The sequence below is a fragment of the Corynebacterium mucifaciens genome, assembly GCF_012396315.1.
Lineage (GTDB): Bacteria > Actinomycetota > Actinomycetes > Mycobacteriales > Mycobacteriaceae > Corynebacterium > Corynebacterium mucifaciens.
On the sequence record NZ_JAAXPF010000003.1, the window covers coordinates 1 to 55,847 of the forward strand.

At 68.2% G+C, this 55,847-nt stretch carries 54 protein-coding genes (1 of these 54 running past the window's edge); 15 read left to right on the forward strand and 39 right to left on the reverse strand.

All coding sequences use genetic code 11. The features are described 5' to 3' along the window. Window positions 1-204: 204 nt before the first annotated feature. Complete coding sequence (locus HF989_RS03325; RefSeq protein WP_168683935.1) at window positions 205-3,381, reverse strand: error-prone DNA polymerase; 3,177 nt, start codon at window positions 3,379-3,381, stop codon at window positions 205-207. Between the two features lie 289 nt (window positions 3,382-3,670). Between HF989_RS03325 and HF989_RS03330 the strand changes: the two genes are divergently transcribed. Genes HF989_RS03330 through HF989_RS03350 form a run of 5 tightly spaced genes read left to right on the forward strand, consistent with a single transcriptional unit; the run spans window position 3,671 to window position 8,003 of the window. Then, window positions 3,671-4,558 (forward strand): MetQ/NlpA family ABC transporter substrate-binding protein, encoded by an 888-nt coding sequence (locus tag HF989_RS03330; protein WP_168683936.1) that lies wholly within the window; start codon window positions 3,671-3,673, stop codon window positions 4,556-4,558. A 39-nt stretch (window positions 4,559-4,597) separates the two neighbouring features. Continuing rightward, window positions 4,598-5,485, forward strand: a complete 888-nt coding sequence (locus HF989_RS03335) for a MetQ/NlpA family ABC transporter substrate-binding protein (RefSeq protein ID WP_168683937.1) — start codon at window positions 4,598-4,600, stop codon at window positions 5,483-5,485. Beyond that, window positions 5,486-6,514: a methionine ABC transporter ATP-binding protein gene (locus HF989_RS03340; RefSeq protein WP_168683938.1), complete on the forward strand. Its 1,029-nt coding sequence runs from the start codon at window positions 5,486-5,488 to the stop codon at window positions 6,512-6,514. Next, on the forward strand, window positions 6,511-7,221 hold the full coding sequence (locus HF989_RS03345; RefSeq protein WP_246233787.1) for a methionine ABC transporter permease: 711 nt from the start codon (window positions 6,511-6,513) through the stop codon (window positions 7,219-7,221). Before HF989_RS03340 ends, HF989_RS03345 begins: the two co-directional genes overlap by 4 nt. An 11-nt stretch (window positions 7,222-7,232) precedes the next feature. Then, window positions 7,233-8,003 carry an HAD-IIB family hydrolase gene (locus HF989_RS03350; protein WP_168683939.1) on the forward strand — a complete coding sequence of 257 codons (771 nt, stop codon included), beginning with the start codon at window positions 7,233-7,235 and terminating at the stop codon, window positions 8,001-8,003. 110 nt (window positions 8,004-8,113) lie between these two features. On the opposite strand, the gene HF989_RS03355 is transcribed toward HF989_RS03350, so the two are convergent. After that, window positions 8,114-9,007 (reverse strand): sucrase ferredoxin, encoded by an 894-nt coding sequence (locus tag HF989_RS03355; RefSeq protein ID WP_168683940.1) that lies wholly within the window; start codon window positions 9,005-9,007, stop codon window positions 8,114-8,116. A 139-nt stretch (window positions 9,008-9,146) separates the two neighbouring features. Here HF989_RS03355 and HF989_RS03360 point away from each other — a divergent pair, with 139 nt between their 5' ends. After that, window positions 9,147-9,734 (forward strand): AMIN-like domain-containing (lipo)protein, encoded by a 588-nt coding sequence (locus tag HF989_RS03360; RefSeq protein ID WP_168683941.1) that lies wholly within the window; start codon window positions 9,147-9,149, stop codon window positions 9,732-9,734. Window positions 9,735-9,749: 15 nt separating this feature from the next. Here HF989_RS03360 and HF989_RS03365 read toward each other — a convergent pair whose 3' ends face one another. Continuing rightward, complete coding sequence (locus tag HF989_RS03365) at window positions 9,750-11,303, reverse strand: Y-family DNA polymerase (RefSeq protein WP_168683942.1); 1,554 nt, start codon at window positions 11,301-11,303, stop codon at window positions 9,750-9,752. Continuing rightward, window positions 11,300-11,986, reverse strand: coding sequence for a hypothetical protein (locus HF989_RS03370; protein ID WP_343033535.1), 687 nt, complete (start codon window positions 11,984-11,986; stop codon window positions 11,300-11,302). Before HF989_RS03370 ends, HF989_RS03365 begins: the two co-directional genes overlap by 4 nt. Window positions 11,987-12,163: 177 nt before the next feature. Here HF989_RS03370 and HF989_RS03375 point away from each other — a divergent pair, with 177 nt between their 5' ends. Both HF989_RS03375 and HF989_RS03380 read left to right on the forward strand, forming a co-directional pair. Next, on the forward strand, window positions 12,164-12,580 hold the full coding sequence (locus HF989_RS03375) for a hypothetical protein (protein ID WP_168683943.1): 417 nt from the start codon (window positions 12,164-12,166) through the stop codon (window positions 12,578-12,580). A gap of 119 nt (window positions 12,581-12,699) precedes the next feature. Next, a complete protein-coding gene (locus HF989_RS03380; protein WP_168683944.1) occupies window positions 12,700-13,179 on the forward strand; it encodes a PspC domain-containing protein in 480 nt (159 codons plus the stop codon). 10 nt (window positions 13,180-13,189) lie between these two features. On the opposite strand, the gene HF989_RS03385 is transcribed toward HF989_RS03380, so the two are convergent. Genes HF989_RS03385 through HF989_RS03405 form a run of 5 tightly spaced genes read right to left on the reverse strand, consistent with a single transcriptional unit; the run spans window position 13,190 to window position 19,514 of the window. Beyond that, a complete protein-coding gene (locus HF989_RS03385) occupies window positions 13,190-14,392 on the reverse strand; it encodes an alkylhydroperoxidase domain protein (RefSeq protein WP_168683945.1) in 1,203 nt (400 codons plus the stop codon). Next, window positions 14,385-15,989, reverse strand: a complete 1,605-nt coding sequence (locus tag HF989_RS03390; RefSeq protein WP_168683946.1) for a dipeptide ABC transporter ATP-binding protein — start codon at window positions 15,987-15,989, stop codon at window positions 14,385-14,387. The genes HF989_RS03385 and HF989_RS03390 overlap by 8 nt, the downstream gene beginning before the upstream one ends. Then, entirely contained in the window at window positions 15,986-16,861 is an 876-nt protein-coding gene (locus HF989_RS03395; protein WP_168683947.1) for an ABC transporter permease, read from the reverse strand. Before HF989_RS03395 ends, HF989_RS03390 begins: the two co-directional genes overlap by 4 nt. After that, on the reverse strand, window positions 16,858-17,832 hold the full coding sequence (locus HF989_RS03400; protein WP_168683948.1) for an ABC transporter permease: 975 nt from the start codon (window positions 17,830-17,832) through the stop codon (window positions 16,858-16,860). Before HF989_RS03400 ends, HF989_RS03395 begins: the two co-directional genes overlap by 4 nt. After that, window positions 17,832-19,514 carry a TIGR04028 family ABC transporter substrate-binding protein gene (locus HF989_RS03405; RefSeq protein WP_168683949.1) on the reverse strand — a complete coding sequence of 561 codons (1,683 nt, stop codon included), beginning with the start codon at window positions 19,512-19,514 and terminating at the stop codon, window positions 17,832-17,834. Before HF989_RS03405 ends, HF989_RS03400 begins: the two co-directional genes overlap by 1 nt. A gap of 85 nt (window positions 19,515-19,599) precedes the next feature. On the opposite strand from HF989_RS03405, the gene HF989_RS03410 reads away from it, so the two are divergent. Then, on the forward strand, window positions 19,600-21,474 hold the full coding sequence (locus HF989_RS03410; protein WP_168683950.1) for an FAD/NAD(P)-binding protein: 1,875 nt from the start codon (window positions 19,600-19,602) through the stop codon (window positions 21,472-21,474). 19 nt (window positions 21,475-21,493) lie between these two features. Here HF989_RS03410 and guaA read toward each other — a convergent pair whose 3' ends face one another. From guaA to guaB, 3 genes are read right to left on the reverse strand one after another with little or no spacing between them, the layout of a single operon-like run. Next, entirely contained in the window at window positions 21,494-23,047 is a 1,554-nt protein-coding gene (gene guaA / locus HF989_RS03415) for a glutamine-hydrolyzing GMP synthase (RefSeq protein ID WP_168683951.1), read from the reverse strand. Between the two features lie 60 nt (window positions 23,048-23,107). Next, on the reverse strand, window positions 23,108-24,262 hold the full coding sequence (locus tag HF989_RS03420; protein ID WP_168683952.1) for a GuaB3 family IMP dehydrogenase-related protein: 1,155 nt from the start codon (window positions 24,260-24,262) through the stop codon (window positions 23,108-23,110). An 11-nt stretch (window positions 24,263-24,273) separates the two neighbouring features. After that, on the reverse strand, window positions 24,274-25,797 hold the full coding sequence (gene guaB / locus HF989_RS03425; RefSeq protein WP_168683953.1) for an IMP dehydrogenase: 1,524 nt from the start codon (window positions 25,795-25,797) through the stop codon (window positions 24,274-24,276). A 137-nt stretch (window positions 25,798-25,934) separates the two neighbouring features. On the opposite strand from guaB, the gene HF989_RS03430 reads away from it, so the two are divergent. Then, window positions 25,935-26,306 (forward strand): DUF5319 domain-containing protein, encoded by a 372-nt coding sequence (locus HF989_RS03430; protein WP_038609796.1) that lies wholly within the window; start codon window positions 25,935-25,937, stop codon window positions 26,304-26,306. Between the two features lie 68 nt (window positions 26,307-26,374). Here HF989_RS03430 and HF989_RS03435 read toward each other — a convergent pair whose 3' ends face one another. Together HF989_RS03435 and HF989_RS03440 are read right to left on the reverse strand one after the other, a co-directional pair. Continuing rightward, window positions 26,375-27,220, reverse strand: coding sequence for a hypothetical protein (locus tag HF989_RS03435; protein WP_168683954.1), 846 nt, complete (start codon window positions 27,218-27,220; stop codon window positions 26,375-26,377). Then, window positions 27,217-27,792, reverse strand: a complete 576-nt coding sequence (locus HF989_RS03440) for an RNA polymerase sigma factor ShbA (protein ID WP_168683955.1) — start codon at window positions 27,790-27,792, stop codon at window positions 27,217-27,219. Before HF989_RS03440 ends, HF989_RS03435 begins: the two co-directional genes overlap by 4 nt. A 270-nt stretch (window positions 27,793-28,062) precedes the next feature. Here HF989_RS03440 and HF989_RS03445 point away from each other — a divergent pair, with 270 nt between their 5' ends. After that, window positions 28,063-28,374 carry a WhiB family transcriptional regulator gene (locus HF989_RS03445; protein ID WP_168683956.1) on the forward strand — a complete coding sequence of 104 codons (312 nt, stop codon included), beginning with the start codon at window positions 28,063-28,065 and terminating at the stop codon, window positions 28,372-28,374. 72 nt (window positions 28,375-28,446) lie between these two features. Here the strand turns inward: HF989_RS03445 and groL are convergent, their stop codons facing one another. The 10 genes from groL to HF989_RS03495 all read right to left on the reverse strand — a co-directional run bounded on the left by groL (window position 28,447) and on the right by HF989_RS03495 (window position 35,908). Then, the gene (gene groL, locus HF989_RS03450) at window positions 28,447-30,054 is read right to left on the reverse strand and encodes a chaperonin GroEL (RefSeq protein ID WP_168683958.1); all 1,608 of its coding nucleotides are present in this window, start codon (window positions 30,052-30,054) and stop codon (window positions 28,447-28,449) included. A 17-nt stretch (window positions 30,055-30,071) separates the two neighbouring features. Continuing rightward, window positions 30,072-30,371, reverse strand: a complete 300-nt coding sequence (gene groES / locus HF989_RS03455; RefSeq protein ID WP_038609785.1) for a co-chaperone GroES — start codon at window positions 30,369-30,371, stop codon at window positions 30,072-30,074. A gap of 156 nt (window positions 30,372-30,527) precedes the next feature. Beyond that, entirely contained in the window at window positions 30,528-30,989 is a 462-nt protein-coding gene (locus HF989_RS03460) for a hypothetical protein (protein ID WP_343033536.1), read from the reverse strand. Between the two features lie 66 nt (window positions 30,990-31,055). Then, on the reverse strand, window positions 31,056-32,105 hold the full coding sequence (gene tsaD, locus HF989_RS03465) for a tRNA (adenosine(37)-N6)-threonylcarbamoyltransferase complex transferase subunit TsaD (RefSeq protein WP_168683960.1): 1,050 nt from the start codon (window positions 32,103-32,105) through the stop codon (window positions 31,056-31,058). Next, on the reverse strand, window positions 32,102-32,575 hold the full coding sequence (gene rimI, locus HF989_RS03470) for a ribosomal protein S18-alanine N-acetyltransferase (RefSeq protein WP_168683962.1): 474 nt from the start codon (window positions 32,573-32,575) through the stop codon (window positions 32,102-32,104). The genes tsaD and rimI overlap by 4 nt, the downstream gene beginning before the upstream one ends. Next, window positions 32,572-33,204 (reverse strand): tRNA (adenosine(37)-N6)-threonylcarbamoyltransferase complex dimerization subunit type 1 TsaB, encoded by a 633-nt coding sequence (gene tsaB, locus HF989_RS03475; protein ID WP_168683964.1) that lies wholly within the window; start codon window positions 33,202-33,204, stop codon window positions 32,572-32,574. The genes rimI and tsaB overlap by 4 nt, the downstream gene beginning before the upstream one ends. Next, the gene (locus HF989_RS03480; RefSeq protein ID WP_168683966.1) at window positions 33,204-33,707 is read right to left on the reverse strand and encodes a hypothetical protein; all 504 of its coding nucleotides are present in this window, start codon (window positions 33,705-33,707) and stop codon (window positions 33,204-33,206) included. The genes tsaB and HF989_RS03480 overlap by 1 nt, the downstream gene beginning before the upstream one ends. Window positions 33,708-33,717: 10 nt before the next feature. Then, window positions 33,718-34,182 carry a tRNA (adenosine(37)-N6)-threonylcarbamoyltransferase complex ATPase subunit type 1 TsaE gene (gene tsaE, locus HF989_RS03485; protein WP_168683968.1) on the reverse strand — a complete coding sequence of 155 codons (465 nt, stop codon included), beginning with the start codon at window positions 34,180-34,182 and terminating at the stop codon, window positions 33,718-33,720. Then, the gene (gene alr / locus HF989_RS03490) at window positions 34,183-35,250 is read right to left on the reverse strand and encodes an alanine racemase (RefSeq protein WP_168683970.1); all 1,068 of its coding nucleotides are present in this window, start codon (window positions 35,248-35,250) and stop codon (window positions 34,183-34,185) included. 7 nt (window positions 35,251-35,257) lie between these two features. Beyond that, window positions 35,258-35,908 carry a sulfite exporter TauE/SafE family protein gene (locus HF989_RS03495; protein ID WP_168683972.1) on the reverse strand — a complete coding sequence of 217 codons (651 nt, stop codon included), beginning with the start codon at window positions 35,906-35,908 and terminating at the stop codon, window positions 35,258-35,260. 87 nt (window positions 35,909-35,995) lie between these two features. Between HF989_RS03495 and HF989_RS03500 the strand changes: the two genes are divergently transcribed. Beyond that, window positions 35,996-36,850, forward strand: coding sequence for a poly(ethylene terephthalate) hydrolase family protein (locus tag HF989_RS03500; protein ID WP_168683974.1), 855 nt, complete (start codon window positions 35,996-35,998; stop codon window positions 36,848-36,850). A 31-nt stretch (window positions 36,851-36,881) separates the two neighbouring features. On the opposite strand, the gene HF989_RS03505 is transcribed toward HF989_RS03500, so the two are convergent. The 4 genes from HF989_RS03505 to glmM form a co-directional block, all read right to left on the reverse strand. Beyond that, window positions 36,882-37,160, reverse strand: coding sequence for a hypothetical protein (locus HF989_RS03505; RefSeq protein ID WP_168683975.1), 279 nt, complete (start codon window positions 37,158-37,160; stop codon window positions 36,882-36,884). A gap of 2 nt (window positions 37,161-37,162) precedes the next feature. Continuing rightward, window positions 37,163-38,281 (reverse strand): hypothetical protein, encoded by a 1,119-nt coding sequence (locus HF989_RS10825; RefSeq protein ID WP_210729022.1) that lies wholly within the window; start codon window positions 38,279-38,281, stop codon window positions 37,163-37,165. Next, complete coding sequence (locus HF989_RS03515) at window positions 38,281-38,604, reverse strand: hypothetical protein (protein ID WP_168683976.1); 324 nt, start codon at window positions 38,602-38,604, stop codon at window positions 38,281-38,283. The genes HF989_RS10825 and HF989_RS03515 overlap by 1 nt, the downstream gene beginning before the upstream one ends. Before the next feature lie 106 nt (window positions 38,605-38,710). After that, window positions 38,711-40,054 (reverse strand): phosphoglucosamine mutase, encoded by a 1,344-nt coding sequence (glmM, locus tag HF989_RS03520; protein WP_168683977.1) that lies wholly within the window; start codon window positions 40,052-40,054, stop codon window positions 38,711-38,713. Window positions 40,055-40,206: 152 nt separating this feature from the next. Between glmM and HF989_RS03525 the strand changes: the two genes are divergently transcribed. Next, window positions 40,207-41,298 (forward strand): HNH endonuclease signature motif containing protein, encoded by a 1,092-nt coding sequence (locus HF989_RS03525; RefSeq protein ID WP_168683978.1) that lies wholly within the window; start codon window positions 40,207-40,209, stop codon window positions 41,296-41,298. 31 nt (window positions 41,299-41,329) lie between these two features. Here HF989_RS03525 and rpsI read toward each other — a convergent pair whose 3' ends face one another. The 6 genes from rpsI to eccCb form a co-directional block, all read right to left on the reverse strand. Then, on the reverse strand, window positions 41,330-41,875 hold the full coding sequence (rpsI, locus tag HF989_RS03530; protein WP_038609754.1) for a 30S ribosomal protein S9: 546 nt from the start codon (window positions 41,873-41,875) through the stop codon (window positions 41,330-41,332). Next, a complete protein-coding gene (rplM, locus tag HF989_RS03535) occupies window positions 41,875-42,318 on the reverse strand; it encodes a 50S ribosomal protein L13 (RefSeq protein WP_038609751.1) in 444 nt (147 codons plus the stop codon). The genes rpsI and rplM overlap by 1 nt, the downstream gene beginning before the upstream one ends. A gap of 288 nt (window positions 42,319-42,606) precedes the next feature. Further along, the gene (locus tag HF989_RS03540; protein ID WP_168683979.1) at window positions 42,607-42,891 is read right to left on the reverse strand and encodes a WXG100 family type VII secretion target; all 285 of its coding nucleotides are present in this window, start codon (window positions 42,889-42,891) and stop codon (window positions 42,607-42,609) included. 9 nt (window positions 42,892-42,900) lie between these two features. Beyond that, the gene (locus HF989_RS03545) at window positions 42,901-43,212 is read right to left on the reverse strand and encodes a WXG100 family type VII secretion target (protein WP_168683980.1); all 312 of its coding nucleotides are present in this window, start codon (window positions 43,210-43,212) and stop codon (window positions 42,901-42,903) included. Between the two features lie 102 nt (window positions 43,213-43,314). Continuing rightward, entirely contained in the window at window positions 43,315-44,232 is a 918-nt protein-coding gene (locus tag HF989_RS03550) for a type VII secretion-associated protein (RefSeq protein ID WP_168683982.1), read from the reverse strand. Continuing rightward, complete coding sequence (gene eccCb / locus HF989_RS03555; protein WP_168683984.1) at window positions 44,229-47,639, reverse strand: type VII secretion protein EccCb; 3,411 nt, start codon at window positions 47,637-47,639, stop codon at window positions 44,229-44,231. Before eccCb ends, HF989_RS03550 begins: the two co-directional genes overlap by 4 nt. 127 nt (window positions 47,640-47,766) lie before the next feature. On the opposite strand from eccCb, the gene eccD reads away from it, so the two are divergent. Next, a complete protein-coding gene (gene eccD / locus HF989_RS03560; protein ID WP_168683986.1) occupies window positions 47,767-49,071 on the forward strand; it encodes a type VII secretion integral membrane protein EccD in 1,305 nt (434 codons plus the stop codon). A 2-nt stretch (window positions 49,072-49,073) separates the two neighbouring features. Beyond that, the gene (locus tag HF989_RS03565) at window positions 49,074-50,210 is read left to right on the forward strand and encodes a S8 family serine peptidase (protein ID WP_168683988.1); all 1,137 of its coding nucleotides are present in this window, start codon (window positions 49,074-49,076) and stop codon (window positions 50,208-50,210) included. Here HF989_RS03565 and eccB read toward each other — a convergent pair. The 5 genes from eccB to HF989_RS03590 all read right to left on the reverse strand — a co-directional run. Continuing rightward, on the reverse strand, window positions 50,146-51,360 hold the full coding sequence (eccB, locus tag HF989_RS03570) for a type VII secretion protein EccB (protein WP_168683990.1): 1,215 nt from the start codon (window positions 51,358-51,360) through the stop codon (window positions 50,146-50,148). The genes HF989_RS03565 and eccB overlap by 65 nt on opposite strands. A 37-nt stretch (window positions 51,361-51,397) precedes the next feature. Further along, window positions 51,398-53,488 (reverse strand): DUF6541 family protein, encoded by a 2,091-nt coding sequence (locus HF989_RS03575; protein ID WP_168683992.1) that lies wholly within the window; start codon window positions 53,486-53,488, stop codon window positions 51,398-51,400. A 33-nt stretch (window positions 53,489-53,521) separates the two neighbouring features. After that, a complete protein-coding gene (gene truA, locus HF989_RS03580; RefSeq protein ID WP_168683994.1) occupies window positions 53,522-54,352 on the reverse strand; it encodes a tRNA pseudouridine(38-40) synthase TruA in 831 nt (276 codons plus the stop codon). A gap of 101 nt (window positions 54,353-54,453) precedes the next feature. Beyond that, window positions 54,454-54,960: a 50S ribosomal protein L17 gene (gene rplQ / locus HF989_RS03585; RefSeq protein WP_168683996.1), complete on the reverse strand. Its 507-nt coding sequence runs from the start codon at window positions 54,958-54,960 to the stop codon at window positions 54,454-54,456. Between the two features lie 46 nt (window positions 54,961-55,006). Next, window positions 55,007-55,847, reverse strand: partial view of a DNA-directed RNA polymerase subunit alpha gene (locus HF989_RS03590; RefSeq protein WP_168683998.1) — the 3' portion only. The gene runs 173 nt beyond the window's last position; the window shows 841 of its 1,014 coding nt (coding positions 174-1,014); its start codon lies off the right edge, out of view; it ends in the stop codon at window positions 55,007-55,009.

Sequence of the window (55,847 nt, forward strand, 5' to 3'; positions counted from 1 at the left end):
ACACCGCCGCAGCGCTTAACCCGGACTCGTATAACTCAACCGCCTCACGGCGAAACTCATTGCTGAACTTGTAACCCATTCAAGGCCTTCCCGCCCCAAAGTGGTCCAACTAAATGTCCGCAGTCCCCACCGCCCTGGATCTCTCGAGAAGTAAGCGTGTAGAAGTAAGCATCCTCGGTTAGGCACCTCGGGCCCACGCGCCCATCACCGGAAATCCCGGGACCCGCGCGAGAGCAGCTCCCCCATCGCCAGCGGCTCCAACCGGTCCGCCACCACGGACACCGCCCCGGAGGCGTTTTGCACGATCCCGCGCACCACCAGCGCCTTGGCGGTGCGGGCCAACACGCGCTGCTTGTTCCACAACCCGACGGAGATGACGATGTTGATCAGCCCGGTCTCGTCCTCCATCCCCAAAAAGGTCACCCCACCTGCGGTGGCCGGGTGCTGGCGGTGCGTGATCACGCCGGCCACGCGCACGCGGGTGCCGTCCTCCACCCCGTGCAACAGCTCGGACGCCGGCACCACGCCCTGCTCCGACAGCGCAGCACGCACCATCTCCACCGGCATGAGCCCGGGTGTGACCCCGGTGGCCACCACGTCCGCGGCCATGAGCTCGAACGGGTTCATCCCGGGCAGCGACGGCGCCACAACCGACGACAGTCCGGGCAGCATCCCGTCACGCTCTGTGGCCGCCACGCCCGCCTGCCACAGCGCCTGCCTACGCGTCACCCCGAAGCAATCCAGCGCCCCCGCCCGGGCCAGGGCCTCCACGTGCTCCACGGACAGATCAGCCCGGCGCGCCAGGTCCGCGATCCCGTGGAAAGGCGCGGAAGCCTCGATCCGGTCCGCCGCGTCCGAGCCCAAACCCCGCACCAGGTTCAACCCCACCCGGATCGTGGAGGAATCCACGCACCGGGCCTCCCTCCCGGAGTTATTCACGCACACCGGCAGCACCTCTACCCCGTGCCGGCGAGCGTCCTGGATCAGCGACTGCGGGGAGTAAAACCCCATCGGCTGCGCGCGCAACAGTCCCACGCAGAACTCCGCCGGGTAGTGGCGCTTAAACCACGCGGAGAAGTACACCAGCGAGGCAAAGGACTGCGAGTGCGACTCCGGGAACCCGTAGGCGGCAAACGCCACGATCTTCTGCCACAACCGCTCGGCCACGTCCTCCCCGATCTCGTTAGTGCGCCAGCACCCTTCGAAGAAGCGCGACTTCAACGCGGCCATTTTTGCCGGGGAGCGTTTGGAGCCCATGGCTCGTCGTAAAGCATCCGCCTCGCGACCGGAAAAGCCGGCCGCATCCACGCAGATCTGCATGAGCTGCTCCTGGAACAGCGGGATGCCCAGCGTTTTGCCCAGGGACTTTTCAAGCACCGGGTGGTCGAAGGTGACCGGCTCCAGCCCGTCGCGCCGGCGCAGGTACGGGTGCACCGAGCCGCCCTGGATCGGGCCCGGGCGGATCAGCGCCACCTCCACCACCAGGTCGAAGAACCGCCGCGGCTTCAACCGCGGCAAGGTGCCCATCTGCGCGCGCGACTCCACCTGGAACACGCCCACGGAGTCGGCGCGGCAGAGCATGTCGTACACGCGCGCGTCGTCAAGCGGCAGCTCCCACAGGTGCACCGTGCGGCCGGTGGTCTCCTCCACCAGGTCCACCATGTGGTGCAGCGCCTCGAGCATGCCCAGGCCGAGCAGGTCGAACTTGACCAGGCCGGCGGAGGCGCAGTCGTCCTTGTCCCACTGCACCACCGAGCGGTTTTCCATCCGCGCCCACTCCACGGGCACCACGTCCGCGATCGGGCGGTCGCAGATGACCATGCCGCCGGAGTGGATGCCAAGGTGGCGCGGCTGTCCCTTGAACTGCGCCGCCAGCTTCTCGACGGCCTCCGGCACCTCCGTCATCCCCTTCGCCCAACTATCGGCCGCGCCCTGTGCGAACCCCAGGGCACGCGCCGCGTCGCGCACCGCGCCCTTGGTGCGGTAGGTGATCACGTTGGCCACCTGCGCCGCGTTGTCGCGCCCGTAGGTGTCGTAGACGTACTGGATCACCTCCTCGCGCCGCCCGGATTCAATGTCCAGGTCGATGTCGGGCGGGCCGTCGCGGTCCGGGGAAAGGAAACGCTCAAACAGCAGCCCCGCCTCGATCGGCTCCACGTTGGTGATACCCAGCGCGAAACACACCGCCGAGTTCGCCGCTGAGCCCCGCCCCTGGCACATGATGTTCTCCCGCGCGCAGAAATCCACCAGGTTGTAGATGATGAGGAAGTAGCCGGGGAAGTTCAGCTCCTCAATCACCTCCAGCTCGTAGCGGATCTGGGCCATCGCTTTCCGACGCACCTCCGGCGAGCGAGCCGCATACCGAAATTCCGCACTCGCCAGCGTGAGATTTCGCAGGTGGTCCATTTCGCTGCGCCCGTCCGGCGTGGCGTAGCGCGGCAACTCCGGCGCGACCAGGTCGAGCGTGAACGCGCACTCTCGGGCAAGCTCCACGCTGTAGGCCAGCTTCTCGTCGCAGCCGGGGCACATGCGTTGGAGCTGGTCGCCGGAGCGCAGCCAATTCGCCCCCATCGGGTGCAAATCCCCGTGCGCCCGGGAGAGGGACTCGCGCCGGGCCAGCGCCCGCTTCGCCGCCGCCAGCCTGGCCTGGTCGCGGGTGGCCGCGGCAGGAGCCGCCGTGACGATGGCGGGCAGTTTCGCTGCGTGTGTGTCTAACGCCGCGTGCCGGTCCGCGTCCTCCGGCGTCATGGAGACCTCATACTCCAGCACCACATTGCCCGCACCGAACGCCTCGACCACGTGGTCGATTTCCTCTGCCCACTGCCAGCCGGCGAGTACGACGCAGGTGCCGCCCAGCTGGTCCCCGATGAGCTCCAGCGGCGGGTAGGCCACCTTGTCTTTCTCGCGGGTAGCCATGTTCGCGTCCGCCATCAGGTGGGAAAGACGCTTGTACCCCTCGGGCCCACGGGCAATGACGGGCAGCACCTTCTCCCCCAGCGTCAGCTCCGCCCCGAAGACGGTGCTCAGGCCCGCCGCGGCCGCTGCCTCCGCGAACTTCACGGCGCCGTAAAACCCGTCCCGGTCCAGCAGGCCAACCGCGTCCAGACCCAGCTCAACGGCCCGCGCGACCAGATCCTCCGGCTCGCTCGCCCCGCCGAGGAAGCTGTAGGAGCTCACTGCGTGCAGTTCCGCGAACGGGACCGTCGTTACGCCGCGCGCAGGCGGCGGTACGGCTGCCCCGCCCGACTCGGACCCCTGACCGTACGCCGCGCCGGCCGGTGTGCCGGTGTGCCCGACCGGCACCGGCTCCGGGCCCGGCCGCCCGGAGAGGATGCGCTCGAGCCGCGACCACGACAGCGGCGCCCCCCCATTGAATCTCATGCCGGGAACGCTACCACGGTTCGAAAATGTGTACTAACGGCAACGGTAGTCAGCTGGCACGATCCGGCCCCCATCCGCCAAAACCAGCTACCTAGACCCAGCTATTCGGCCCTCAGGGCGCGATAGCTGGGTCCTACCAGCTGGATCCGGGAGGGAAACCGGGCGCCCGGCCCGATCTACCGCGGGGCAGACAGCTCAGTTGACGAGACACACAGAAAATAGACTAAGCGGTACATCGGGTGCTAAATTCTCACCCGTCATACATTTCCCATGCACAAGGAGACCCCCAATGCGTATCAAGCGCACCCTCGCAACCGTCGCGGCGGCCGCACTGGCCACGACCGGCCTGGTCGCCTGCTCCAACGAATCCGACGACACCGCCGATAACGCGGCAGGCAACAACGGCGACAACGTCACCGTCAAGATCGGCACCACCGAGGCCGACCAGGAAGCATGGCGCGTGTTCAAGGACCTCGCCGCGGACAACGGCATCGACCTGGACATCGTGCAGTTCTCCGACTACTCCCCGGTCAATGAGGCGCTGGCGCAGGGCGAGCTGGACGTGAACAAGTTCCAGCACATCAAGTACCTGGCCGCCTACAACCAGTCCTCCGGCAACGACCTGCGCGTGGTCGGCTCCACCGAGATTGTGCCGCTGGCGCTGTTCTGGAAGGACCACGACTCCGTCGACGGCATCGAGGGGGAGTCCGTCGCCATCCCGAACGACCCGTCCAACCAGGGCCGCGCCATCAACGTGCTGGTCCAGGCTGGCCTGCTCACCCTGAACGACAACGTCGCGGACGAGCTGGCGCCGACCCCGGCCGAGATCGACCAGGACGCCTCCAAGGTCACCGTCACCCCGATCGACGCGTCCCAGACCCCGAACGCCTACAACGAGGGCAAGCCGGCCATCATCAACAACACCTGGCTGGACCGCGCGGGCATCGAGCCGAGCCTGGCCGTCTTCCAGGACGACCCGGAATCCGCAGAGGCAGAGCCGTACATCAACGTCTTCGCCGCACAGGCGGACCGCATCGACGACGAGACGCTGAACAAGCTGGTCGAGCTGTGGCAGACCCCGGAGGTCGAGGAGGCCGTGGCGAAGGATTCCAAGGGCACCTCCGTGCCGGTCTACCGCGAGAAGTCCGAGCTCAACGACATCCTCGACCGCCTGTAGAACAAGAACTAGCAGAACAAGAACTAAAGGAGCACGCACATGCGTACCAACCGCGTGATCGCCGCCGCGGCGGCATCGCTCATCGCCGCCACCGGGCTGGTGGCCTGCTCGTCGGAGACGGACACGGCGTCGTCAAGCGACGGCGACACGGTGGCCGTGAAGATCGGCACCACCGACGCCGACCTGAAGGCGTGGAGCGTGTTCGCCGACGAGGCGCAGAAGGCCGGCATCGACCTGGACATCGTGCGCTTCACCGAGTACCCCCAGGTCAACCCGGCGCAGTCCGTGGGCCAGATTGAGATCTCGAAGTTCCAGACCATCAACTACCAGGCCCAGTACAACGCCACCTCCGGCGAGGACCTGCGCATCATCGGCTCCGGCGAGATCAACGTCCTCGGTCTGTTCTGGAAGGACCACGACTCGCTCGACGGCATCGAGGGCCAGGAAGTGGCAATCCCGAACGACCCGTCCAACCAGGGCCGCGCCATCAACGTGCTGGTCCAGGCAGGGCTGTTGACGCTGCGTGACGGCGCCCCGACGCTGACCCCCACCCCGGCCGACATCGACAAGGACGCGTCGAAGGTGGAGGTCGTGGCCGTGGATGCCTCCCAGACGCCGAACGCGTACAACGAGGGCCGCCCGGCCATCATCAACAACAACTGGCTGCAGCGCGCCGGCATCGACCCGGCGACCTCCGTGGCCGCGGACGACCCGAACTCGGAGCTGGCGGAGCCGTACATCAACGTCTTCACCGTCTCCGGCGACGACCTGGACAACGAGACGTACGAGAAGCTCGTGGACGTCTGGCAGTCCCCGGAAGTCACCGCAGCCTTGGACGAGGACTCCAACGGCACCGCCGTGCAGGTCCAGCGCTCGAAGGAGGACCTCAACGAGATCCTCGACCGCCTCGTGGAGGAGTACAAGTAAATGGCCAACACCGGCACCCGGATTGAGTTCCGGAACGTCTCCAAGGTCTTCAAAACCAAAGACCGCGAGGTCACAGCCGTCGACGACGTCACCCTGACCGTCGAGCCGGGCGAGATTCTCGGCGTGATCGGCTACTCGGGTGCCGGCAAGTCCACGCTTGTCCGCCTCATCAACGGCCTAGACATGCCCACGTCGGGCGAGCTGCTGCTCGACGGCACCGACGTCGTCGGCATGCCCGAGCGCAAACTACGCGAGATCCGCCGCAACGTCGGCATGATCTTCCAGCAGTTCAACCTCTTTTCCTCCCGCACCGCCGCGGGCAACATCGAGTACCCGCTCAAGCTCGCCGGCGTGGACAAGAAGGAACGCGAGCGCCGCGTTGCCGAGCTGCTCGACTTTGTCGGCTTGGGCGAGCGCGGCGAGAACTACCCGGAGCAGCTCTCCGGCGGCCAGAAGCAGCGCGTGGGCATCGCCCGCGCCTTGGCCACCAACCCCTCGCTCCTGCTTGCCGACGAGGCCACCTCCGCCCTGGACCCCGAGACCACCCAAGAGGTGCTCAGCGTGCTGCGCCGCGTCAACGAGGAACTGGGCATCACCATCGTGGTGATCACGCACGAGATGGACGTCATCCGCGCCATCGCCGACAAGGTCGCCGTGATGGAGAACGGGAAAGTGGTGGAGTACGGCAGCGTCTACGACGTGTTTGCCAACCCGCAGACAGCAGTCGCCCAGCGCTTCGCCGCCACCAGCCTGCGCAACCGCCCGGACGAGGTGGAAACGCAGGAGCTGCTGGCAAAGCCCGGCCGCCTGTTCACCGTGGACCTCACCGAGGACTCCGGGTTCTTCGGCGCGGCGGAGCAGGCCCGTGAGCGCGGCGTGGCGGTGGAGCCGGTGCACGCCGGCATCACCACCCTCCAGGAGCGCTCCTTCGGCAAAATGACCGTCCGCCTCAACGGCGACAACACCGCCATCGACGAGTTCTTGGCCACCCTCCAGCGCAACACCGAGATTGAGGAGATCACCCGATGAACCCGACGAACCCGATGAATACTGGCGTAACCGAGTACCTGCTCGCAGAGCCGAACTGGGACACTCTCGGCCCCACCTTCGTCGAGGCTATCGGCGACACGCTGTGGATGGTGGCCATCACCATGGTCGTCGGCGGCTTCTTCGGCTTGCTGCTGGGCATCTTCCTGTACACCACCCGCTCGGGCGGGATCCTGCAGAACAAGGCGGTGTACACCATCATCAACGTGGCGGTGAACTTCTTCCGCCCCATCCCGTTCATCATCATGATCGCGATGCTCTACCCGCTGACCTTGCAGGTGGTCGGCACCACCATCGGTCGCGGCGCCGCCACGTTCGTGATGTGCTTCTCCGCCACCTTCACCGTGGCCCGCATTGTGGAGCAGAACCTGGTGGCCATCGACCCTGGCGTCATCGAGGCCGCCCGCTCCATGGGCGCGAGCCCGTGGAAGATCATCACCTCGGTCATCCTGCCGGAGGCGCTGGGCCCGCTGATCCTGGGCTATACCTTCATCTTCATCGCCGTGATCGACATGTCCGCCATGGCCGGTTACATCGGCGGCGGCGGCGTGGGCGACTTCGCCATCGTGTACGGCTACCGCGCGTTCGAGCCCCAGGTCACCTGGGCCGCCGTGCTGGTGATCGTGGTGATCGTGCAGCTGGCGCAGTTCTTGGGCAACTGGCTGTCCAAGAAGGTCATGCGCCGGTAGGTTTGGGTGCCATGAAGGTTGCGGCGTTCGACTTCGATGGCACTCTCCACCACCCTCCCCACGGGTTCCGCGAGGAGGACATCGCCGCAATAGATGCCTGGCGCGCTGCCGGGCATCTCGCCATTTCTGCCACCGGCCGCTCCCGCACCGCGCTCGCGCACGGCATGCGCGGCAGCAGCCTCGCCTTCGACTACCAGGTCCTGTCCAACGGCGGCTCCGCCACCGACGGCGCGAACGAGAAGCTCATCTTCGGCCACGAAGTATCCGGCGACGTCTTGCGCGCCGCGCTGGACGCCTTCGGTTCCCGCGGGGGTCTGGCCATCTTCGGCACTACCCTGGGTCGCGTCGACGGCGTCTTCGCCAACAACACAGGTATTTCGCACGATTTCACGGCCCACTTCCAGCCCATGACGCGCGCCGACATCCCCGACCACCACTTCGCCGTCGTGCCCATCTGGGTGCCCGGGGATACGCAGCTGCGTGCGGAGGTCGTCGCTTGGGCGTTGGAGCTCGGCGGCGTGGAGGTCGCGCAGAACCAGGACTACATCGACCTCATGGCGCCGGGGCGTTCCAAGGGCGCAGGCATCACGCAGCTTCTCGACGAGCTCCGCCTCCCCCGCGAATCCGTCCAGCTCTACACGTTCGGCGACTCCTGGAACGACCTGCCCATGCACGCGATCGCAGACGTCTCCCACAGCTTCCCCCACTCCCCCGAGGAGGTCCGCACCGCCACAGACCACGTCATCGGCGCCGTGTCCGACGTACTCGGCGAGTACGTGTAGCGCTCCACGGATCGTCTAGCGGCCGTCGTGGCGCCACTAGACGATCCGCCCGCGACGCGCACATTTCCCCAGGTGATGTTGGAAGTGATTGTCAGTAATACGCAAATCGTCTAGTTGCGCTCCACGGGAGTCACCGACATCGCCACCCAGGCCGTGCTCTCCTTCGGCGCCTTCCCGCACGAATCCACCACACCAGAAACCGGGCGCTGCTCAAGCTGCACCTCATACCTCTGGCCCGAGGCAGTGTCGGTGACGGTGGCGGCGAGGGCGGAGTCCCCCTCCCCCGCGACAACATCGAACTGCCCGTAGCGCGCGCCCGGCAATTGGGCGGCAACGGCGAGTTCCGCCGCCTGCTCGGCGGGGCCGAGGGTGCCGCGGCCGCGGTTGCCGGGCACGAAATACAGCCCGTCCGTCGCGGCGGCGAGCATCGCGTCCGTGGCCTCGAGGTTCATGCGCCCGAAGCTGTAGGCCCACGGCATGAGCAACATTGTCGGGGCGAAGCGGTGGCCCTTGATATGGGAGGTTTCCCACACCACGTCGTTGCTGGGGCCGAAGGGGTAGCGCTCGTGCAGCGCGTTGAGCAGCGGGCGGCCCTTGACCGCGCAGCAGCGGTCGCGCTTCGCGTGGGTGCAGATGAGCAGCAGGGGGCGCTCACGCTCCACGCCGCCGTTTTTACCCGGGCCGGACAGGTCCAAGGTGAGTAACGCCTCGGGGCCGTCCACGTGCATCACTTCGGTGACCGCCTGGTCGGCGAAGACGAGGTAGAGGTGGTGGTCGCTGATGTTGCGGCCCTCACGCGTCGGGTGGCGGATGAGCAGCAAGGTGGCGTTGTACTCGTCGAGTTTCGGTTTGAGCTTGCTGGTGAGCTCCTCGCCGAGGGCGGCGTCGCCGATGACGTCGCGGGGCCAGGCGTCGGGCCACTCGAAGAGCACGTACACCGATCCGGTTTTGGCGGTTCCCGGAAGCGGTTCAACCTCTACGTCGGAGCAGAGCAGCTGTTGCATGGCACCACCATAGCCAACAGCGCAAATCGGGCTCCGCCCACGACTTGGACAGCATTCCAAGATGTAACGGTTGTGTAACCATTTGAGAATTGGGCCGGATACTTTTGGTTCTTCCCGGGCTCCTGGTTACGGTGACGGAATGCTTATACATTCCGGTCTTTCCCGCCTGGCGTTGGCGGGCGCGTGCGCGGCGGCGTCGGTCGCCTGCGCTGCCTGCAGCGTCGCCGGTGACGGAGCCGGGAAGACTATGACGGGCAGCCTCGCCTCCCACTCCACGCAAGTGCAGCCGTTGGGCACTGCTGACCCAGCGCCGAAGACGCAGCGCCCGTCGGCCCCGGCCCAGCTGGCCGTGGCAGGGGTGCGCGTAGGCGCGCACGAGGGCTTTGACCGCGTCGTGGTGGACCTGGAGGGCAAGGGCACACCGGGCTGGTTTGTGGATTACACCTCCACCCCGATCCAGGAAACCGCCGCCCAGCCCCTGCAGGTTGCGGGCAATTCCTTTTTGAACATCAACATCGACGGCACCGTCGCCCCGTTCGAGCTGGGCAAGGACAACAACGTCCCGGTCACCATGGCGGGCGATACCGGCAACGTCATCGACGTCATCAACGCCGGGACCTACGAGGGCCGCAGCCAGATCGTTGTGGGTCTTCGCTCCGACCTCCCGTACTCCGTGCAGGTGATGGAGGACCCCATGCGTGTTGTCGTGGACATCGTGCAGAAGTAGTAGGTCCTCGCGCGGTTAGTACACCGCCTCCACGCGCCAGCTGCGCCTGCTCCACACCAGCAACCATCCAGTGACGACCCCCTCCTGTCCACCTTCGCGCCCGACCACTTGCATGCGTGCCACCCTGCCCGCGGGGAGGTCGGTCTGCGCCCACCACCCCGCGTCCACGGGCCACGGCCCTGCCCAGCCGGTGACCAGGTAGCGCTTTTCGCCCCACGCCAGCCCGTACGGCTCGGCGGACAGCAGCGCTTCGGCGGTGACGATGACGGGGGCACCGGAGGCGTCGATAAGCATGATGCGCGAGGCCGGGTGGTCGATGCCGCCGCCTAAGCGCGCAGGCAGGGGTGCAGGTATCGCCCCGGGCCACGATTGCTTCTCGACGTCCTCCGGCTCCTCCCCGAATGGCAGCATCGCCACGCGCTCCGCCACCCCACGCCCGCCGACGAGCCGGGGTTGGAGCACCGCGTCGATGCCGAGCTGAGACTGGACGCGCTCCACCACCCGCCGCGCGGTGTCCGTGGACGCGCCGTCGGCCCACAGCTCCCCCACCGGCTCGGGCGGGGCGAACTCCAGCGGCTCGAGGATGAGGCTGGTAATTTCGCCGGAACCGCCGCTTGTCAGCCAGCCGTCGAGCTGCCACCGCACCCGGTCCGCGGTGCCCGCTTCGGTGAGCGCCTCGCGGGTGCGCCACACGCGCTCGACCCGGGTGCCGTCGCCGAGCTCCGCCACCACTTTCAGGCGCAGGCAGTTGCGCCCCGTCTCCTTCAGCCGCTCGTGCAGGCTTGCCGCCAGGGCGCGGGCAGCGAAGGCGGCGGCGTCCACCCGCTCGATCGGGTCCTCGGGCGTGATGGCCACGGCGAGGTCCTCCACCGGCAGCTCCGGGGCCACGCGGCGGTCCGGCGCGGCCGCGGCGATGCGGTGAATGCGCATCCCTTTGGCGCCGAAGCGGGTGGTCACCGCGTTCGGCGGCAGTTTCGCCAGCTCCCCGAGGGTGGAGACCCCCAGCTGGCCGAGCGCCCTGACGGTGTCTGTGTCCGCGGCGAGGGACTCCTCCGCCACCAGTGATCCCAGCGGCTGCGCGGCCAGAAACTCGGCCGACCCGCCCGGCGCCACCACCCGGGAGGCGCGTGCCGCGATCAGCGCGGTGGCGATCTCGTCGGCGGCGCCTGCCATGGCGTCGATGCCGCGGCGCGAAGCTGCGTCGATAAGCATCTCCAGCGCCTTGTCCTCGCTGCCGTGGAAACGGCCGGCGGCCTCCAAGTCCACCGCCACCAGACCGGGGCGCAGCACCTCCACGCTCGCGGCGACTTCGTCGAAGCTGGCGACCAGGGATGCGAACATGCGCCCGTCGCGGTCCGGGTTGTCGTCCACCACCGTGAGCTCTGGCGCGACCGCCTGCGCGTTGCGCACCCGCATGCCGCGGCGGATGCCCAGCTGGCGCGCGGCGTGCGAGCACACCTTCACCCGGTGCTGCGCCGCGATCGCAATCGGCTCTGCCAGCTCATCGCCCGTATCTAGCCGCGCCGCCTGCACCGGCCAGTCCGGAAACCACAGCGCCGCCGCCCTCATGTGACAGCCCTGAGCCTTCGCTTATCGACGCCTCCGGCACTGCCAGCGCCAAGCGTCACCCTCGCGCTGGCAGGCCGGTAGCCTTTCGTCTCCGCGCGGACGTCGAAGTCGATCCCGGTGATGCGCCCGGTGCCCCTGCCGATGCCGTGGAAGTTGGCCAACCGGCCCGTGACGGTGAGCGCCGGCGAAGGCACCTCCACGTTCACGCACACCAGCGCGGCCTGGCCTTTGCGGATCCGCGCGAGCAGGGGGCGGGCGCGCACGGGGGTGAGCTGGAACGGGCTGCGGGTGCGCAGGACGACAAGGTCGAGCCCCTCGGCGAGCACGCCCGCGACGCTGAGGTCGTCGAGGCCCGCATCCGGCACCGCCACCACCCGCTCCAGCGCATCTGCGTCGATGCCGGCATAGGACAGCTCCGGCCACCCCACCACGCCCGCGCGCCCGCCAACTCCGGTTACCTGGCCAATGAGCTCCACGATGAGCGCCGGGGTGTCGCTGACGTGCGTGACCGCCTGGCGCGGCAAACCGCCATTCGGCAGCACGAGCGAAAGGCCGCCGCCCACGGCAAGTGTGTCCCCATCCTCAACGACCTGCTGCGGGACCTCCCCGCCGATGGCGGCCATGCGGGCTCGCAGCTCAGCGATCTGGTCGGCGCGCGACGTCTGAGCTGGCGGTTCATCCACTACCGCCAGGTTCGCTGCCGCTGCCGACGCAGTTCGAATAGGTGTTCCACTCACGCCAGATAGTATGCACCGCGGGGCCGACACGAGCAACGCCACTGGTCGAACATGTTTTCGTACAGTTGGCGCGCCGCAGGGTGCTCAAACCTAGCCGATCGCTTGCCCGATACACTTCCCGGCATGATCCCGATCACCGCAGCAGAGGTCCGCGACCGCGTCACCCCGATCCCCACCCCGCCTGTCGTGCGGGCGCTGGGCTCGATGGGCGCCGGCGGGTCTATCGGCGTGATGGTGTCGCAAGCCCCGCTGAGTGTCAAGGCGGTTGTGGCGGTCCTGTGCGTTGTTGCCGCCGTCACCGTCACGCTGCTGCACCCGTACCGCAAAGAGCTCCGCGCGTTCGCGGAGGACAAGGGCGTGGCCAGGGTGCCGTCGATAAGCATGGTGCTCCCACTGATGCTGTGGTGGCTGCTACTCATGCTTGCACCGCTCGCCCACTGGCCTGCTGTGGGCGCGTGGGTTGCAGGTGTAGCGGCGGCCGCGGCGGCCTGGGTGTTGTACCCGCACGTGGACGGGTCGCGGCGCCTCGCGTACGCGTAGGGCTACTCGAATGGTCCCTTAGCACAGACCCTGAGAAGCGGGCAGCGGCGGAACGCACCCACGCCGCCGCCCCGAAACGCCGGCTGCAAGGCGTGACGAGCACGCGGATAATGGCGCACATGGCTCAAAATTCATCGACGTCGCTCAAGCACATGTGGGACACCCGCCCGCACCGCATCCCGAAGGACGCGGGCGGACGCGCCGTCATCGCCGGAATATGCGTCGGCTTCGGCCAGCGCTACAAGGTAGATCCTGTGGCCGTGCGTATCGCGTTTGTCATCCTCAGCCTCGTCTTCGGCGGCGGCATCTTCGCCTACCTGCTGTGCTGGTTTGTCATGCCGCGCGTGGGCATGACCATCACTCCGGCCAAGGCGATTGTCACACCGAAGGAGCAGCTCACCCCGCACGAAATCGAGGAACGCAAGCCCGGGTGGTGGCTACTTATCGGCCTGATTATCTTCCTGCCCGCGCTGAGCCAGGCATCGGACGTGCGCGGCACGCTGATCAGCTTCGCCGCGTTCTTCTTCGTCTGGTTCTTCACCTACGCGCGTCAGCCGGAGCCGCCGGCAGACCCAAGCGGCAACAACGACCTGGTCTAGCGCTAAAAAGCTAGCGGTAGCGCTTCGGCACGTCCGCTTCGCCGAGGGTGAGCATGAGCCGGTTCGCCCAGTTGAAAAACGCGGACGAGTTCACTACGTCCAGTACCGCCAGATCGTCCAGGCCCGCGGCCCGTAGTGCGTCCACGTGCTGCTGACCGAACTCGAACGGCGTGCGGGTGAGCGCCACAGCGGCGTCGCGGATGGCGTTCCACAACTCGGAGGCGAGGTCGGCGGACACGCCTTCGTCAAGGAGCCGGTCAATGGCCGCCGCGTCGCCGCCCTCCTCCTTGGAACGGCCCTGGTGCACGGACGCGCAGTACTCGCAGCCGTTCAGGCGCGACGCCACGGTGGCGGCGAGCTCGCGCTCAGCGCGGCCCAGGCCGCCCTCGGTGTTGTAGAAAATGTCCAGGTCCGTCAGCGTGCGGGCTTTCAGCGCCTGCGGGTCGCGCGCGAGCAGGCGGAAGTACTCCATGTCGGCGCGCTCGGGCTTAATCAGCGCGTTGATGTGCTCATCGGTGAGCTCCCCCTTTTCCAGCGGAGCCACCCACGGCTTCCAGCCCAGCGGGTGCGCCACAAACTTCCCGGGCGCGACCACCTCGGGCTGCAAGGTGGCGGCGGCAGGCGTCCAGCCCGGGTCAGCGGCGCCAGCTCGCTTCTCGACGCCCTCCGGCACCCCCGCGCCGCCAGCCAGCACCCGCACCCCGTGCACCACGCGTAGCTGGAACGCCACAAAGGCGATCAGCTGGCCGAGCGAGACAATCGCGTCCTCGCTGTAGCCTGCCTCCTGCAGGTGGCCGATCGCCGCGGGTGACGCGTCCTTCGGGTGGAAGGTGAGCAGGTGCGCGAAGTCTAGCGCCGCGGCCAAAGCACCGTCGCCGAACAGCACGAAGTCCCCGCCGGCGTACGGGCCCGCAGACACGCCTGCACGCACGGCCTCCTCCACCACTGCAACGAGCGACTCGTCCTCGTCCGCAAGCAGGTCGGTGTAGAACTCCGCGGCGCGCGTAGCACCGGACACGCCGGCGATGAAGGCTGCGACGGCGTAGCGGGTGGACACCGGCAGCGCCTCCACCAGCGAGGCGTCGGTGGGCTCGAACAACGCCTCGAAGCTGCGCTGGGCGTTCTCCACCGCCTCGGGCCGGCGGCGGCGCAGCTCTGCGAGTTCGGCCAGGGTCTCGGCCAGGGTGTCAATAATGTCAGTGTGGTTAGACAACAAACTCTCCTAACTGTCGGGCGCGGAAGACGGTGCCGGGGATAGCGCTGATGAGCTCGCGGGTGACCTCGTGCTTCGGGTGTGCAAACACCTCGTTGGTCGCCCCGTATTCCACCTGGCGGCCGCGGCTGAACACGCTCACCGTATCCGAGATCTGGCGCACCACCGCGAGGTCGTGGGAAATGAACACGTAGGTCAGCCCCAGCTCGCGCTGCAGGTCCTCCAGTAGCTCCAGGATCTGCGCCTGCACGGTCACGTCCAGCGCAGACACGGCCTCGTCCAGCACCACCAGCTCCGGCTCCACGATGAGCGCACGCGCGATGGCCACGCGCTGACGCTGCCCGCCCGAGAGCTGTGCCGGGGTGCGGGAGGCGAACTGCGCCGGGTCCAGCGCCACGCGCGCCAAGTACTCCTCGGCGCGCTTCAGCGCCTCCCGCTTCGACGCGCCGGCAAGGTTGCGCAGCGGCTCCGCCACAATCTCGCCGACGCGCATCTTCGGGTCCAGCGAGGAGTACGGGTTCTGGTACACCATCTGCACCCGCCCGCGAAGCGCGCGCTGCTGCCTCGCCGACAGGCCGGTCAGCTCTGTGCCCTCGAGCGTGATGCTGCCGGCGCTCGGGCGGTTGAACATGGCGATCGCGCGGCCGGTGGTGGTCTTGCCGGAACCGGAGCTGCCCACCAGGGCGTGCGTGGATCCCCGGGCGACGTCGAAGGAGATGTCCTCCACGGCGGTGAAGTCGCCGTAGCGCACGGCCAACCCGTCGACGGTGAGCAGGGTGTCGGGGGCGACCGGAGGGCGTCGATAGGCATCTGCGACCGCGAGCGAGGGCACGTTGGCCAGCAGCCGCTTGGAGTACTCCTGCTGGGGGTTGCGCAGCACCGCGTTCACGGGCCCGTGCTCGACCACGCGGCCGTGCTCCATGATCACCACGTCGTCCGCGCGGTCGCCCGCCACGGCGAGGTCGTGGGTGATGAAGATGACGCCCAAGCCCAGCTCCGCGCGCATCTCGTCCAGCAGGTCCAGGATGGTCTTCTGCACGGTCACGTCGAGGGCGGAGGTGGGTTCGTCGGCGATGAGCACCTCGGGCTCGAGCGCCACCGCAGCCGCGATGAGCACGCGCTGCTTCATGCCACCGGACAGCTCGTGGGGGTACTGGCGGTAGCGGCGCTCCGGGTCGTCGATGCCCACGCGCTCAAGCAGGGCGATTGCTTGCCGACGCCGCTCCGCCGCATCCCCCATCCCGTGAATCTCCAACCCGTCCTCTACGGACGCGCCGATGGTCTTCAGCGGGTTGAGCGAGTTGTTCGGATCTTGGGGCACCAGCCCAATTTTCCTGCCGCGCAGCTTGCGCCACTCGGCGTTGGTCAGGTTGTTCAGCTCCCGGCCCTTGAACCGGATGCTGCCGCCGAGCACAGTGCCGCCGGCGCCCAGGAGATCCAGCGCAGCCATGGCGGAGGTGGTTTTGCCGGAGCCGGACTCGCCCACGATGGCGGTCATCTTGCCTGCCTCCACAGCAAACGAGATGTCGCGCACCACCGGGTCCGCGTCGCCGTACGCGACGGTGAGGCCCTCGACCTCAAGCAGGGGCGTACTCACTTCACATCACCTTCCTGTTGGATCACCTGGGACAGGTGGTTGGCGGACATCACGGTGGCCACGATGGCCAGACCGGGCAGCAGGATCAGCCACCAGGCGGTGGCCATGTAGTCGCGGCCTTCCGCGATGAGCAGGCCCCACTCGGGAACCGGCGGCGGCGCACCATAGCCGAGGAAGCCCAGGATGGACAGCTGCAAAATGGCGGTGCCGAACTGCAGGGCTGCCAGCGCCAGCACCGGGGTGAGCGAATTGGGCAGCACGTGGCGCAGCAGCACCTGGGCCTGCGTAGCGCCGGAGCCGTACGCGGCCTCAACGTAGTCCGCGCCGGCGATCTGGATCACCTGGGAGCGGGCGAGGCGCGCAAACGTGGCCACGGACGTCATACCGACAGCAAACGCCGCCTGCAGCGAGCCGAAGCCGGTGACGATGATGATGGACAGCGACAGCAGGATGCCGGGGATGGCCAGCAAGACATCAACTAGGCGCATGAGCACGGTGTCTACCCAGCCACGCTGCGTGCCGGCGATCAGACCGATCAGAGTGCCCAGCACGAGGCCGACGGCGACGGCGATCAGCGCGCCAAGCAGCGACTGGCGCGCGCCGTACACGACGCGGGAGAACAGGTCGCGGCCCACCGCGTCGGTGCCGAAGATGTGCTCGCCGCTCGGGGCGAGCAGGGCGACGTCTAAGCCCGTGTACGGGTCCTCGGGCGCGAACACGCTGGGGGCGATAGCCCACAGTGCCGCGATTGCCAGCACGACGATTGAGAGGACCGTCGCGGGCGAGCTCCAGCGCCGGTGCTTTCGGTGCCGGCGCGGGCCGTGCTCCTTCTGTGGGGCGCGCTGGCCGCGTGCCAGGTTGGCGGTAGTCATCGGACAGCCTCCTTCGCGGTATTTGCGGTGCCGGTGGCGTTCCCGGCGTCGCGCAGGCGCACGTCCAGCACCGGGTAGAGCAGGTCGACGATCAGGTTGATCACCACGTAGGCGGTGGCGGCGATGAGCACCACACCAAGCAGCACCGGGGTGTCGCGGCTGGACACGGCGTTGACGGTGAGCGAGCCCAGCCCGGCGCGGCCGAAGACGGTCTCGGTGACCACAGCGCCACCGACCAGCTCGCCGAAGAGCAGGCCCGCCATGGTGATCGCCGGCAGCAGGGAGTTGCGCAGCACGTCGCGCCAGAAAATGCGCGCCTCGCTCGCGCCGCGGGCGCGGACGACCTGGACGAAGGGCTGGGCGCGGACCTCGTCGATGGAGCGGATGAGCACCTGCATGAGCGGTGCCGCCATGGGCACGGCCAGGGTGAGCGTGGGCAGAATCAGCCCTTCCAGCGGGGTCGGGTCAACCACGTTGACCCAGCCGAGGCGGAAGGAGAAGAACTGCAGCAGCAGGATGGCAATCCAGAACCCGGGCAGCGAGACCATAAACGACGGCAGGGAGCGAACGACGCTGCGCAGCGCGCCGGTGCCGGGCAGCGTGGCCGCGTACGCGGTGGCCAGCGCGACCACGATGGCAAGTCCGATGGACGCCGCGGCGAGCGCGAGCGTGTGCGGCGCGGCCTCGGCGATTAGGTCAACCACCGGCGTGCCGGAGGCCACCGAGTAACCGAGGTCGCCGGTGAACAACCCGCCGAGGGTGGCGAAGTACTGCTCAACCAGCGGTTTATCCACGCCCATTTGCTCGCGGATCTGCTCGATCTCCGCCTGGGACAGGCCCAAGGCCGGGTCCGCGTAGCGGGCGGCAACGCCGTCGGAAGGCAGCGCGGACAGCAGGAAAAAGGCCAGCGTGTAGGCCAGCAGCAGGACGACAAGCGCCTGCCCGATGCGTTTGAGCACGAATTTGCCCATCAGTTGTCCTCCTCGCGGTCGATGTACACCGAGTAGAAGCTCGGGCGGGCCACCGCCTCGGTGGCGAAGCCCTTCACGTGCGGCGCGAGGGCGTACACCTGGGGCTCCTCGAACAGCGGCAACACGTAGGCGTTTGCCGTCAGGTGGTCCTGCACCGCCTTGGACGCGGCGGCGCGCCCGGCGTCGTCCGGGGTGGAGACGACCTTGTGCAAAAGCTCCTCCAGCTCCGCGTCGATCGGCTGGCCGTCGCCCGCGTTGTTCAGCAACGAGTCGCGGCGGTCCACGGCCAGGAATGACTCGATCACGTCGTAGTCCGCGCGGCCCACCATGGAGTGCATGAGCTGCACGCGGTTGATGTCCTTCTGCGCGGCGTTTTGCGTGGCGCGGTCGCCGGCCACCATGTTCAGCTCGATGCCCAGCTCGCGCAGGTCGGACTGCATCATCGTGACAATCTCTTTCGAGCGCGGCTGCGGCAGGGCGTGGTTGACCCACAGACTCAGGCGCTGGCCGTCCTTCTCGCGGATGCCGTCGGGCCCGGGGATCCAGCCGGCGGCGTCGAGAAGCTCGCGCGAGGCTTGCGGGTCGTAGGTGTACGCGCCAGGCTGCTCGGCGTACCCCAGTGCCTTCGAGGTCATGGACGAGGTGGCCAGCGGGTAGGAATCCGACAGCAGGATGCGGATGATCTCCTCGCGGTTGACGCCGTGGATGATGGCCTGGCGCACGCGGATGTCCTGCAGCAGCGGGTGGTCGAAGCGCAGCGCGAGCTGGTTGGCCATACCGTTCGCGGTGGCGGCGACCACCTGCACCCCCTCGTCTTTCAGGTGCCGCTCCACCGGCGGGGAAATGGTGCGCGCGATATCCGCCTGGCCGGAGAGCAGCGCGCCGGAGCGCACCGCCTCTTCCGCCGCCAAGGTGTAGTGGATGCCGTCCAGGCGCGCGCGACCCTGGTGCTCCAGCGACGGCGGCGCCCAGTCGTAGTCCTCGCGCGCGTTGAGCACGAGGTCGGTGCCCAGCGTCTCGCTCTCCACCACGAACGGGCCGGAGCCGATGACGTTGTCCGCGCCGCCGGGGCCGAAGTCCTCGTTGCGCAGTTTGAGCGACGAATCTGCGAGCAGGCCCGCGTTGTAGGTGGATGTCGCCTGCGCGAAGCCGGGCGAGGGCGCGGAGAAGTAGAACCGCACTGTGTCCTCGTCCACCACCTCGCCACGCTCGTAGTTGGAGATCTGTTCAGAGACGTTGAGTAGCCGCTCCTTGTCCCCCAAGCCGTAGAGGTCGAAGTTATCCACGATGTTTTGCGCCGTCATGGGCGTGCCGTCGGAGTACGTCACATCGGTGCGGATGTTGAACGTGAACACGGTTGCATCCTCGTTGATTTCCGGCAGCTCTGTGGCAATCCAGGGCTCCAGCTCCAGCGTCTCCGGGTCTTGGTAGAGCAGGCGGTCCGTCAGCTGGTTGACCACGCCTCCGTTGGGGTAAAAGCCGGCCGCTGGCGGGTAGAGGCTGTTAAACCAGTTGGACTCCAGGTACGTCAGCACGTTGGTGTCCGCACTGTCCGCACTGTCCAGCCCAGCGGCGCATCCGGCGAGCAGGCTGGCCGCTACGCCGAGTGTCAGCGGCGCAGCTACCTTTGTTCTAGGCACGTTTTTGTCCTCTTTCCTCGGTTGTGCACAGCACCTTACCATTGTTAGACAAGCTGGTTCTGAGGAAATAGACTGAACTGTCTACTTACGACCATTACACCCGCACACATCGTGGAGGTAGAGCACTGTGGGAGCATCCATCGCAATCATCGGAGCAGGACCGCGGGGGATCTCCATCACCGAACGCATCGCCGCGTACCTCAAGGAACGCGGCGGCGGGTCCGTGACGCTCCACATCATCGACGACGCCCAGCTCGGCGCAGGCCGCGTTTGGGAGACCGAGCAAACCCGCACGCTCTGCATGAACACCCTCGCCGGCGCGGTCACACTATTCACCGAACCCGGCGCGACCGTCGGCGCCCCCGTGTTCGAAGGCCCCACCATGTACGAATGGGTCCAGGCCCTGCGCGGCGAGCGGAGCCACCCGCTTATCGACGCCTTCGGTGCTACCCTCCCCGACCAGTTCACCGAAGAACTGCGCGCGACGCGCCCCGAATCCAACCCGTCCCGGGCGCTGTACGGCGAGTACCTGCGCTGGGTGTGGAAGGTGGCGCTCGCGCAGCTACCGGCGGGCGTGGAGGTAGTGGAGCACCACTCCCGCGCGGTTTCCTTCGCAGCCGAGGGCGACCGGGACGCCATCACCCTCGCAGACGGCGCGGTCGTCCATGCCGACGCCACGGTTATCGCCTCCGGCTGGGTACTCCCCGCGCCCACACCGGCCCAGCAAGCGTTCGCGCAATCCGGCCTCACCTACATCGCGCCCGGCAACCCCGTCGAGCAGGAGGTTTCCCGCTTGCAAGCCGGTGAGCGGGTGCTCGTGCGCGGCATGGGCATGGGCTTTTTCGACCTCATGGCGCTGACCACCATCGACCGTGGCGGCCGCTTCGTCGACGATCCCGCCGCCCGCTCCGGCCTGCGCTACGAGGCCACCGGGCGGGAGCCGCACTTCGTGGTCACTTCCGGCCGCGGCTACCCGTACCTGCCCAAGTCCGAGTACCACTCCCTACCTCCGAAGGCAGACCTCACCCGTCTGCGAGCGGCTATCGAGGCTACCGCTGCGCCCGTGTCCTTCGGCCGCGACCTGTGGCCCGCGCTTGCCCGCGACTCCTACGCCGAGTACTACCGCGTGCTTTCGCGGGTGCGTCCCGGAGCGCTCAAGGTGCCTCTCGACGCCATCCTCACGGCCATCGACGCCACCGACCTTGCTGCCGCCGCATCCCCTGACGACATCCTGACGGTCGCGAACGCGCTGACCGCCGCTCTCGACGGCATGAGCACCGAACCGTTCGACATGGCCGCGTGGGTCGACCCCCTCGCCGGCACCGAAAAGCTGGACCTGGAGGAGCTGAACCGCCGCATCGCTGAAGGCATGGAAGTCGACATCACCGAAGCCGTGAGCGCCTGGGACTCCCCGCTCAAGGCCGGCCTGTGGGCCATCTCCGCCGGCCGCAAGCCCAGCGCGATCGCCACCCAGAACGGACGCGGCCCCCGCGAGGCCGCGCTGTCGCAGTACATGGCGTTCGGCCAGATGGTCGGCTCCGGTCCGCCGCTGTTCCGCACCCGCGAGCTGCTCGCGCTTTTCGACGCCGGCCTAATCACCTTCCTCGGCCCCGACCCCGTGGTCGAGGCCGCTGACGGCAGGTACACGGCCATTAGCCACGCGCGGACGGCGACCGCCACCGCGCTTGCCGACGCGTTCCTGCCCGGCCCGGACGTACGCACCTCCCCCGACCCGCTGACCTCCTCGTTGCGCGAGGCGGGCCGCGTGCGCCCCTTCGCACCGGGTGGCGTGGAAACCGCCTCCCCTGAAACCGACGGGGCCACCCGCCGCACCATCCGCCCCGACGGCGAGCTGGACGCGCGACTGCACATCGTCGGCATCCCCACCGGCAAGCAGTGGGCGGACACCACCATCTCCCCCATGCCGGGCACCGACCCGCTGATGCTGCAGGAGACGGACAAGACGGCGCGGTCGTTGCTGGTCCAGGCGGGCGTGCTCTAGCAGCGCCGTGCTGAGCGGCCTACTCCCACTCGATGGTGGCCGGCGGCTTGGAGGTCACGTCCAGCACCACGCGGTTGACGTCGGCCACCTCGTTGGTGATGCGGGTGGAGATCACCTCGAGCGTCTCGTAGGGGATGCGCACCCAGTCCGCGGTCATGGCGTCCTCAGAAGCGACCGGGCGCAGCACGATCGGGTGGCCGTACGTGCGTCCGTCGCCCTGCACGCCCACCGAGCGCACGTCGGCGAGCAGCACGACCGGGCACTGCCAGATCTGCTCGTCCAGGCCCGCGCGGGTGAGCTCCTCGCGCGCGATGGCGTCGGCGGCGCGCAGCGTCTCTAGGCGCTCCGCGGTCACCTCGCCGATGATGCGGATGCCCAGGCCCGGCCCCGGGAACGGCTGTCGGTTCACGATGACTTCAGGAAGGCCCAGTTCGCGGCCGACCGCACGGACCTCGTCCTTGAACAGCAGGCGCAGCGGCTCAACGAGCTCGAACTCGACGTCGTCCGGCAGGCCGCCGACGTTGTGGTGGCTCTTGATGTTGGCGGTGCCGGTGCCGCCGCCGGACTCCACCACGTCCGGGTACAGGGTGCCCTGAACCAGGTAGTCCACCTGCTGGCCTTCCAGCACGCCGGCAACAGCGCGCTCGAAGGCGCGGATGAACTCCGCGCCGATGGCCTTGCGCTTCGCCTCCGGCTCGGTCACGCCGGCCAGCTTGTTCAAAAACGCCTCGCGCTCGTCGACGGTGGCCAGCTTCGCGCCGGTGGCTGCAACGAAGTCGGTCTCCACCTGCTCGCGCTCACCCTGGCGCAGCAGGCCGTGGTCCACGAACACGCAGGTGAGTCGGTCGCCGATGGCGCGCTGCACCAGCGCCGCCGCGACGGCAGAGTCCACGCCGCCGGACAGGCCACAGATCGCGCGGCCGTCACCGACCTGCTCACGCACGTCCGCAATGAGCTGCTCGGCGATGTTAGAGGCGGTCCAGTTCTGCTCCAGGCCTGCGATCTCGGTGAGGAAGCGGGTGAGCACCTCTTGGCCGTGGGGCGAGTGCATGACCTCCGGGTGGTACTGCACGCCCGCGAGCCTGCGGGAGGCGTCCTCGAATGCCGCAACCGGTGCGCCCGGGGTAGATGCGGTGACCTCGAAGCCCTCCGGGGCGCGGGTGACCGAGTCGCCGTGGGACATCCAGACCGGGTGCTCGTCGGAAAGGCCGGCGTGCAGAATGCCTCCGTCGATACGCATCTGCGTGCGGCCGTACTCGCGCGCGCCGGTCTTGGCTACCTCGCCGCCGAGCGCGCGGGTCATGATCTGGAAGCCGTAGCAGATGCCGAAGATCGGCAGGCCCAGCTCGAAGATCTCCTGGTCCAGCTGGGGCGCACCCTCTTCGTACACCGACGACGGGCCACCGGAGAGAATCAGCGCCTGCGGGTCCTTCTCGCGGACCTCAGCTGCGGTGATGGTGGACGGCACCACCTCGGAGAACACGTTCGCCTCGCGCACGCGGCGGGCGATCAGCTGCGCGTACTGCGCGCCGAAATCAAGGACAAGGACAGGGCGGGCTTGCGGAGTATTCACAAGCCCAGATCCTAGTCGATCGCCGCCCAGACCCAACTGCGCGTGCCCGGGGCCGTCGCTTCAGCTACGGATGACCAGGTCGGCCTTCTGGAAGGCCTTGACGTCGGTGTAGCCGCACTTCGCCATGATCCGCTTCAAGCCCCCGACGACGTTGAGGCTGCCCAGCGGGTCGCTCGACGGGCCGAACAGCACCGTCTCCAGCGGGACGCCCAACCCGGCGCCCGGATCCCGGTGCACGTCGCCGCGCGGAAAACGCGGGTGCGCGGCCTGGGCCTCCCAGTACACCCCGCCGGCAGCGGCTTCGGAGGCCTGCGCGAGGGTCCGGCCGAGCATCACTGCGTCGGCCCCGCAGGCGATGGCGAGGGCGATGGCGCCCGGCTCAGACAGGGCGGTATCCGCGAGCACGTGCACGTAGCGCCCACCGGTCTCGTCTAGGTAGTCGCGGCGGGCGGCCGCCACGTCTGCGATCGCAGTGGCCATGGGCACCTGCACAACCGTGCTGGTGTGGCCCGATCCCACGATCACACCGGCGACACCAGCGCGCATGAGGTGCGTCGCCGTGGAGTAGTCGTACACCCCACCGGCGATGACCGGCACGTCGAGGGAACCCACGAACTCCTTGAGGTTCAGCGCTTCCCCGCCCTGCTGCACGTGCTCGGCGGAGATGATGGAGCCCTGAATGAACAGGATCTCGGTGCCTGCGGCGACGACCACCGGGGCCAGTTCGCGCGCGTTCTGCGGGCTCACGCGCACTGCCACCGTCACGCCGGAGTCGCGCACCTGCGCGATCCGCTCAGCGAGCAGATCCCGGTCGAGTTCCGCGGCGTGGAGCTCCTGCAGGGTGCGCACCGAGCGCTCGCCGGAGTCGATGTACTCCTGGTACTTCTCCTGCGAGTCGATGCCCCACGAGTCCTCGTGGGAATCCACGACCTGCCGCACCGCGCGCTCGAGGTCCGCGTGGCGGCCCCACAGCCCCTCGGCGTCGATCACGCCGAGACCGCCCTGCTTGCCCATTTCGATGACAAACTCGGGGCTGGCCAGGGCGTCGGTCGGGTGGGAAACCAGCGGGATGTCAAAGGTGTAGGCGTCGATGTGCCAGCTCGTGTCAACATCCTTCGAGGACCGCGTACGGCGCTTGGGCACGATCGAGATGTCGTCGAGGTCGTACGCCCTGCGGGCTTCCCGCCCGAGGCCGATTTCCACGTAGTCGCGCATGTGCCTGTCCCCTACTGGCGGTAGTTCGGCGCTTCGACGGTCTGCGTGATGTCGTGCGGGTGCGACTCGCGCAGGCCGGCGGTGGTGATCTGGACGAACTGCTTCGTCTGCAGCTCCTCGATGGAGGCTGCGCCCGTGTAGCCCATCGCCGCGCGCAGGCCGCCGACGATCTGGTGGGTGATGGAGTCCAGCTCGCCACGGAACGGCACGCGCCCCTCGATGCCCTCCGGAACCAGCTTATCCTCGCTGGTCACGTCGGCCTGGAAGTAGCGGTCCTTGGAGAAGGACCGCTTTTCGCCCGTCAGGCCGCGGCCCTGCATGGCGCCCATGGAGCCCATGCCGCGGTAGCGCTTGTACTGCTTGCCGCCCACCACGACGATCTCGCCCGGGGCTTCCGCGGTGCCGGCGAGCATCGAGCCGAGCATCACCGTCGACGCGCCAGCGGCCAGCGCCTTGGCCACGTCGCCGGAGAACTGCATGCCGCCGTCGGCGATGACGGGCACGCCCGCTGCCTTGGCAGGCACGGATGCCTCGAGGATCGCCGTGATCTGAGGCGCGCCCACACCCGCCACCACGCGGGTGGTGCAGATGGAGCCCGGGCCGATACCCACCTTGATGGCGTCCGCGCCGGCGTCGATCATGGCCTGCGCGGCGCTTCGGGTAGCCAGGTTGCCGCCGATGACGTCGACGCGATCCCCGAACTCCTTCTTCACGCGCGAGACCATTTCCAGCACCCGGTTGTTGTGCGCGTGGGCGGAATCCACCACGAGCGCGTCGACGCCGGCCTCCACGAGCAGGCCTGCGCGATCGAACGAGTCCTCGCCGGTGCCCACGCCGGCAGCGACAAGCAGGCGGCCGTCCGCGTCCTTAGACGCGTTCGGGTATTGCTCGCTCTTCACAAAGTCCTTCACGGTGATCAGCCCGGCGAGGGTGCCGTCGTTAGCCACGATGGGCAGCTTCTCCACCTTGTTCGAGGACAGCAACGCGAGCGCTTCCTGCTTATCGACGCCCTCCGGTGCCACCACCAGCGGCATCGGCGTCATCACCTCTGCCACCTTGCGCTGGAAGTCCGCCTCGAAACGCATGTCGCGGTTGGTGATGATGCCCACCAAGCGGCCGGCATCATCCACCACGGGCAGACCCGAGATGTGGAAGCGGGCGCACAGGGTGTCCACTTCCTCCAGGATCATCTCCGGGGTGGCGGTGACCGGGTTGGACACCATGCCGGATTCGGAGCGCTTCACAATGTCCACGTGCTCTGCCTGGTCCTGGGCGCTGAGGTTGCGGTGTACCACGCCGATGCCGCCCTGGCGCGCCATCGCGATCGCCATGCGCGACTCGGTGACGGTGTCCATGGCGGCGGAGGCGATGGGCATGCCCAGGCGGATGTTTCGGGTGAACTGGGAGGCCGTGCTCACCTCGGACGGAACGATGTGGGATTCCGCCGGCAGCAGCAGCACGTCGTCGAAGGTCAGGCCACGCAGGGCTACCTTGTCCGGATCGTCCCCACCAGTCCATACACGCTCAATAGCCATCGCCTACAGTCTCCTCTCCCGCGCGGATGTTTTCCGCCATGATATAACGCGCCGCAAGCGCCGCCTTTCCCGCCCAGTTCAACGGGACCGTGGCCGAGGCACCTGGGCGGTTTGCCACACCGTATAGGCTTACATGGGTGAACTACGACGACATGATGCCACTGGACCCGTTCGCGGACGACCCCAACGACCCGGCATCCTTCATCGACGACGAGGAGCACGCCGAGCCGCTGTCGCCCGAGGAGCGAGTCGCGGTGATCCAAGACCTTTCGCACGTGAGAGATGCGCAGCGCATGTTGAAGCCCCGCGGCATCCTCGGTGTGTCCTTCCTGTGCGAAGACTGCGACCAGGTGCACTACTACGACTGGGAGATCATGGAACAAAACATGATCGCCTCGCTGAACAATCAGCTACCCCCGGTACACGAACCCAGCGCCAACCCCAACGTCGAGGCGTACGTGCCCTGGGACTACGCCATGGGCTACCTCGACGGCCTGGAGGGGCGCTAAGAGCTGCTCATATTCCGGAGCGCCTCCGGCGCCACTTCGCCCCCGGCCGGAGCCGGCTGCGCGGGCTGCTACACCGTGGCTGCCGGAGTATTGCTTCCGGTGTCAGAATCGCCCGCCGGAGCGGAAGCCACGCCTGAACCCGGCGTCGGCGAACCGGTGGCCGAAGTCCTGCCCGGCTGCGTCGACGGCCGCTGGGCAGGCTGACCAGACTGCCCCGTTTGCGCTGGCTGCTCGGGTTGCTCAGGCTGCGTCGGCCGTGCCGGAGTCTGCGGCGCCTGCGTGGGCTGCTGCGCCGGAGTGGGCTCGTCGGGCACCTGCTCCGGGGCGGTCTTGTCGGGCGCCTGGGAGCTCGTCGTGGTGACAGTGCTGGTCACCGTAGTCGTCACCGTCGTCACCGTCGTCACCGCCTCAGAGTCATCGCCCTTACCCGCGCGGTGCTGGCGGTCTTTCATGGACGCCACCAAACCCCGCGCCTGCTCCAGCAGGTCGCGGGTCGCCGCCTCGTCGCCGCGCTGGCTGGCCACTTCGAGCTCGTCGAGGGTGGTAGCCAACTCCACCACCGTGGAGTCATCCTGGGCACCCTGGCCAAACGGGGTCGTCCCGGTGCCGACGGAGATCGCGGTGGCAGCAGCCGCGCCCATCAATCCGGCCAGCCAGGGGCTGAGCTGGCGCTTGCGTTTCGCGTCGCGCGCGGCCTCCAGGGAGGCGACGTTACCTGCCGGCGACTGCCCGGCGTCCAGCTGCGGTGCCGGCGGCAGCGGCCGGTCGATATCCGCCTTGAGCTCAAGGAGGGCTGCTGCGAGGGGGTCGGCGCCGCCCGAAGGATCGTCGCCACGCGACAGCGCGTCGATAAACGCGTCGCTGGACGCGAACTCGTCCATGCCAGGTTCGGTAGACCCGTTGCGTGGTGTCATAGCTCCGCCTGCCGTCCTTCCAGTTGTTTGCGCAGTTTGGCCAGCGCACGGTGTTGGGCCACGCGCACCGCACCAGGGGTACTACCCACCACTTCCGCTGTCTCCTCCGCGGACAGGCCCACAAACACCCGCAGAATCACGATGTCGCGGGCCTTTTCGTTGAGTGAATCGAGCAATGCGCGGACAGCGTTACTGCCGGCGGCGACGAGCGCGGCGTCTTCCGGCGTCGTCGCAGCCACTTCCGTGTCCGGCACCTCCTCCACCGGGCTGAGTTTGTCCCGCGCCAGCGAGCGGTGCGCGTCCGCGACCTTGTTAAACGCGATCCCGTAGACGTATGCCATGAACGGCTTGCCGGTGTCCGTGTAGCGGTCGATGCTCGTCGCCACCGCCAGGCAAATTTCCTGGGCTACGTCCTCGGGGGTGGGTGTACGACCGCCCCCGATGCGTGCCCTGGCGTAGCGCAGCACGCGCGGGTGAATGATGGAGATGATGCGCTGCAGCGCCCGCCTGTCGCCTGCGACAGCGCCGGGGACCAGGTCAGCGAGCTCGACATCCTCGTCGCCTGCGGCCACGCGCCTCTCCTTCCTGCGAGTGCGCTTCCAGTTTCGCGTAACCCGTCCATCATAAACATCACAGGCGGTTCCGTCGCGCTACCGATCTTTTGCCAGGAATTCATCTGCACGTAACCAGCGACGTTCCCGCAGTTAGAACGGATTATTTTCAGCTCCGCCGGCCGCGGTACAACCGGTGGTAACCGCGACGACACCGAGCGTTAACCCAGGCAGTCCACACTCATGTGCGGTTCCCCGTCAAAGGTACTTTCCAAAGGAGCATTGCAGAATATGTCTTTGCCGCACCAGCTTCCCGGGCCAAACGCCGATTTCTGGGATTGGCAGCTACACAGCAAGTGCCGGGGGGAGGCGTCCGAGATTTTCTACCACCCCGACGGGGAGCGCGGCCGGGCGCGCGCGCAGCGCGAGAACCGCGCCAAGGCCATCTGCTTTGAGTGCCCGGTGCTGAGCCAGTGCCGCGAGCACGCCCTGCGCGTCGCCGAGCCGTACGGCATCTGGGGCGGCATGAGCGAGTCCGAGCGCTCCGCAGTGCTGCGCGGCGCCGCCGGCAAGATGGAGGTCGCGGCCGCTTCCGCGAAGTAACCGCGTACGAAACAAGCCCCAGCACGCATGCTGGGGCTTGTTGCTTATCGACGAACCTTCGGCCGCGCCACCCTAGTGCGCGTGACCCTCGTGCTCGTCTTCCTCTGCGGGCTTGGTCACCACAGATGCCTCCGTGGTGAGCACCATGCGGGCCACCGAAGCGGCGTTGACCACCGCGTTGTGGGTGACCTTCACCGGGTCGATGATGCCCTGCTCGAGGAGGTTGCCGTACTCGAGCGTGGCGGCGTTGAAGCCCTCGCCGTTGCCCAGCTCAGCCACCTTGGACACCACCACAGCACCGTCGAGGCCTGCGTTGTCGGCGATCCAGTAGGCCGGCTTGGACAGGGCGCGGGCCACGGCCAGCACACCGGTCTTCTGCTCGCCCTCGAAGCCCTCGGCAAACGCCTCGAGCTCCTTGGCAATCTGCACGAGTGCGGAACCACCGCCGGCGATGATGCCCTCTTCGGCCGCCGCGCGGGCAGCGTTGATGGCGTCTTCGACGCGCAGCTTGCGCTCGTTTTGCTCCGTCTCGGTGGCTGCGCCGACGCGCAGCACGGCCACGCCGCCGGAGAGCTTGGCCAGACGCTCTTCCGCCTTCTCCCTGTCCCAGGTCGAGTCGGTGGACTCGATCTCGCGGCGGATCTGGTTGCGGCGGTCCTCCACGGCCTCGGCGGTGCCGGCGCCGTCGACGATGACGGTGTCGTCCTTGGTCACCGTCACACGGCGGGCGGAGCCGAGCTGCTCCAGCGTGGCGTCCTTGAGGTTGATGCCAACCTCAGGGTCGATCACGGTCGCTGCGGTGACCACCGCCAGGTCGTCCATAAACGCCTTGCGGCGCTCGCCGAAGTACGGCGACTTCACGGCGACGACCTTGAGGATCTTGCGGATGGAGTTGACCACTAGCGCCTGCAGCGCTTCGCCCTCGATGTCCTCGGCCACCACGAACAGCGACACGGACTCGGACGCGGCCTGCTCCAGCAGCGGCAGGAAGTCCGGCAGGGACGAAATCTTGCCGCGCACCAGCAGCACGCGCGCGTTTTCCAGCACGGCCTGGCCGGCGTCCGGGTCCGTCATGAAGTACGGGGAGAGGAAGCCCTTGTCAAAGGAGATGCCCTCGGTGAGGTCCACGTACGAGTCGATGGACTGGGACTCCTCAACGGTGAGCACACCGTCCTTGCCCACCTTGTCCATGGCGCCTGCAACCATCTCGCCGACCTCCGGATCGCGCGAGGACACGGTGGCCACGTTGGCGATCTCGGCGGAGGACTGCACGTCGGTCGCGCGGGCCTTGAGCTCGTCGACGACCTTGTCGGCCGCAGCCTTGATGCCCTTGTTCAGCTCGATCGGGTTCGCGCCAGCAGCGACGTTGCGCAGGCCCTCGGCGACGAGCGCCTGGGCCAGCAGCGTCGCGGTGGTGGTGCCGTCGCCGGCGGTGTCGTTCGTCTTCACTGCGACGGACTTCACCAGCTGCGCACCGAGGTTCTCAAACGGATCCTCGAGGTCGATGTCGCGTGCGATGGTCACGCCGTCGTTCGTGACGGTCGGGCCGCCCCAAGACTTCGACAGCACGACGTTGCGGCCGCGGGGACCAAGGGTGACCTTCACCGCGTCGGCGAGCGTGTCCACGCCGCGCTGGATGCCCTCGCGAGCTTCCTGATCAAATGCGATGAGTTTTGCCATTGTGTGTTACTTCCGGCTTACTTCTCGACGACGGCGAGCAGGTCACGTGCGGACAGGAGTAGGTACTCCTCGCCGCCGTACTTCAGCTCGGTGCCGCCGTACTTGGAGAAGACGACGGTGTCGCCCTCCTTCACGTCCACGGCGACGCGGTTGCCGTTGTCGTCCAGGCGGCCCGGGCCGACGGCGATGACGACGGCTTCCTGCGGCTTCTCCGCAGCGGAATCCGGGATAACCAGGCCGGACGCGGTGGTGGTCTCAGCTTCGGCGATCTGGACGAGGACCTTGTCCTCCAGCGGCTTGATGTTGACGTTTGCCATGATCAGCAACCTTTCATTGGTGAATGATTCAACAGTTCAGGTCTGAAGAGGCGCAGCCGTCGTCGCGGGTGAACAACTGTGCTTCACACAACCTGCTTTGGCACTCTACCCCCGAGAGTGCCAGCCAACAACCACAGGCCAGGCGAGCAGGCAGACCTAGCGGTTCTTCACCGCGTTGCGCCAGAGCTCGAATTCCTCCGCGTTGTCGTCGCGGTAGTTTTCCACCGCACGAATTGCCTGGAGCACCTTGTCGATGGTGCGCTCGTCCACGCTCGCGCCGTCGCGCGCGGTGAAGATCACCGGGCCGGAGATCGCGCGGGTGGGGTCAGTGAGGAACTCGGGGTTGTCGGTCTCGGCGGTGTTTCGCGCCAGCGAGGCCACCGGGTTCGGCTCCGCGCCGTGCTGCACCGCATCGGGGCGGAAGATGGCGTGGAAGCGGTTGCCGTCCTGGTCGAAAGCGACGTCCACGACCTCGCCGGTCATGCCGCCGAGCGTCTCGCGCGCGGTATCGTCGTCGAAGACGATACGGCGGTAAGTCAGATCCGGGTTGACCAGAAAACCGAAACGCTCGCGGTCTGCCTGGTCCTGGTTGATCTGCTCGGTGATGCCAGCGGTCACGGCGGTTCCTTTCGTTGGGGTGGCTTGCAAGTGCCCAGCGTATCCCCAACGAGCGGGTTGCGCCGGTTAAGCGTGCACGAGCGGAACCTCGACCTCGAGGCCGGTGTCGGTGCCCACCCCGAGGCCCGACGGTTGTCCACCCTCGTGGATCAACTGCGCCGCCAGCGCCGCGATCATCACGCCATTGTCCGTGCACAGGCTGAACCGCGGCACACGCAGCTCGATGCCGGCGGCGTCGCAGCGCTGCTGCGCCAGCTCGCGCAGCCTGCGGTTCGCCGCCACGCCGCCGCCGAGCAGCAACGTGCGCGCACCGGTGTCCTCGCACGCCATGACGGCCTTCGCGGTCAGCACGTCGCACACCGCTTCCTGGAAGGACGCGCACACGTCCTCGACGGAGATGACCCGCCCGTCGCGCTCCGCCGCTTCCACGTGCCGCGCCACGGCCGTCTTCAGACCGGAGAAGGAGAAGTTGTAGCGGTGCTCGCCGCGCAGATCCTCCGCCCGCGACAGCGCCCGGGGAAAGGCGACCGCTTGTGGGTCGCCCGCAGCCGCCAGCTTGTCCACGACCGGCCCGCCCGGGTACCCCAGCCCCAGCAGCCGGGCGACTTTGTCGTAGGCCTCCCCCGCGGCGTCGTCAAGCGTGGTGCCCAGCTCCCGCATCGGCTTGCCCACGGCCTCGACTTCCAGCAGCTGCGTGTGGCCGCCGGAGACCAGCAGCGCAATGGCGTGCGGCAGCGGCTCGCCGTCCAGGTTCGCCACAGCGACGTGCCCGCCGAGGTGGTTCACCCCGTAAAACGGCACACCCCATGCCGCCGCGTACGCCTTGGCGGCGGACGCGCCCACCAGCAGGGCTCCGGCCAGGCCTGGGCCGACCGTGGCGGCCACCGCGTCCGGCTTGGCAATGCCCGCGTCCGCCAGCGCCTTCTCCATCACCTGCGGCATGGCCTCTAGGTGAGCGCGGGACGCGATTTCCGGGACCACGCCACCGAAGCGCGCGTGCTGCTCCATGGAGGACGCGACCACGTCGGCGAGGATGTCCATCGTGCCGTCGTCGTGCAAGTCAACGATGCCCACGCCCGTTTCGTCGCACGAGGACTCGATGCCCAAAACGATCATTCGTCTCGCCTTTCGCTCTTCCTCGGCCGCGTCATTGTGTACGCGTCCGTACCGGAGGCCTGATAGTAGTTCTTGCGCACGCCCGCGGTGAAAAACCCGAAGCGTTCATAGAGCGCAATTGCGGCCGCGTTGTCCACGCGCACTTCTAAAAAGCACGGCCCGTCGAGGAGGTCCACCGTGTGCAGCATCTGCTCCATGAGCGCCCGACCGATGCCTTCGCCCCGCCGGGAGACGTCGACGCCGATGGTGTGGATCTCAAACTCCGGGTCGTCGCGCGGGCCGAGCATGGCCAGCCCCGCGTAGCCTGCCAACTCGTCGCCGTCGAAGGCGCCAATATAGAACGTGTGGGGCGCGCCGATCTCAGCGCGGTATGCCGCCTCAGACCACGGGTTGTCGCCCGCGAACACGTCCGCCTCCAGGGCGGCCACGGCCGGTGCGTCCCCCACCGCGAGCTCGCGGAAGGCCGTCATGGCAGCGCCGGCGACTTTGGCGCTTGCTTCGGAGGCACCGCGTCCGGGCGGCGCAGGTACAGCGGCACGAGCGGCTCCGGGTCGGCGTCCAAGTTGGCCACCGCCACCAGGCCGGCGGGGGTGGGGGGTTGGTAGGTGACCGAAGGTGCGTCGATAGGCAGCTGCCCCGCCAGCGCCTCCGGCACGCTGATCACGTCGACGGCGGGCGATGCGAGGTCGGCGGGTTTGCACACATCCGGGCCGGCGACGCGCTCACCGGCGGCGTAGCGGGCCCAGTACACCTCGCGGCGCCGCGCGTCGGTGACCACCAGGGCGTCGCCTTCAAGCTCGGCGGCGACGGCGTCGTGGGTGCACACGCCGTGGACGGGAATGCCCAGCGCCTGGCCCAGCGCCGACGCGGTGGACATGCCGACACGCAAGCCAGTAAACGGGCCGGGGCCGCACCCGACGACAATCGCGCCCACATCCGCGAACCCCACGCCCGCCTCGGCCAACAACCGGGTGATCTCCGGCATGAGGCGCTCGTTGTGGGCGCGGGTGGCAACGCGCGTTTCCGCAACCACCCGCTCCCCGTCCACGACTCCGGCAACCAGGTCGGTCGTTGCCGTGTCGAGGGCGAGCACGAGCATTACTGGCCCATCCCGAGCGTCCAGCGGCCTTCGTTCATGTGGAACGGCATGGCCGTGTTGAGGGGGAAGGATTCAGACTGCGGCACGGTGCAGATGTCCACCTTGCTCAGCTCAACCGCATCCGCCTTGGGCTCATCGCCCTCATTCGCCGGGACGAGCAGGAGGTAGCCCAACTCGCCGGAAAGGTCGAGGTCATCGGCGTTCAGGCCGAACGCCTCAAGCTTCGCGTCGACAAGCTCCTGCGGCTCGCCCGGGCACAAGGTGGTGTAGCCGAGGTAGCGATCAGCGTCGTAAATACGCGACGGGTCCACCAGCTGCGCGGTGACCACGTCGCCGCCCGGGCGGGTCTCCTGCAGGGCGCGCGACAGGGAGTTCGTCGGCTCCACCTGGGCCACCTCGTCGGAGCGGGACTGCGGGATGAAGATGATCCCGGCTAGGACCACGAGCCACAGCACGGCTGCGAGCACGATCCAGCGGCGGGACTGGCTAGTCGTCTTGAGCATGGGTGTAAGCCTACATCTCCCCTACGACACGCCAGGAGATAATGCGCGCATCAGTCTCGGCGTGGGTGCGCCGGTCCAACGTGACGTGAAGGTAGCCGTCCGCGAGCTGCTCAACCAGGCCGCCGCCCCACTCCGCGACCACGACAGCGTCCTCGAGCTCGGTGTCTAAGTCGAGGGCGTCGAGTTCGCCCAGGTCGCTGCCCAGCCTGTACGCGTCCACGTGGACAAGCGCGGGGCCGTTGCTTTGCGACGAATGCTGCCGCGCAATCACGAACGTCGGCGACGTCACCCTGCCTTTGACACGCATACCTTCCGCGATGCCTTGCGTGAAGGTGGTTTTGCCCGCGCCGAGTGGGCCGTCGAGGACGACCAAGTCACCGGCCTCGAGCACCGCCCCCAGCTCAGCGCCGAGCTTCTGCGTCTCCGCCGCATCGCGGCAAAGCCGCTCACCCTGCGCAGGAAAATCGGCCTGCATCTACTTCCCCTCCCCGGTATAAGTGCGCGCGGTGCGCCCGCGCGGGGCGCAGAGCACCTCGTAGCCGATGGTGCCCGCGCGCCGCGCCAGCGCAGCGGCATCGCCGAACAGCACCGCCTCATCGCCCGGCGCGACACCGCCACGGTTGTCTCCCAGCCAGATAACAATTTGGTCCATGGACACCCGGCCAACTTGCGGGTACGTGCGGCCGCCGATAGACACCTCGAGCGCGCCCTGCCACGAGCGCTGCACGCCGTCGGCGTAGCCCGCAGGGATGACGGCGGAAAACCCGTCCTCCGGCGCCTCCCACGCCCGGGAGTAGCCCGTGGCCTCTCCCTTGCGCAGCGGCTTGACCGTCACCACCGGGGCGGACCAGACCATGGCGGGCCGCAGTACGTGATCGAGCCCGTCGACAGGCTCGAGTCCGTACAGGCTTACACCCGGGCGGACCATGTCGAAGTGCAGGTCGGGGCGGGTCCAGGTGGCCGGCGAGTTTGCCGCGTGGTTGCGGGGCACCTCCAAGCCTGCCTGCCGTGCCTGGGCGATCGCGCGCCGGAACGCCGCGGCTTGGAGGTCGGTGTACGGGTCAGCGGGGTCGTCCGCGCACGACAGGTGCGTCATCAACCCGGCCACGGAGAACTTGCCCTGCTGCTCCGCCTGCGCGGCGAGGGCAAACGCCTCCTCCCAGCTGCTCTCGTCGATGCCGGAGCGGTGCATGCCGGTGTCGACGGTGAGGTAGACGGTGGGGGCCGAAGGGGCGTCGATAAGCGCATGCATGTGCGCGATGGACGGCACGCCGACGTCGACACCCTCCGGGATCGCCTCGGACACATCCCACAGCCACGCCAGCACCGGCTTCGACGTCAGTTCGCGCACCCGGCGCGCCTCGGCGAACGTCGCCACGCCGAAGGCGTCCGCGCCATTGGCCTCCATCACCGGAACGCAGCGCTCCACGCCGTGGTTGTACGCGTCCGCCTTGACCACACACATCAGTTCCACCTGCGTATGCGCGCGCAGCGTGCGGGTGTTGTGAGCGATCGCGTCCAGGTCGATGGTTGTTCTCAGCACGGGGCTATTACACCACGTGCGTCACGCCGAGCACGACCAGCAGGGCGGAGACCGCCCACGTCGCGGCAGCGGTGACCTGGCTGGGGTGGGCGCGTGCCCAGTCAAAGCCGCGCGCGGCGGCGCTGTCCGGCTTGGCGCGGACCCAGCCGACAGCGAACGCCGCCAGCGTGGGCAGCGACAGCGCGACCGTGGCATACAAGGGGATGGCGGCGTAACGCACCTGCGCGTCGATCCCGGCAGCAGACAGCAGCACCAAGCCGCCGTAAAACGGCACGGAGGTTGCGGACTGGATGAGACCAAGCACCACGCCGGTCAGCACCGTGGCAACGCCGGGTGTGTGCAGCGGGCGCATGATCTTCTGCGTCAGCGCGGAATTGTCGCCGCCGCGCACGGCCAACAGTGCGGTGAAAAGACCCGTGGCGATGAGCAGGATGCCAAAGACAGGGCCTTCGACGAAGCGCTGCACCACCGGGCCGAGCCCGTCGAAGATCACCAGCATCACCAGCGCCAGGCCCGCCACTCCGCACCAGTCGCCCGCGATGAGTAACGCGGTGGTCTTGGCGTAGTTGGCGCGAGCGGCGATGCCGACGGCGACGATGACACCGATAAGGAGCAGATTCACCGAATCGATGAACGCCAGCTGCAAAGCACCGAGCATCCGTCCTCCTGTCCTTGTTATCGTCCTGGCTATCCGGCAATGCCGGACTCACCCTAGCCCACGCCGGTTTGCAGTAAGATTGCCCGCGTGTCTGCGAAGCTGAAGAAACTCTCCGACCTGTCTAAGCGCGGCCCGCACCGCGTCATGGAAGGCGACCTGGGCTACACCGGGCTCCCCGGGAAGGTGTACGCACCCGCCGAAGGCAAGAACTTGCCGGGCGTGGCATTCGGCCACGACTGGCTGAAGGACATCGGCGCCTACGAGGACACGCTGCGCCACCTGGCCAGCTGGGGGATCGCCGTCGCCGCGCCCGATACCGAGACCGGCTTCGTGGCGGACCACCCTGGGCTGGCCGCCGACCTAGAGACGGCCATGCAGATCCTGGGCGGGGTCCGTATGGGCAACGGCAACATCTCCATCTCACCCAGCAAGCTGGGAATTGTCGGCCACGGCATGGGCGGCGGCGCGGCAGTGCTTGCCGCTGTGGACAACCCGAAGGTCAAGGCCGTCGCAGCCGTGTACCCGGCAAACGTGGCGCCGTCCGCAGTGGAAGCTGCGCGCAACGTGTTCATCCCCGGCATGGTGGTCGGCCCGGGCAAGGACGGCGACTCGCTGTTCGACCCCGGCAATCCCGCCAAGCTCGCCTACAACTGGGCAGGCGAGGTGGTGTACCGCGCGCCGAAGAAGGGCGACCAGCAGAGCTTCTCCGAGGACAACCTGGTCAAGCGCGTGCTGGGCCTGGGCAAGTCCGACCGCGGCCTCCAGTCGACGGTGCGCGGCCTGTTGGTGGGCTACCTGCTGCACCAGCTTGAAGGCGACAAGTCTTACGCCTCCTACTCGGATCCGGACGCCGAGGGCTCCGGTGTGGAGTCCTTCGCTGGCGAGAAGTTGGCCACGGCCGCTGGGCTGACTCGCGACAACGCCGGTTTCTCCCTGTTCTAGAGATCCCCGGCATTGCCGCCCCGCCGCCCGCTTAGGCGACGGGGTTTTCTCCGTTCGGCCCGATAGCGCGCAGCACGGCCTGGATCTGCTGCTTCTGCGCTTTTTGGGCCGCGCTGCGACGGGGACGCGGCATGCTGTAATCCCCGCGCGGCACCGTCACCGGCTGGCGCGGCATCGTCTCGCGCGCACGGGCGTGGTGCTTCGCGGTCATCTCCATCTTCTGCTGCGTCTCTTTCATCAGCGCCTCAAAGTCCGCCATGCGCTTGGCAGTGCGCCGCTGGTACTGAGCGACGAAGTCTTCGAAATCCATCCCTACCACTCCCCTGCTTTCTTCATTGCCCACGGTTCAGCTCCACCGCCGGCCCTTGTCTCGGCCACTGTCTCAGGCACTGTCTCGGCCACTGTCTCAGCGCCTTCCCCGCCCGTCTGTGCCGGCAGCGTGCCCAGGTTCTCCAGTTTCTTCGGCGGCGGCGCAGGTTCCTCCACTTGAGCGAGCTCCGGCGGCGGCGCGATCACCCCGTCATCCACCGGAGTTGGCGGTGGTGGCGGCGCGGGTTCCGGTTCTGGAGCTGGCTCAGGCTCCGGTTCTGGAGCTGGCTCAGGCTCCGGCTCCGGCGGTGGGCACTCCTGTTGCGTCGCGGTAATGCACTCCAGCGCACCCAGCGCGGCGGCGGCCCCGGCGGCGCCAAGAGTGCCGATGAAGGAACACGGCTCGATACGCAGCGTCGCCTCGAGCGTGAGCTCCACCCCGCCAGTCGCGCTAGCGCCTCCCCCGGTGGTGGAGGCGGGGCGCGTAGCGACGTCGCAGGGCGAGCTGCCTTCCGCCCCGAAGTCGACAACCGGGGCGGGACGGGCATCCGCGGCGGCCTCAGTTTTGGCAGCAACCTCACCCAGGCACTCCCGGATGACGCAGTTGCGGTCGCTCGCGGTCTCGCCGGCGCAGCGCAGCGCCTCGATCACCACGTCCACCGCCTGCTGCACTAGTTGGGTGATCCCGCAGTTCATCACGATGTCCAACATCCGCTTTGCCGGCGCGAGCAGTTCGCGCACGGCCGTTTCCGCTGTGGAGACGATTGTGGTGATCGCCTCGGCGCACCGTCCGATGCCTTCGCCAATCTCCCTGGAGCGGTTGAAGTGCTCGGTCTCACGGGTTTCGTCGTCGCGCTCCCGCTCGCGGATGCCTACCTCGTCGAACCAGGCGCTCTCGTCGCACGAACAGTTGCGCGCCGGTGTCTCCGGGCGCTCGCAGCCAGCGGCGAGACTCGCCCCGGCACTCAGGAACGCCTGCAGGTCCAGCCCTTCCGTCTGCTCGACCTGCTCCAGCAGTTCCCCGGCCAAGCCGTGGACCGTGGCACGTTGCCCTGCGTCGACGTCTGGTGCGACATCGACGGCGTCCACCAAGGACCGCACGTCGTCCTTCACCGCGGTCATCATGCGCCCGTCACCCCGTCGGTGACCCGCACGGCGTCGGCGGTGTCCTGGTCGGCAGCCACCGTGGCGTCGCTAAGCATGAGCACCTGCTGCCAGTTCTCCCCACGCGCCGCAAGGAACCGCACCGACGTCTCATGCAGCGCCTCAAGGGCCTCGACGACGCGCTGGCCCTCGGGCGCAAACCCCTCCCCGAACGCAGACGCGGCGATAGCGGGCCGCTGCCGCTGCAAATGCAGCGCGGCGTCACGGTATGCGTCGATCGCCGCGGAGTATCGCTCGCGCACCGCATCGATGTCGATGTCCAGTGCCCCAGCATGTGTCATATGCCCACCCCCGGAAGGCTCGCAGTTGAACTGTCTTACCCTTACTTAGACTCCCCCGAAGCCCCGGCGGTTCCCTGCCGGCGCAAAAATCTTCCCGCGTGCGAAACTACACGGCCGCGACAACCGCCGCGAGGCGGCCGGCGACCTTGCGGGCCTGCTCCTCCTCCGCCGCCTCCACCATCACGCGGAACAGCTCCTCGGTACCGGAGGGGCGAAGCAGCACGCGTCCGGAATCGCCCAGCTCAGCCTCCGCTTCCGCGATGGCGCCCTTGACGGAGGCGTCGTCCAAAATGCGCGCCTTGTTGGACACCGGGACGTTGATGAGCGTCTGCGGCAGCACCGTCATCACGCTGGCGAGCTCCGCGAGGCTCTTGCCGGTTTGCGCCATGCGCTCCATGAGCATGAGCCCGGAGAGCACCCCGTCGCCGGTGGTGGCCTGCCCAGGCACCACGATGTGGCCGGACTGCTCGCCGCCGAGCGAGAAGTCGCCGCGGCCTAACTCCTCGAGCACATAGCGGTCGCCCACCTTGGTCTCGCGCACCGCGATACCTTCGCGCTGCATGGCGAGCTTCAGGCCGAGGTTGCTCATCACCGTCGCGACCAGCGTGTTGTCCTTCAGGGAGTTGGACTCCTTCATCCCGGTGGCGAGGACGGCCATGATCTGGTCACCGTCGACGACATTGCCCTGCGCGTCCACCGCCAGGCAGCGGTCGGCGTCGCCGTCGTGCGCGAGACCCAGATCCGCGCCGTGCTCGACCACCGCCGCCTGGATCTGGTCCATGTGGGTTGAGCCGGAACCGTCGTTGATGTTGTAGGCGTTCGGTGTGTTGTGGATCGCGGTCACCTCAGCACCAGCCGCCGCATACGCCTTCGGCGCGATCTCAGAGGCTGCGCCATTCGCGCAGTCCACCACGACCTTGATGCCGCTCAGGCTCGTCCCCACCGCTTCTTTCAGGTGCGCGAGGTAGCGTTCTTGGGCGTCCGACGCTTCCTCGATCACGCGGCCGATCGCGGTGCCGGTGGGCCCCGTCTCCTCCAGCGCCGACATCGCGCGCTCAATCTCGTCCTCGACGGCGTCCGGCAGCTTCTTGCCGCCGGCAGCGAAGAACTTGATGCCGTTGTCCGGCATGGGGTTGTGCGACGCGGAGATCATCACACCGATGTCCGCCCCGTAATCATCCGTGAGAAACGCCAGGCCAGGCGTGGGAATGACACCGACGCGCAGCACGTCCACGCCCTTCGACGCCATACCGGCGGCCATCGCCGCAGCGAGCATCTCGCCGGAGACACGCGGATCGCGGCCGATCAGTGCAACCGGGCGGCGCCTCGCCGAGCCACGGTCCTTCGTCAGCACTGTCGCCGCGGCGGCGCCCAGCTTTAGGGCGAGCGATGCGGTGAGGGCCTCATTCGCCAAGCCACGGACACCGTCAGTTCCGAACAATCGAGTCATGTGGGCAATTATGCCTTTGCCTATCGACGCCCGTTCCGTCACCCAACATATAGCCTCTTTAACAGGCGTTTTGGCGGTTATCCACAGGGTCTCGAACGCGAATTCCACAGGGCGGATTTCTGCGGAGTTGCTTGTGCTTTAGCGTAGCTGGCATGAACCCGTTCGAGGCGTACATCGAGGCGCTGACCGCCACGTCCATAGAGACGCTGCGGCACTTCAACCTCGACGTCGCCCTCGCCGCCGGCATGGCACCACAGCGCGCCGGCGCATGGGCGGGCATGCAGGACATCTACTTCGGGGCGACAAGGTACACCCGCAAACAATCCCTCGCGGCGCAGAAAGCCCGCGGGTTCTCGCTCGACGAGCTCGCCCTGATCGAACGACGCATCAACGGCGTCAAGGACGCCGGCGAACGGTGGCGGCTGCGCCTGGCACTGCTCGACGTCACCGGCGGCTACCGCGCCATCGAACACGCCGCCCGCGAGCTAGTGCCCGCAGACACGACACCAACAAAGAAGCAGGTTGCCTTCTCCGCCCCGAAAAACGGACGGGCGCGCATCACCATCGACACCACTGACCGCAACGCCGCAGATTTAGAACACCGCCTCATGCAAGGGGTAGACCCCGCCAAACCCGCAGCCGAGCAGATGGAGGCCGCGTTTTGGCGCATCGTGCGCGGTGACACCGGCGGCGTCGCCGCTGCCGTGCCCCGGCCGATCGTGATCGTGCCCATCGACGACCACGCGCGCATCTTGGCCGGTAACGGCGACGACGTGATCCTGACGCTTACTGATGGCACCACCATGACCGGTGCCGAATACCTCGCCGCCGAATTCGGCGAGGCGTTCAAGGTCGCCGCCTTCCACCCAGAAGCCGGGGCGGTGAACCTGTACCGGGCGGACCGCTTCGCCAACCAGAAACAACGCGACCTCGCCTCCATGGTGTCCCCGGTGTGCGCGTTCCCGGGCTGCCGCCACGGGGCCTACGGCTGCGAGATGCACCACGTGCACCCCTGGAAACACGGCGGGGCGACCAACCTGGACAACCTCACGCCGCTGTGCAGGTATCACAACCGCGTCAACGACGACGACCCACGCACAACCAAACGCGGCCGCATCAAAATGAGCAGAGGCGCACCCTGGTGGGTATCCCCGCACGGGAACCGCGTGAAGAACACTGACCGCGGCGCCCTCGACCAACTCTTCGGCAACGCGCCCAGAAACGTGAAACGCCGCCGTCCGTAGCAACGGACGACGGCGAAAGGCACGCTCGCGATTAACGCTTGGAGTACTGCGGTGCGCGGCGGGCCTTGTGCAGACCTGCCTTCTTGCGCTCCACGGCACGAGCGTCACGGGTGAGCAGGCCTGCCTTCTTCAAGGTCGGGCGCTCAGCCGGGTTGTAGACGTTCAGCGCACGGGCGATAGCCAGGCGCAGAGCACCGGACTGGCCGGTCGGGCCGCCACCGGAGATGTTGGCCTTGATGTCGAACTGGCCCTCGCGCTCGAGCAGGGTCAGCGGGGTGAGGATGTCCTGCTGGTGCAGCTTGTTCGGGAAGTAGTCCTCGAACTCGCGGCCGTTGACGGTGATCTTGCCCTCGCCCTCAACGACGGTCACGCGAGCGATGGCGCGCTTACGGCGGCCAACGGTCTGGATCGGACCCTCGTGCAGCGGGGCGACCTCGACGGTCTCCTCGGTTTCGTCAACCTCGGGGGCGATTGCGTCGCCGATGGTGTAGTTGAACTCCTCGGTCGCGGCGGTCGCGGCGTCGACGTCGGTGCCCAGGCCCTCAGTAGTGTTGTCGAAGTTGTTCGGCTCGGTCATTACTGTGCCACCTGCTTAAACTCGTAGGTTTCCGGCTGCTGGCCAGCGTACGGGTGCTCGGCACCGACGAAGACGTGCAGCTTCTTGATGGACTGACGGGAAAGCTTGTTGTGCGGCATCATGCCCTTGACAGCTTCCTCGATCACCCGGTCCGGACGCTCGTCCAGTGCGCGGCCCAGAGTCATGGACTTCAGACCACCCGGGTAACCGGAGTGGCGGTAGCGCATCTCACGCTCGCGCTTGTTGGAGGAGATGTGGACCTTGTCGGCGTTGATCACGATGACGTGGTCGCCGGTGTCAACGTTCGGTGCGTACTGCGGCTTGTGCTTACCGCGCAGGATGTCTGCGACGGTGGAAGCAAGCTTGCCCAGCACCACGTCGGTCGCGTCGATGACGTACCACTTACGGGTGATGTCACCGCTCTTCGGGTGGTAAGTAGACATGCATGACTCCTTAAAGTCTGTCTAGATGGCTGCCGGCCAAACCTCGCCTGCCCCTTTGCGCTTTACGGCGGCCGGTGGAGACCCGAAAAGCGCATCCTGCGGGACACACAGGCCGTTAACCCTACGGCACCCGCTCCCGAAAACAAAAAAGCGCCGCCGCAGGTGATCCCCCATCACCTGCGGCGGCACGTCCCCCGTCCCCCGTTGTGTTGCGCCGCCGGCTGCGCGGCCGAGCCCGTCCCCCGATGAAAACGGCCCCTGCACCCCGCGGCGCTCGTCGTGTGGCGTTTAGCCCCAGCTGTTCGCAGCGGCGTTGTTGACGGCCAGCATGGTGGAGTTGCCGTCCTCAACGGTTTGCGCAATCTGGGTGAGGATCTGGTTGAGATCCTCCGCCGCCTGGTCCCACTTGGCCTGGTGTGCCTGGTAAGCCGCGGCTGCGGTGCCCTCCCAGGTCTGCACCATTGGCTGGAGCATCTGCTTGAGCTCTGCCAGGTCGCCGTTGATGCGCGACGCGGATGCCCGCATGTCGTCGGCGGCGCCCGCGATCTGGGCGAAGTCGTACTTGATCTGCATGGTTTCTCCTTAGAGTGTCAGGCCGCCGGCGAGCTGGCGGAGGCTGTCCGTGTTGGTGGCGTCGGTGGTCTCGTAGTGCTTTGCGTTGTCGCGGATGTTCACGGCGATCGCGCTCAGCGCCTCCGACAGCCGGCGCTGGGCGTCGTCGTAGCGCGCCATCAGGTCGTCGAAGCTGCGCTGGGCGTTGCCCACCCAGTAGCTGCGGGTGGCTTCGGCGACCTGCTGGATGCGGTCGATCTCGCGGTTGACGTCCGCGTTGGTGTCGTCGGTGCGGTCGGCAGCGGCGCGCATGACCTCGGCTTCGGTTGCGAACTGCTCCATAGTTTTTCCCCCTCGTGGTGTGTTGGGACGGACAACTCGGTGTGCTGTCCGTATATCTGACTGACGTGTGACCCGTTCGGTTCCATGGATGGCAAAACTTTTCTACGGCCCCACGTCAGCCCCCTGATACGCGGCGGATTCCATCGCCATGCGGCAGGTGGCGCGCTGCACCACAGTGGGTTCGAAGCGCGTGTGGCAGCCGACGAAGAGTTGCACCGCCCCATCCGGCCACGTGCGCCACAGCGCTTGCGAGCCATCAGCTGCGCGCTCGAGGTAGGTCACGGCCACTCCGTCGGTGTCCACCAGTTCCACCTCGGGGTCGGCTTCGATGTCGGCGAGCAGCTGCTCCGCCATCGTCTGCGCGGGCAGCTGGTAGAGGTGCTCCACGGCGATCTGCAGGCGGAAGTCGGGGTCGCCGCCGGTGGCGCGCCACATGCCTTCGTCTGCTTCGAGGCCGAACCCGGCGGGCAGCTGCACGCTCAAGCCGTCCTGTTCGAGGCGCACCGTGGGGCTTTCGCTTACCGACGTCTGTTCCGTCTCCCGCGCTTCCGGTTCCTCCTCCGGCGCCGGAGGAGGGGGCGTTTCGGATTCCGCCGTAGGAACAGGCGGCGGCGCAGGTTCTGCCGCTTCCCCGCGCGTGAGCAACCAGATCACGCCTGCGCACACGAGGGCCACCACGGCGACGACGGCGGCGACAATCCACACGCCCGAGCGTCCGTCGGGTTCGGCAGGGACCGCGCGGAAGGAGTCCGTCGGCGCGTCGTCATGCTTGCGCTCGGCAAGTGGCTCGAGGGTCTCTGTGGTGAGGTCGATGTCGTAGTCCGCAAGGGCGTGCGCGAGTTCGCGCAGGCGCTGCGGGTCCGCGGCGATGTGCACCTGCGCGCCCGCGGGATGAGGGCCGAGCGCGTTGCGCACGGTGGCGGCGATCTCTCGGCTGGTCGGCGCGTCGAAGCGGTGGACGTTGGTCGCGCCGGTGATCACGGTGGACGCGTCGGTGGCGGTGATGCGCAGGTCGGTCATGACGCCTCCGGCAGCTGGACGGTGCCGCGCGGCTCGCCGCGGACCCACGTGGCGCGGCCGGGTTGCTGGGGGCTCGGGCGCACGCCGAAGATGGCGCCTTCGTCGCGGGTGCCGTCCATGACCAGCACGTCCGGGTGCACGTCTTTCAGGCCGGTGAGGAAGGGGCCGAACAGGGCGCGTGAGATCCCGCCGAATTTGCGGGCGGCCACGACGTGCAGGCCGATGTCACGGGCGTGCGGGAGCAGTTCGACGAGGGGGCGCAACACTTCCTCGCCGACGAGCTCATAGTCGTCGATGATCAGGTAAAGCTCGGGGCCGTCCCACCAGGAGCGCTCGCGCAGCTGCTGCGGCGTCACCTCGGCCCCCGGCAGGCGCGACTGCAGCGTGACGGCAAGCGATTGCACCGCCTGGGCGATGGCGCTCGCAGACGCCGCGTAGGCAGCGACCATCTCCTCGCGGGCCCGGCCCAGGTGGGCGCGACGGGGGTCAAGCACCACCATCCTCGCCTGCTCGCGGCCCATGTGCTCCACCGCCGCGATGGTGCTGGCGATGAAGGTGGATTTGCCGCACCCGCCGGCGCCGATGGCCAGCACGTGGCCGGAGGCGTACACCGGTTCGAGGTTGGGTCCGCCGATGCCGAGGGGGATCCTTTGGCCGTCGAGAAGCGAGTGCGTATCGACGACCTCCGGTAGCACCCGCAACCGCGGCACCGGCTCCTGGTCAGTGTGGGCGGCGAGGTGGGCGATGTCCTCGCCGCTGGTGTAGACCAGCTGCACGACCTTGCCGTCCGGGGTCAGGCCGCGGCCGGGAATGGCGGGCAGCTTCTCCTGCTGTTTGCGGTCGATGAGCGAATCCATCGGCTCGGTGAGCCGCAGCTCTAGGCGCGTGCCGATAAGGTCGCGCACGTTGGGGCGGATCGCGCTCCACCGCTGCGTGGTCACCACGAGGTGGATGCCGGCGTCCGGGCCTTCGGAGGCGATGCGGGCAAGCGGTTCGCGCAGGTCGTCGTCGAGGGAGTGCCAGCCGTCGATGACCAGCATGACCGGGCGCGGGGCGTCGAGGAGCGAGGTGACCTCGTCAATCACCCTGCGCGTGCGCTCCGCGTCTTTCATGCTGGCCACGCCGGCGACGTGCGGAAGGGATTCGAGCTCCGCCAGCTCGCCGATGACGTAGACGGCCAGGCCTGCGCGCAGCTGGGTGGCCACAATCCCGCGCACCGCCATGGTCTTGCCGGTCTGCGGCCCGCCCGCGATGGCAACGTGCCCGCCCGCCAAGTTGAGGTCCAGGTGGAAGGGGGTCTGGCGCTGTTTGTACGGCTCGTCGATGAGACCGAGCGTGCCTGCCATCTGCGACAGCGGGATCCGCTCGGGCAGCGGCGGCAACCACACCTGGTGGGCGCGCATGCCGAGCTCGCTCGCCACGTCCGCCGCCTTGGCCACCACCGCATCCAGCAATGTGGTGGAGCGGTCCTCCTCCACATACGCGGTGGGAACGGGCTCGATCTCGTTGCCGGTAAACAGCCGGACGTGCTGGTCCGTGTGGTGCGCGATCACGGTGCGGGTCAGCGGGCCTGAGACGTAGGCGGCGCGGAAGCGAACCAGGTCCATCCCTGCCTTGAGGTAGCCAGAGCCAGGCTCCCCGGGGAGCTCGTAGGCGTCCGGCACCCCCAGAACCTGGCGGGACTCGCCGGCAGAAAACGTTTTCAAACCGATGCGGTAGGACAGGTGGGAATCCAGCCCGCGCAGCTTGCCCTCCTCGAGGCGCTGGGAGGCCAGCAGCAGGTGCACCCCAAGCGAGCGGCCGAGGCGCCCCACCGCCACGAACAGATCGGCGAAGTGCGGGTGCTGGGTGAGCAGCTCCGTGAACTCGTCGACGATGATGACCAGCGACGGCAGCACATGCCCCGCCCTGGTGTAGTCCGTGATGTTGGCGAAGTTGCCCGCCTTGCGTAACAGCTCTTGGCGGCGGTGCATCTCGCCGGAGATGGCATCGTACATGCGCTCCACCAGCACCGCCTCGTCTTCGAGGTTGGTGATCACCGCGGCGGTATGCGGCAGGGACTCGCAGCCGAGGAAGGTCGCACCGCCCTTGAAATCAACCAGCACGAAGTTCAGCTCCTCCGGCGAGTGCGTCACCGCCAGCGCCACCACCAGAGTCTTCAGCAGCTCCGACTTTCCGCTGCCGGTGGCGCCGATGCACAGTCCGTGCGGGCCCATGCCGCCGAGGGCCGCCTCCTTTAAGTCCAGGTACACCGGCTGCCCGTCGGGGTCCGCGCCAATGGGCACGGTGAGCTTGTTGCGCACCCCAGGCCACATCGTGCGGGCATCCAGCGCATCCACGTCCGGCACGCCGAGCATCGACATGAAGTCCCCGCCTGCCGCCGTCGCCCCTTCCGGGCGGCGGTAGAAGCCCAAATGCCTAGCGACGAACTCCGCTTCCGCATCCGTGAACGGGTCCGGCACGCCGAGAGTTTCCACGCCCTGCGCGGTGGCCGCCTCGAGCACGTCGGTGCAGATGATGTGGAACGCGTCCGGGTCCACGAAGCATTCCGGGTCGTCGTGGATCGTCACCACGCAGTCGGCGTCGGTTGGCGCGGGGGACCTTTGGTCGTCGAGAAGCGTAATGCGAAACGCGCCCTCGGAGCGAGAGTGTGGCAGCCACTTCGCCCACGTAAACGGCGCGTCGATATGCACCTGCTCCGGCCCGTAGAAAAACGCCAGCTGGCACACAATCGAGCGTGCCACCTCCCGCGCGGTCGGGCCCGCCAGCGTGATGGCGGCAAACGCGTCGAGCTGCACCAGCATGGGCATGCCGGGCACGGTGCTCACCGCCGCAACGGTGCGGCGCAGGCTGACCGCGCACACCGGGTCCAGGTCCTCTGGGCTGCCGGGGTCTTCCACGTCCACCGGCGTGCACAGCGCGCCCGCGCCGGTGCCGAGGCGCACGGTGGGGGCGCCGGCACGCTCCCACACGCGTTCCACCGGCACTGCGGCGACGAGTTCGCCCGGCGCGGGGTGCAACGTGGTGGCGTGCGCGCGCTGCTTGGCGGCGTTGGCGCGGGCGGTCTTCGCCAGCGCGTCGAGGTGGCGCAGGTAGACCCGGCGCGTTTCGTCGATGTCGCCCTGTTTCTCCTGCGGGGCGATCATGCCGGCGAGCCCGAACAGCATCATCAGCGGGAAGATGAGCATCATCGGGCTCACTGCGCGGCCGGACATGGCCATCAGCACCATCACCGCGCCCAGCGCGACCACCATCACCACCGGCAGCAGGATCTTTAGCAGCGGCTGCGCGTGCCGCTTCTGCGCGGCGGGCACGGGCTCCGCGCGCAGTGTGCCGCTGGGCGGCGGCGCGATGTCGGGCGCACCAACGGTTGGCGCGAGCACCTGGTCGTAGTCGAGGCCAAGCAAAAGAGTTCCCCCCTGGTGTTGTCGCCACGGTTCCCCCGAACTGTGGACGTGCTGGGGATTGTAAGCCATACTGTTTCCCGCTGCGCGGCGAATGGGGGCCGCGCCTGAATCTCGGGGGAGAATTCCGTTGGTTGCTACTTCGGCGCACCACGTTGTGCGTGTCACTGTCCGCGTGTCTGTCGTCGCGTTTCACCGCGATATCGACGTCACGCTGCCCACATCGTCCACGCTGGCAGAAGTGCTGCCGGAGCTCGCCCGCCTAGTTGAGCTGCCTGAGGTGCACCGCCCGTGGCAGGCCACCACCGCAGGCGGCGCGCCGCTGGACATGCACACGCCGCTATATGCGCTCAAGCTTCACGACGGCGCTTCCGTCGCCCTCCACCCCGAAGAGCCGACACCGCCGCCCGTGGTGCGCGACGCTGCCGATGCGCTCGCCGGCGCAGCGGAGGCGGCGCGACAGGTGCGTGGATTGGACGCGGCCGCCACGTTCGCCGGGCTGGCTGCGGCAGTGCTCGTGGCCCGGGCGTACCTGCCGTGGCACGCGGCGCTCGGCGCGGCAGCGCTGCTCGCATTGGTGGTCGCCTCTGCGGGTAGGTCGCGCCCGGCGTTTGCGGCGGTGCCGGTTCTTGCCAGTCTCGGCGCGGGATTGTGGGTAGCAGGCGCCGGCCAGGGCACCGAGAGTGTCGGGCTGGGCGCACTCGCGGCCGCGCTGAGCGCCGTGGTCGCGGTTGGCGTGGGCGCAGCGCTGCACCTGGCGGGGCACGCACTCGTGGCCTACATTGCCGCGACGTGCGCGCTCGTCGCCATCGGCGCGCTCGGTGTGTGGCTGCCTGGGCCGCTGGCTCCGCCGGCCTTGACGCTGCTGGCAGGGGTGCTCGCCGTGATGGCGACGCCAGGGGTGGCCACCCGCGCGGCGGGACTGACGGTCCCGCGCGTGCCCACCGCCGGCGAGGAGTTCGACCGCTCCGACGCGTACCAGGACGACGTCGATGCGCGAAGCACGACAGCCACCGCGATCGCCTCCGCGCTCTCCGCGGCCATCGCCACCTGCTGTGTTCCGGCCGTGCTCTGGGTGGGCCGTGCGGGCGGTGTCTGGGCGTGTGCGCTGTGCCTGGGTGTGGCGGGCGCGCTCGTGGTCTACGCCTCGCGCCACCACTGGGCCGGGCCGCGGCTGTGCCTGACGGCGGTGGCGCTCGCTGCGGTGGTGGCGGCCGCCGCGGCTGCCGCCCAGGTCGGCCACCCCGCGTGCATCGCGCTCGCGTGCCTGGCAGCGCTGACGGCCACGACGACCGTAATCTGGGCGCCGCGGGTGGCCGACCTGGAGCCGACCACCGTGGTGTGGTTCGAGCGCGCAGAGATCGCCGCCACCATCGCCGTCATTCCGCTGGCGGTGCACCTGACCGGGCTGTTCGACATGATCCGGGGGATCTAGCGATGCGCTGGCTGCCCGTCGCTGGCCTGCTCGCGCTGTCGCTCACCCCGTCACCCGCCTACGCCCAAGAGGTCGCGTGCGCGGTGCCCGCGCGCGTGGAGGCACCTGGGGCGGACGCGGATCTCACACGCCTGCGCCGCTTTGCCACGGGTGAGGGCGTGCGCGTCGCCGTCATCGACACCGGGGTGGCGCCGCACCCGGAAATAGCGCACCTGCGCCCGGGCCGGGACTTCGTGGCCGACGACGCCCTGCAGGACTGCGACAACCACGGCACCGCGGTCGCCGGCATCATTGCCGGACGCACGCTCGGCATCGCACCCGAGGCCGAGATCGTCTCCATCCGGCAAACCTCCGCGCACACCCGGGGCCAGGACACGGACGCCGGGAACCTGCAGACGCTCACGGACGCCATGCACAACGCGCTCGACGAGGGCGCGAGCGTGCTCAACATCTCCGTCGTGTCCTGCTTGGAGCCCGAATTCGCCGCGCGTATCGACGCCTCCGGCATCACCGCCGCCCTCGAGCGCGCCGAGGCGCAAGGCGCGGTGGTGGTGGCCGCCGCCGGCAACACCGGCCCCGACTGCGAACCCGGCTTCGACGTCTTCCCGGCCCGCTTCCCCACCGTGCTTGCCGTTGCTGCCCGTGCGGACGACCACAGGATCGCCGAATACTCCCTACCGGCGGAGCTTTCCGCGCCGGGGTTGGTGCCGGCCGCGCTCGCGCCGGGCGGGTGGGCCGAAGGCACCCTGGCGCAAGACGGCGTGCGCCCGTACGCCGGCACCAGCTTTGCCGCCCCGGTGGTCAGCGGCACCGCGGCGTTGTTGCAGTCGCGCTACCCCGGCATCAGCCCGGCGCATGTCCGCGCGCTGATCACCGCATCCGCCCAACCCGGCGGCGGGGCCGTCGACCCGCTGGGCGCGTTGACGCAACTCACGCCGCAAGAAGTGGCCGAGCGCCCGGCGCTGCAAGTGCAGGCAGTGGACCGCGAGGGCAACCCCGCCGTGTCGCGGCTCGCGCTGCTCACCGGCGGCGCGATGGCGCTCGTCGCGGCGGTGGTAGCGCTTCGCGCGGGCCTTAGTAGGTCGCCGTCAGCGCCGCGTCGCGAGTCAGTTCCGCGCCCTCCGGCAGCAGGGCGATAATTTCCCACGGCACCTGCTCCACGTGGTTCGCCCCGACCGTTTCCAACGCGGCCGCGTCGGGGGCGCCGTGCCGCAGACCGCTGGCGGAAACAACGTGGAAGCCGTGGCCCGAATCCACGCCGACGGAGCCGTCGCGCAGGCCCGCAAAGTGCGTGGCCACGGACGTCCCGGACAGCTCGATGCCTGCGGGCACCTCCTGCATAAATGCCCCGCCCCGGTCCTGATTCACGCAGACGCGGTCTGGCTCCACCCACGTGGGTCGCTCGCGCGGCAGTCGCAGCTCTTCCTCCGCGTCCGGGTACTGTGCTACATCCGCCCGGGCTGCGGCGGTGGCTTTCGCACCGGTGTCTAGCAGCATCTCGCGCTGGGTCGCCGTGATCGGCTGGATTCGGCCGTTGGCCAGGGCCCAGGATTGCGCGTCGGCGTCGACGACATCCGGCAGCGGGCTTGGAATCTCAGCCGGCGGCAGCTCCGCGAGCGCGCTGATGACCTGCGTCGGCGGGGCCCACCGCGGGGTGTCCGGGGTAATTCCCAGCGCGCGGCGCATGGCGCGGCCCTCCGGCGCGTCGGCGTCCGGCAGCAGTCGGCGCCCCTCCGCGGTGACCAGCCATTCGCGGGAGCCGTCGGCGGCCAACGCCGCGACATCGGCAGGCATGGGCTGCGGAGCCTCCCCTGCGATGACGGTGACGGTCTCCACACCACAGACGGACCAGCTGGCCGGCGCGGCATCCTCGGGCGCGAACATGCCTGGGGCCGCGACGATGCCCACCGGCACGCCACGCGGCAGTGCCGCGAGGTGCGCGTCGCCGATGCGGGCGGGCTCGGCGGCCGAGCCCGCGATGAGGCGCGCGGACGCCAGGTTGGTCACCGGGTGCGCCGCCTCGCCGACGCGCACGTACAGCGTCCCGTCGGCGGCGCGGACGATCGGCGCGTCGCCAGGGTCCGCGCCCGGCCGCATCCAGGCGAACAATCCCATCACGCCCGCGATCATCGCCACCGCGGCGGTGCCGAAAATGGTTGCGCGGCGCCGCGACGCCAGCGGGTCATGAATCATGCGGACATCGCCGAAGATCAGGCCGTGCTCCATACGACGGCGCATGAACTGGTGGCCCGACACTTGGGCACGCGTGGTTGGCAAAAGCTTCGCCATGATAATTCCCCTCCCCCGAGAACACCTGGCGGAAAGCCTACTGCGTTGCCCCCACCTCCGCGAGCGCAAACAGCTCGTCGGAGCCGTGCTCTTGGCCGTCCTCGACCATTGCTTCCAGCTCCTCCTCGCTGAACTGGCTGTTCACCGCGAACACCGCCGTGTCGCCCTTGCGGTAGACGGGGGTGACACCCTCGGAGACCCAGAAGTCGCGCAACATTTCGTACCGCGGGTATTGGTGGCCCCAGAATGGCTCGGGGCTGAGCAGGAAGAACTTGATGTCGAGGTTGTCCACCGCCTTGTCCACCGGGTTGCGCTCGCCCTCGCCGATGAAGTCGGCGTTCCAGTTCAGTATGTCGGTGTTCGAGCCGCGCCCGCCCCTGGGCCACAGGTAGTGGCGGTTGAGCGTGGGCACACCGTTGTAGGCGTACATCCAGGAGTACCCATCCGCCGTATCGCCCGCCGTCAGCCCCTCCCACGCCGCGGGCTGGGTGGCCAACCAGTCGAAGGCCTGGAGGTCGTCCGCGCTCACCATGCGGTCCGCGTCGCGGGGCGCGGAGTAGGCCGCTTCGGCTCCGCCTTCGCTCTGGTGCCGCATCATCGGGATGACGGCAGCGGCGACGACACCGGCGACAACGATGGAGGCAACGGCCGAGATCCGCTCCCCCTTCGCGTACCGCTTAGCGACGGGCGCTGCCGCCACCAACCGAATCCCCGCAGCAACCGCAATGGCGGCCCCAGCGGTCACCGCCATAGCCACCGGCATGATGAGGCGGTGGCCGGTGCTGTAGTGCAAGTTACCCACGTAGGCCAGCACGTGGCCCCAGGTGTTGTCGAACGGCTCGAGCGCATTCACGGTGACGGCCAAGGACACCGCATAAAACAGCGCGGGCCACACCTGCCTGCGCCACAGGAGGCACACCAGGGCGCCGGCGCCGGCCAGCCACAGCAGCACCGTCGGGTCGTAGTCCGGGAAGAACTGGATCACGTGGCGCGTTTCCATGCGAAACGCCGTACCCCACGCGCCGCCCGCACCGAGTTCCTCCTTGGGGCGCCACGACGCAACCTCCTCAGCCTGCGCCGTGCCCGCCAGTACCTGCGGCAAGAACATGGCCACGCCGGCGACTGCGGGCAGTGCGATCCAGAGGGTGTCTTGGAGCCGCGAGCGTTCCGGCGCGACCAGGGTGGACGTCAGCCAGTGCAGCGCCACCGCCAGTACCACGATGGTCACGGCAGACGGGTGGACGCACAGGATAGACACGAACGCCAATGCGACGGGCAGCGCGCTGGCCCGGCGCCGCGGCACGGTGATAAGCAACCACGTCACCGCCCCCGTCAGCGTGACAGCGAACAGGTAGGGCCACATGCCCACGTAGTCCGGGACCCACAGCAGCTGCGGAGCGGCATACCCCATCAGCGCGGCCAAGGCGGCGCCGATCTGTGCGGTCAACCCCACGGACCGCAAGAACGCGAACACCAGGCACGCGAGCGTGAGCGGCAGCGCCACCGCCGGCAGCACCGCGGCGGCGATGTTCAGGGCCGGAATGGGATCAAGCCCCGCCGCCTCGGCGAACAACGCGATGCCCGCGTGGAACGCCGAGGGGTAAAACAGGTCGATCCTGGATTCGACGTTTTGCAGCTCACCCATCCGCGTGGCGGACGCGACGCCCTCGTCCATGATGAAGCGGACCAGGTTCGCGTGCCACTGCACGTCCCATCCCTGCACGATGTTGTACGTGCCGTTGGGCAACCGCTCCAGCCAGCGCAACTTGTCGCCCGCCGCCATGTACGCGCTGCCGCCGATGCCCACTGCGGGGATCACCCAGTACAGGTCCGCGATGCTTCGCTTGCGCCCGCTAGCCTTGCTATCAAGGTGCGACCGTCGCCTCAGGGCGTAACGCCACGCCGCTGCTACAGCGAGCGCCGACACGACGCTGACACCGAACGTCCAGAGGTTGAAGGGTGCGCGAGTCAGGCCCCAGAACCACGACGACATGCCGATCAGCCCGAAGGTGACGGGAATCGCCGCCACCGCGGCAGCCGGGGCCTTCATCCCTGAAATCAACGACACCACAAACCCGGGAAGCGCGAAGAACACAACGGCGAACCATGCTGCTACGGCTGTTGTCACGGCACCTCCCTGTTCGGATTTAACCCAAGCATGCTACATCTCGCGGCGGGCTCTGGTCGCTTCGGCTCGCGCCGCCAAGTCCCGGTTTTCCGGGTAACGCACTCCCACCAACGTCAGGCCGCGGGCGGGAGCGAGCGGGACTTCGGCGGAGCGGGCGTCGAGAAGCAGAAGCTCCTCCGGCCACTGTGGCCCGCGCCGGCCCTCGCCCACCGTGAGGCAGGTAGCCACGAGCGCGCGCACCATGTTCCAACAGAACGCGTCGGCGGTGATGCGCGCCTCGTAGACCATGGGCTCCACCTCAGACCAGGTGAAACTGTGCACGTCCCGGATCGTGGTCGCGTGCGGTTTCGGGCGACAGAAGGCGGCGAAGTCGTGCAACCCCACCAGCGCGTCCGCGCATGCTTGCACCGCCTGCAGGTCCACCGGCTTCGGCCACACGGCGGTATCCCTGGCGCGGGAGGGCGCGGCGCCGGCGGGATGCGTGGTGACGCGGTAGACGTACGTGCGCGTGAGCGCGGAGAAGCGCGCGTCGAAGCCCTCCGGGGCCCGCGAGACGTCGAAAACGCGGACATCCTCGTCCAGCAACTTTGCTAAACGACGCACCAGGCGCCCCGGATCGCCCTCAATCGAGCGCTGGTCCAGCGACGCGGCCGGAATGTCCGCGTGGGCCACCTGCCCCGAAGCGTGTACGCCAGCGTCCGTGCGCCCAGCGACGGTGAGCTGCACCTCGGAGCGAAGGACCAGAGACAGGGCGTCCTCGATCGTCTGCTGGACGGTGCGCAGATCCCCCTTCTGCCGCGCCCAGCCGTGAAAATCGGTGCCGTCGTAGGCGATGTCGAGGCGCAGGCGCAGCGTGTCGTCCATGGTGAGGCATTCTATCCCCGCACCAGAAGCACAACGGCAAAGCGCCCGGTCGCACTGCCTGTGCAGTGCGGCCGGGCGCTGAGCCGGATGTGTAGCGGGCGCTACTTGTCCTCGGCAGGAGCCTCGGTGGCCTCGGTGACCTCAGTGGTCTCCTCGACCGGAGTGGTCTCCTCGGCAGCGGCCGGAGCCTCTGCCTCAGCCTGGCGGGAGGCAGCGGCGCGGGCTGCGCGGGTGGCCTCGGAGGACACGGTCTCCTCGAGCACCAGAGAGATCTGGGTCATCGGAGCGTTGTCGCCCGGGCGGTTCTCCAGCTTGATGGAGCGGGTGTAGCCGCCGTCGCGGTTGGCGAACTTCGGTGCGAGCTCATTGAACAGGTAGGTCACAACCGCCTTGTTCGGCAGCTCGGCGAGCACGGCGCGGCGGTCAGCCACGGTGCCCTTCTTCGCCTTGGTGATCAGCTTCTCAGCGTACGGACGCAGCTGGCGTGCCTTCGCGTCCGTCGTCTTGATTGCGCCGTGCTCGAACAGGGCCTGGGCCAGGTTGGACAGAATGTGCTTCTGGTGGCCGGCCGAGCCTCCGAGACGGGCGCCCTTCTTCGGGGTAGGCATTTTCGTACTCCTCGTGTGCGGTTAGTTGAGCGCGTGCTCTGTTGTGTTACTCGGTCTCGTCCGCGCTGGTGTCGACGTAGTCCCCGGTCTCGGCGTCGTAGCCTTCGATCTGGGTCGGGTCGAAATCTTCCGGAGCATCCTTCAGGGTCAGGCCCAAGCTTGCGAGCTTGATCTTGACCTCGTTGATGGACTTCTGGCCGAAGTTACGGATATCCAGCAGGTCGCTCTCGGTGCACTCTGCGAGCTCACCGACGGTGTGGATGTCCTGGCGCTTCAGGCAGTTGTAGGAGCGCACGGAGAAGTTCAACTCCTCAATCGGCGTGGAGTACGCGGCGATGTATTCGGTCTCCTGCGCCGACGGGCCAATCTCAATGCCCTCGGCCGCGGTGTTCAGCTCGCGCGCCAAGCCGAAGAGCTCCACCAGGGTGGACCCGGCAGACGCGAGGGCGTCACGTGCGGTCATGGAGTTCTTGGTCTCCACGTCGATGATGAGCTTGTCAAAGTCGGTGCGCTGCTCAACACGGGTCGCCTCAACCTTGTAGGCGACGCGGGTGACCGGAGAGTAAATCTGGTCGACCGGAATGCGGCCGGCCTCTCCGCCGGAGTTGGGCATGGCCGGGACGTAGCCGCGGCCGCGCTCGACGACGAGCTCCATCTCGAGGCGAGCCTGCTCGTTCAGCGACGCAATGTGCAGATCCGGGTTGTGGATCTCCACACCGGCCGGCGCCTCGATGTCGCCCGCGGTGACGTCGCCGGGGCCCTCAACGGCGAGCTGCATGACAACCGGCTCGTCCGAGTCGGAAGACAGCACCAAATCCTTGATGTTGAGGATGATCTCCGAGACGTTCTCCTTCACACCGTTGATCGTGGTGAACTCGTGGAGCACA

Excerpts from the sequence above, each read along its gene's own strand:
- rpsI (WP_038609754.1), bottom strand. The coding sequence starts at position 41,875 with ATGACCGAGCCGAACAACTTCGACAACACTACTGAGGGCCTGGGCACC.
- rimI (WP_168683962.1), bottom strand. The coding sequence starts at position 32,575 with ATGACGGCCTTCCGCGAGCTCGCGGTGGGGGACGCACCGGCCGTGGCC.
- glmM (WP_168683977.1), bottom strand. The coding sequence starts at position 40,054 with ATGACTCGATTGTTCGGAACTGACGGTGTCCGTGGCTTGGCGAATGAG.
- tsaB (WP_168683964.1), bottom strand. The coding sequence starts at position 33,204 with ATGCTCGTGCTCGCCCTCGACACGGCAACGACCGACCTGGTTGCCGGA.
- HF989_RS03325 (WP_168683935.1), bottom strand. The coding sequence starts at position 3,381 with ATGAGATTCAATGGGGGGGCGCCGCTGTCGTGGTCGCGGCTCGAGCGC.
- HF989_RS03375 (WP_168683943.1), top strand. The coding sequence starts at position 12,164 with ATGATCCCGATCACCGCAGCAGAGGTCCGCGACCGCGTCACCCCGATC.
- eccB (WP_168683990.1), bottom strand. The coding sequence starts at position 51,360 with ATGGCGAAGCTTTTGCCAACCACGCGTGCCCAAGTGTCGGGCCACCAG.
- HF989_RS03480 (WP_168683966.1), bottom strand. The coding sequence starts at position 33,707 with ATGCTCAAGACGACTAGCCAGTCCCGCCGCTGGATCGTGCTCGCAGCC.
- tsaD (WP_168683960.1), bottom strand. The coding sequence starts at position 32,105 with ATGATCGTTTTGGGCATCGAGTCCTCGTGCGACGAAACGGGCGTGGGC.
- HF989_RS03445 (WP_168683956.1), top strand. The coding sequence starts at position 28,063 with ATGTCTTTGCCGCACCAGCTTCCCGGGCCAAACGCCGATTTCTGGGAT.
- rplQ (WP_168683996.1), bottom strand. The coding sequence starts at position 54,960 with ATGCCTACCCCGAAGAAGGGCGCCCGTCTCGGAGGCTCGGCCGGCCAC.
- HF989_RS03495 (WP_168683972.1), bottom strand. The coding sequence starts at position 35,908 with ATGCTCGGTGCTTTGCAGCTGGCGTTCATCGATTCGGTGAATCTGCTC.
- HF989_RS03340 (WP_168683938.1), top strand. The coding sequence starts at position 5,486 with ATGGCCAACACCGGCACCCGGATTGAGTTCCGGAACGTCTCCAAGGTC.
- HF989_RS03400 (WP_168683948.1), bottom strand. The coding sequence starts at position 17,832 with ATGGGCAAATTCGTGCTCAAACGCATCGGGCAGGCGCTTGTCGTCCTG.
- HF989_RS03550 (WP_168683982.1), bottom strand. The coding sequence starts at position 44,232 with ATGACCGACCTGCGCATCACCGCCACCGACGCGTCCACCGTGATCACC.
- truA (WP_168683994.1), bottom strand. The coding sequence starts at position 54,352 with ATGGACGACACGCTGCGCCTGCGCCTCGACATCGCCTACGACGGCACC.
- HF989_RS03350 (WP_168683939.1), top strand. The coding sequence starts at position 7,233 with ATGAAGGTTGCGGCGTTCGACTTCGATGGCACTCTCCACCACCCTCCC.
- HF989_RS03355 (WP_168683940.1), bottom strand. The coding sequence starts at position 9,007 with ATGCAACAGCTGCTCTGCTCCGACGTAGAGGTTGAACCGCTTCCGGGA.
- HF989_RS03420 (WP_168683952.1), bottom strand. The coding sequence starts at position 24,262 with ATGCGCGACTACGTGGAAATCGGCCTCGGGCGGGAAGCCCGCAGGGCG.
- HF989_RS03435 (WP_168683954.1), bottom strand. The coding sequence starts at position 27,220 with ATGACACCACGCAACGGGTCTACCGAACCTGGCATGGACGAGTTCGCG.
- groL (WP_168683958.1), bottom strand. The coding sequence starts at position 30,054 with ATGGCAAAACTCATCGCATTTGATCAGGAAGCTCGCGAGGGCATCCAG.
- HF989_RS03545 (WP_168683980.1), bottom strand. The coding sequence starts at position 43,212 with ATGGAGCAGTTCGCAACCGAAGCCGAGGTCATGCGCGCCGCTGCCGAC.
- HF989_RS03565 (WP_168683988.1), top strand. The coding sequence starts at position 49,074 with ATGCGCTGGCTGCCCGTCGCTGGCCTGCTCGCGCTGTCGCTCACCCCG.
- HF989_RS03330 (WP_168683936.1), top strand. The coding sequence starts at position 3,671 with ATGCGTATCAAGCGCACCCTCGCAACCGTCGCGGCGGCCGCACTGGCC.
- tsaE (WP_168683968.1), bottom strand. The coding sequence starts at position 34,182 with ATGCAGGCCGATTTTCCTGCGCAGGGTGAGCGGCTTTGCCGCGATGCG.
- HF989_RS03345 (WP_246233787.1), top strand. The coding sequence starts at position 6,511 with ATGAACCCGACGAACCCGATGAATACTGGCGTAACCGAGTACCTGCTC.
- HF989_RS03395 (WP_168683947.1), bottom strand. The coding sequence starts at position 16,861 with ATGACTACCGCCAACCTGGCACGCGGCCAGCGCGCCCCACAGAAGGAG.
- HF989_RS03540 (WP_168683979.1), bottom strand. The coding sequence starts at position 42,891 with ATGCAGATCAAGTACGACTTCGCCCAGATCGCGGGCGCCGCCGACGAC.
- HF989_RS03365 (WP_168683942.1), bottom strand. The coding sequence starts at position 11,303 with ATGAGGGCGGCGGCGCTGTGGTTTCCGGACTGGCCGGTGCAGGCGGCG.
- guaB (WP_168683953.1), bottom strand. The coding sequence starts at position 25,797 with ATGGCTATTGAGCGTGTATGGACTGGTGGGGACGATCCGGACAAGGTA.
- HF989_RS03380 (WP_168683944.1), top strand. The coding sequence starts at position 12,700 with ATGGCTCAAAATTCATCGACGTCGCTCAAGCACATGTGGGACACCCGC.
- rplM (WP_038609751.1), bottom strand. The coding sequence starts at position 42,318 with ATGTCTACTTACCACCCGAAGAGCGGTGACATCACCCGTAAGTGGTAC.
- HF989_RS03360 (WP_168683941.1), top strand. The coding sequence starts at position 9,147 with ATGCTTATACATTCCGGTCTTTCCCGCCTGGCGTTGGCGGGCGCGTGC.
- groES (WP_038609785.1), bottom strand. The coding sequence starts at position 30,371 with ATGGCAAACGTCAACATCAAGCCGCTGGAGGACAAGGTCCTCGTCCAG.
- HF989_RS10825 (WP_210729022.1), bottom strand. The coding sequence starts at position 38,281 with ATGACCGCGGTGAAGGACGACGTGCGGTCCTTGGTGGACGCCGTCGAT.
- HF989_RS03335 (WP_168683937.1), top strand. The coding sequence starts at position 4,598 with ATGCGTACCAACCGCGTGATCGCCGCCGCGGCGGCATCGCTCATCGCC.
- HF989_RS03505 (WP_168683975.1), bottom strand. The coding sequence starts at position 37,160 with ATGGATTTCGAAGACTTCGTCGCTCAGTACCAGCGGCGCACTGCCAAG.
- HF989_RS03405 (WP_168683949.1), bottom strand. The coding sequence starts at position 19,514 with ATGGTAAGGTGCTGTGCACAACCGAGGAAAGAGGACAAAAACGTGCCT.
- HF989_RS03525 (WP_168683978.1), top strand. The coding sequence starts at position 40,207 with ATGAACCCGTTCGAGGCGTACATCGAGGCGCTGACCGCCACGTCCATA.
- HF989_RS03515 (WP_168683976.1), bottom strand. The coding sequence starts at position 38,604 with ATGACACATGCTGGGGCACTGGACATCGACATCGATGCGGTGCGCGAG.